General features: G+C 63.6%; 54 protein-coding genes and 1 tRNA gene (1 of these 55 cut by a window edge). 28 read left to right on the top strand and 27 right to left on the bottom strand.

Features of this window, described 5'->3' with window-relative positions; translation table 11 throughout:
- The first annotated feature begins 4 nt into the window (after positions 1-4).
- The 9 genes from OX460_RS19700 (at position 5) to OX460_RS19740 (ending at position 9,368) form a co-directional block, all read left to right on the top strand.
- Positions 5-1,936: an AMP-binding protein gene (locus OX460_RS19700; protein ID WP_289899647.1), complete on the top strand. Its 1,932-nt coding sequence runs from the start codon at positions 5-7 to the stop codon at positions 1,934-1,936.
- A gap of 14 nt (positions 1,937-1,950) precedes the next feature.
- Positions 1,951-2,766 (top strand): ABC transporter ATP-binding protein, encoded by an 816-nt coding sequence (locus OX460_RS19705; RefSeq protein ID WP_251349535.1) that lies wholly within the window; start codon positions 1,951-1,953, stop codon positions 2,764-2,766.
- Positions 2,767-2,791: 25 nt separating this feature from the next.
- Positions 2,792-3,688, top strand: coding sequence for a branched-chain amino acid ABC transporter permease (locus tag OX460_RS19710; RefSeq protein WP_198521486.1), 897 nt, complete (start codon positions 2,792-2,794; stop codon positions 3,686-3,688).
- Positions 3,689-3,742: 54 nt separating this feature from the next.
- On the top strand, positions 3,743-4,801 hold the full coding sequence (locus tag OX460_RS19715; RefSeq protein ID WP_034752817.1) for a branched-chain amino acid ABC transporter permease: 1,059 nt from the start codon (positions 3,743-3,745) through the stop codon (positions 4,799-4,801).
- Between the two features lie 58 nt (positions 4,802-4,859).
- On the top strand, positions 4,860-6,179 hold the full coding sequence (locus OX460_RS19720) for an ABC transporter substrate-binding protein (RefSeq protein ID WP_099665905.1): 1,320 nt from the start codon (positions 4,860-4,862) through the stop codon (positions 6,177-6,179).
- Positions 6,180-6,247: 68 nt separating this feature from the next.
- The gene (locus tag OX460_RS19725; protein ID WP_289899648.1) at positions 6,248-7,093 is read left to right on the top strand and encodes an ABC transporter ATP-binding protein; all 846 of its coding nucleotides are present in this window, start codon (positions 6,248-6,250) and stop codon (positions 7,091-7,093) included.
- Positions 7,094-7,110: 17 nt separating this feature from the next.
- Positions 7,111-7,470: an MmcQ/YjbR family DNA-binding protein gene (locus tag OX460_RS19730; RefSeq protein WP_099665907.1), complete on the top strand. Its 360-nt coding sequence runs from the start codon at positions 7,111-7,113 to the stop codon at positions 7,468-7,470.
- Positions 7,467-8,723, top strand: a complete 1,257-nt coding sequence (locus tag OX460_RS19735) for an AMP-binding protein (RefSeq protein WP_099665908.1) — start codon at positions 7,467-7,469, stop codon at positions 8,721-8,723. Before OX460_RS19730 ends, OX460_RS19735 begins: the two co-directional genes overlap by 4 nt.
- A gap of 63 nt (positions 8,724-8,786) precedes the next feature.
- Positions 8,787-9,368 (top strand): hypoxanthine-guanine phosphoribosyltransferase, encoded by a 582-nt coding sequence (locus tag OX460_RS19740; RefSeq protein ID WP_099377742.1) that lies wholly within the window; start codon positions 8,787-8,789, stop codon positions 9,366-9,368.
- A 48-nt stretch (positions 9,369-9,416) separates the two neighbouring features.
- Here OX460_RS19740 and OX460_RS19745 read toward each other — a convergent pair whose 3' ends face one another.
- From OX460_RS19745 to OX460_RS19755, 3 genes are all read right to left on the bottom strand, one after another.
- Positions 9,417-10,370, bottom strand: a complete 954-nt coding sequence (locus tag OX460_RS19745) for a nitronate monooxygenase family protein (RefSeq protein WP_289899649.1) — start codon at positions 10,368-10,370, stop codon at positions 9,417-9,419.
- Between the two features lie 98 nt (positions 10,371-10,468).
- Positions 10,469-11,392, bottom strand: coding sequence for an MBL fold metallo-hydrolase (locus OX460_RS19750; RefSeq protein WP_289899650.1), 924 nt, complete (start codon positions 11,390-11,392; stop codon positions 10,469-10,471).
- A gap of 8 nt (positions 11,393-11,400) precedes the next feature.
- The gene (locus tag OX460_RS19755; protein WP_319633285.1) at positions 11,401-11,628 is read right to left on the bottom strand and encodes a DUF1289 domain-containing protein; all 228 of its coding nucleotides are present in this window, start codon (positions 11,626-11,628) and stop codon (positions 11,401-11,403) included.
- Between the two features lie 277 nt (positions 11,629-11,905).
- Here OX460_RS19755 and OX460_RS19760 point away from each other — a divergent pair, with 277 nt between their 5' ends.
- Positions 11,906-12,319, top strand: a complete 414-nt coding sequence (locus tag OX460_RS19760; RefSeq protein ID WP_289899651.1) for a CopG family transcriptional regulator — start codon at positions 11,906-11,908, stop codon at positions 12,317-12,319.
- 54 nt (positions 12,320-12,373) lie between these two features.
- Entirely contained in the window at positions 12,374-13,627 is a 1,254-nt protein-coding gene (locus tag OX460_RS19765; protein WP_289899652.1) for a PHB depolymerase family esterase, read from the top strand.
- Here the strand turns inward: OX460_RS19765 and OX460_RS19770 are convergent.
- From OX460_RS19770 to OX460_RS19780, 3 genes are all read right to left on the bottom strand, one after another.
- Positions 13,620-14,771 (bottom strand): two-component system response regulator, encoded by a 1,152-nt coding sequence (locus tag OX460_RS19770; protein ID WP_289899653.1) that lies wholly within the window; start codon positions 14,769-14,771, stop codon positions 13,620-13,622. The genes OX460_RS19765 and OX460_RS19770 overlap by 8 nt on opposite strands.
- A 31-nt stretch (positions 14,772-14,802) precedes the next feature.
- Positions 14,803-17,859: a response regulator gene (locus OX460_RS19775; protein WP_289899654.1), complete on the bottom strand. Its 3,057-nt coding sequence runs from the start codon at positions 17,857-17,859 to the stop codon at positions 14,803-14,805.
- Between the two features lie 95 nt (positions 17,860-17,954).
- Positions 17,955-18,152, bottom strand: coding sequence for a cysteine-rich CWC family protein (locus tag OX460_RS19780; RefSeq protein WP_099665916.1), 198 nt, complete (start codon positions 18,150-18,152; stop codon positions 17,955-17,957).
- A gap of 231 nt (positions 18,153-18,383) precedes the next feature.
- Here OX460_RS19780 and argB point away from each other — a divergent pair, with 231 nt between their 5' ends.
- Together argB and OX460_RS19790 are read left to right on the top strand one after the other, a co-directional pair.
- Positions 18,384-19,277, top strand: coding sequence for an acetylglutamate kinase (gene argB, locus OX460_RS19785; protein ID WP_010393729.1), 894 nt, complete (start codon positions 18,384-18,386; stop codon positions 19,275-19,277).
- Between the two features lie 65 nt (positions 19,278-19,342).
- Positions 19,343-19,417: transfer RNA gene (locus OX460_RS19790), tRNA-Thr, on the top strand.
- A 145-nt stretch (positions 19,418-19,562) separates the two neighbouring features.
- Here the strand turns inward: OX460_RS19790 and OX460_RS19795 are convergent.
- On the bottom strand, positions 19,563-20,432 hold the full coding sequence (locus tag OX460_RS19795; protein WP_289899655.1) for a TraB/GumN family protein: 870 nt from the start codon (positions 20,430-20,432) through the stop codon (positions 19,563-19,565).
- A gap of 95 nt (positions 20,433-20,527) precedes the next feature.
- On the opposite strand from OX460_RS19795, the gene OX460_RS19800 reads away from it, so the two are divergent.
- The 3 genes from OX460_RS19800 (at position 20,528) to pabB (ending at position 23,806) form a co-directional block, all read left to right on the top strand.
- Positions 20,528-21,262: a pyrimidine 5'-nucleotidase gene (locus tag OX460_RS19800; RefSeq protein ID WP_077398423.1), complete on the top strand. Its 735-nt coding sequence runs from the start codon at positions 20,528-20,530 to the stop codon at positions 21,260-21,262.
- Positions 21,263-21,364: 102 nt separating this feature from the next.
- On the top strand, positions 21,365-21,940 hold the full coding sequence (gene slmA / locus OX460_RS19805; RefSeq protein WP_099665918.1) for a nucleoid occlusion factor SlmA: 576 nt from the start codon (positions 21,365-21,367) through the stop codon (positions 21,938-21,940).
- 21 nt (positions 21,941-21,961) lie between these two features.
- Entirely contained in the window at positions 21,962-23,806 is a 1,845-nt protein-coding gene (gene pabB / locus OX460_RS19810) for an aminodeoxychorismate synthase component I (RefSeq protein WP_289899656.1), read from the top strand.
- Positions 23,807-23,890: 84 nt separating this feature from the next.
- Here the strand turns inward: pabB and OX460_RS19815 are convergent, their stop codons facing one another.
- A complete protein-coding gene (locus OX460_RS19815) occupies positions 23,891-24,250 on the bottom strand; it encodes a DUF1428 domain-containing protein (protein ID WP_289899657.1) in 360 nt (119 codons plus the stop codon).
- Between the two features lie 115 nt (positions 24,251-24,365).
- On the bottom strand, positions 24,366-24,959 hold the full coding sequence (locus OX460_RS19820) for a glutathione peroxidase (RefSeq protein WP_289899658.1): 594 nt from the start codon (positions 24,957-24,959) through the stop codon (positions 24,366-24,368).
- A gap of 180 nt (positions 24,960-25,139) precedes the next feature.
- Between OX460_RS19820 and OX460_RS19825 the strand changes: the two genes are divergently transcribed.
- Positions 25,140-26,267: a poly(3-hydroxybutyrate) depolymerase gene (locus OX460_RS19825; protein ID WP_289899659.1), complete on the top strand. Its 1,128-nt coding sequence runs from the start codon at positions 25,140-25,142 to the stop codon at positions 26,265-26,267.
- A 159-nt stretch (positions 26,268-26,426) separates the two neighbouring features.
- Here OX460_RS19825 and gabD read toward each other — a convergent pair whose 3' ends face one another.
- The 15 genes from gabD to OX460_RS19900 form a co-directional block, all read right to left on the bottom strand.
- On the bottom strand, positions 26,427-27,881 hold the full coding sequence (gene gabD, locus OX460_RS19830; protein WP_251349554.1) for an NADP-dependent succinate-semialdehyde dehydrogenase: 1,455 nt from the start codon (positions 27,879-27,881) through the stop codon (positions 26,427-26,429).
- Between the two features lie 92 nt (positions 27,882-27,973).
- Positions 27,974-28,816 (bottom strand): PPK2 family polyphosphate kinase, encoded by an 843-nt coding sequence (locus OX460_RS19835; RefSeq protein WP_289899660.1) that lies wholly within the window; start codon positions 28,814-28,816, stop codon positions 27,974-27,976.
- A complete protein-coding gene (locus OX460_RS19840) occupies positions 28,813-29,235 on the bottom strand; it encodes a CoA-binding protein (RefSeq protein ID WP_289899661.1) in 423 nt (140 codons plus the stop codon). Before OX460_RS19840 ends, OX460_RS19835 begins: the two co-directional genes overlap by 4 nt.
- Positions 29,236-29,299: 64 nt before the next feature.
- Positions 29,300-29,953: a bifunctional 2-keto-4-hydroxyglutarate aldolase/2-keto-3-deoxy-6-phosphogluconate aldolase gene (locus OX460_RS19845; protein WP_289899662.1), complete on the bottom strand. Its 654-nt coding sequence runs from the start codon at positions 29,951-29,953 to the stop codon at positions 29,300-29,302.
- Positions 29,954-29,966: 13 nt separating this feature from the next.
- Positions 29,967-30,860, bottom strand: a complete 894-nt coding sequence (locus OX460_RS19850) for an SMP-30/gluconolactonase/LRE family protein (RefSeq protein ID WP_289899663.1) — start codon at positions 30,858-30,860, stop codon at positions 29,967-29,969.
- A gap of 143 nt (positions 30,861-31,003) precedes the next feature.
- Entirely contained in the window at positions 31,004-32,734 is a 1,731-nt protein-coding gene (araD, locus tag OX460_RS19855) for an L-arabinonate dehydratase (protein ID WP_289899664.1), read from the bottom strand.
- The gene (locus tag OX460_RS19860; protein WP_289899665.1) at positions 32,731-33,744 is read right to left on the bottom strand and encodes a 2-dehydro-3-deoxygalactonokinase; all 1,014 of its coding nucleotides are present in this window, start codon (positions 33,742-33,744) and stop codon (positions 32,731-32,733) included. The genes araD and OX460_RS19860 overlap by 4 nt, the downstream gene beginning before the upstream one ends.
- An 84-nt stretch (positions 33,745-33,828) precedes the next feature.
- Positions 33,829-34,602 carry a hypothetical protein gene (locus OX460_RS19865; RefSeq protein ID WP_289899666.1) on the bottom strand — a complete coding sequence of 258 codons (774 nt, stop codon included), beginning with the start codon at positions 34,600-34,602 and terminating at the stop codon, positions 33,829-33,831.
- Positions 34,599-35,798, bottom strand: a complete 1,200-nt coding sequence (locus OX460_RS19870) for a DNA-binding transcriptional regulator (protein WP_099665929.1) — start codon at positions 35,796-35,798, stop codon at positions 34,599-34,601. Before OX460_RS19870 ends, OX460_RS19865 begins: the two co-directional genes overlap by 4 nt.
- Positions 35,799-35,830: 32 nt before the next feature.
- Positions 35,831-36,973, bottom strand: a complete 1,143-nt coding sequence (locus OX460_RS19875; protein WP_034783811.1) for a sugar ABC transporter permease — start codon at positions 36,971-36,973, stop codon at positions 35,831-35,833.
- Positions 36,970-38,541 (bottom strand): D-xylose ABC transporter ATP-binding protein, encoded by a 1,572-nt coding sequence (xylG, locus tag OX460_RS19880; protein ID WP_289899667.1) that lies wholly within the window; start codon positions 38,539-38,541, stop codon positions 36,970-36,972. The genes OX460_RS19875 and xylG overlap by 4 nt, the downstream gene beginning before the upstream one ends.
- A gap of 63 nt (positions 38,542-38,604) precedes the next feature.
- Positions 38,605-39,606 carry a D-xylose ABC transporter substrate-binding protein gene (xylF, locus tag OX460_RS19885; protein ID WP_034752745.1) on the bottom strand — a complete coding sequence of 334 codons (1,002 nt, stop codon included), beginning with the start codon at positions 39,604-39,606 and terminating at the stop codon, positions 38,605-38,607.
- A 64-nt stretch (positions 39,607-39,670) separates the two neighbouring features.
- Positions 39,671-41,458: an IlvD/Edd family dehydratase gene (locus OX460_RS19890; protein ID WP_289899668.1), complete on the bottom strand. Its 1,788-nt coding sequence runs from the start codon at positions 41,456-41,458 to the stop codon at positions 39,671-39,673.
- Positions 41,455-42,222: an SDR family oxidoreductase gene (locus OX460_RS19895; protein ID WP_289899669.1), complete on the bottom strand. Its 768-nt coding sequence runs from the start codon at positions 42,220-42,222 to the stop codon at positions 41,455-41,457. The genes OX460_RS19890 and OX460_RS19895 overlap by 4 nt, the downstream gene beginning before the upstream one ends.
- Positions 42,223-42,390: 168 nt before the next feature.
- A complete protein-coding gene (locus OX460_RS19900; protein WP_289899670.1) occupies positions 42,391-43,551 on the bottom strand; it encodes a fumarylacetoacetate hydrolase family protein in 1,161 nt (386 codons plus the stop codon).
- Between the two features lie 102 nt (positions 43,552-43,653).
- Between OX460_RS19900 and OX460_RS19905 the strand changes: the two genes are divergently transcribed.
- The 4 genes from OX460_RS19905 (at position 43,654) to mmsB (ending at position 47,861) form a co-directional block, all read left to right on the top strand.
- Positions 43,654-43,932 carry a hypothetical protein gene (locus OX460_RS19905; RefSeq protein WP_289899671.1) on the top strand — a complete coding sequence of 93 codons (279 nt, stop codon included), beginning with the start codon at positions 43,654-43,656 and terminating at the stop codon, positions 43,930-43,932.
- Positions 43,929-45,005: a multiple monosaccharide ABC transporter substrate-binding protein gene (chvE, locus tag OX460_RS19910; RefSeq protein ID WP_289899672.1), complete on the top strand. Its 1,077-nt coding sequence runs from the start codon at positions 43,929-43,931 to the stop codon at positions 45,003-45,005. Before OX460_RS19905 ends, chvE begins: the two co-directional genes overlap by 4 nt.
- A gap of 113 nt (positions 45,006-45,118) precedes the next feature.
- The gene (gene mmsA, locus OX460_RS19915; protein ID WP_289899673.1) at positions 45,119-46,660 is read left to right on the top strand and encodes a multiple monosaccharide ABC transporter ATP-binding protein; all 1,542 of its coding nucleotides are present in this window, start codon (positions 45,119-45,121) and stop codon (positions 46,658-46,660) included.
- Positions 46,650-47,861 carry a multiple monosaccharide ABC transporter permease gene (mmsB, locus tag OX460_RS19920; protein WP_289899674.1) on the top strand — a complete coding sequence of 404 codons (1,212 nt, stop codon included), beginning with the start codon at positions 46,650-46,652 and terminating at the stop codon, positions 47,859-47,861. Before mmsA ends, mmsB begins: the two co-directional genes overlap by 11 nt.
- Before the next feature lie 63 nt (positions 47,862-47,924).
- On the opposite strand, the gene OX460_RS19925 is transcribed toward mmsB, so the two are convergent.
- Together OX460_RS19925 and OX460_RS19930 are read right to left on the bottom strand one after the other, a co-directional pair.
- Positions 47,925-49,556: an NAD(P)-binding protein gene (locus tag OX460_RS19925; RefSeq protein WP_289899675.1), complete on the bottom strand. Its 1,632-nt coding sequence runs from the start codon at positions 49,554-49,556 to the stop codon at positions 47,925-47,927.
- Entirely contained in the window at positions 49,556-51,067 is a 1,512-nt protein-coding gene (locus OX460_RS19930; protein ID WP_289899676.1) for a polyamine aminopropyltransferase, read from the bottom strand. The genes OX460_RS19925 and OX460_RS19930 overlap by 1 nt, the downstream gene beginning before the upstream one ends.
- Positions 51,068-51,127: 60 nt before the next feature.
- Between OX460_RS19930 and OX460_RS19935 the strand changes: the two genes are divergently transcribed.
- From OX460_RS19935 to rsgA, 7 genes are all read left to right on the top strand, one after another.
- Positions 51,128-51,514 carry a DUF350 domain-containing protein gene (locus OX460_RS19935; protein ID WP_034783828.1) on the top strand — a complete coding sequence of 129 codons (387 nt, stop codon included), beginning with the start codon at positions 51,128-51,130 and terminating at the stop codon, positions 51,512-51,514.
- A 27-nt stretch (positions 51,515-51,541) separates the two neighbouring features.
- Positions 51,542-52,552, top strand: a complete 1,011-nt coding sequence (locus OX460_RS19940; RefSeq protein WP_289899677.1) for an SPFH domain-containing protein — start codon at positions 51,542-51,544, stop codon at positions 52,550-52,552.
- A gap of 20 nt (positions 52,553-52,572) precedes the next feature.
- A complete protein-coding gene (locus OX460_RS19945; RefSeq protein ID WP_289899678.1) occupies positions 52,573-54,036 on the top strand; it encodes a DUF4178 domain-containing protein in 1,464 nt (487 codons plus the stop codon).
- Complete coding sequence (locus OX460_RS19950; RefSeq protein ID WP_157814714.1) at positions 54,033-54,203, top strand: hypothetical protein; 171 nt, start codon at positions 54,033-54,035, stop codon at positions 54,201-54,203. Before OX460_RS19945 ends, OX460_RS19950 begins: the two co-directional genes overlap by 4 nt.
- A gap of 2 nt (positions 54,204-54,205) precedes the next feature.
- Positions 54,206-54,577 carry an adenosylmethionine decarboxylase gene (gene speD, locus OX460_RS19955; protein ID WP_289899679.1) on the top strand — a complete coding sequence of 124 codons (372 nt, stop codon included), beginning with the start codon at positions 54,206-54,208 and terminating at the stop codon, positions 54,575-54,577.
- Between the two features lie 63 nt (positions 54,578-54,640).
- Positions 54,641-55,195 carry a hypothetical protein gene (locus OX460_RS19960; RefSeq protein WP_099665942.1) on the top strand — a complete coding sequence of 185 codons (555 nt, stop codon included), beginning with the start codon at positions 54,641-54,643 and terminating at the stop codon, positions 55,193-55,195.
- A 275-nt stretch (positions 55,196-55,470) separates the two neighbouring features.
- The gene (gene rsgA, locus OX460_RS19965; protein WP_289899680.1) at positions 55,471-56,538 is read left to right on the top strand and encodes a ribosome small subunit-dependent GTPase A; all 1,068 of its coding nucleotides are present in this window, start codon (positions 55,471-55,473) and stop codon (positions 56,536-56,538) included.
- 59 nt (positions 56,539-56,597) lie between these two features.
- Here rsgA and OX460_RS19970 read toward each other — a convergent pair whose 3' ends face one another.
- Positions 56,598-56,815, bottom strand: the 3' portion of a protein-coding gene (locus OX460_RS19970) for a F0F1 ATP synthase subunit epsilon (RefSeq protein ID WP_077398374.1). Its footprint extends 202 nt past the window's final position; only the last 218 of its 420 coding nucleotides appear in the window; the start codon falls outside the window, past its right edge — the gene reads right to left on this strand; the stop codon is at positions 56,598-56,600.

Here is a 56,815-nt window from a genome sequence, read left to right on the forward strand (position 1 = left end):
AACCATGCCGACTTTTCCGCGGCGCTTATTGCAACACGGGACAGCACGATCCGACAAGCCCGCATTTCGCGAAAAACACCTGGGCATCTGGCAAACCTGGACCTGGCATGAGGTCAACGACGAGGTGCGCGCACTGGCCTGCGGCCTGGCCGCCATCGGCTTCCAGCGCGGCATGAACCTGGCCATCATCGGCGACAACCGTCCCCGCCTGTACTGGGCCATGCTGGCCGCGCAAAGCCTGGGCGGCGTGCCCGTGCCGCTGTACCAGGACGCGCCGGCCGCCGACATGGCCTACGTGCTGCAGGATGCGGAAATCCGCTACGCCATCGTCGAAGACCAGGAGCAGGTCGACAAGCTGCTGGAACTGAAAAGCCTGTACCCGCACGTGGCCCACATCGCCTATGACGATGAACGGGGCATGCGCCACTACCGCCAGCCGGAGCTCACCTCCTTTGCCGCGCTGCAGGTGCTCGGCCGGTCCTACGACCGCGAACATCCGGGCTTTTATGACGCCGCCGTGGCGGCGGGCAATGGCAGCGATTCGGCCGTCATCCTGTACACCTCGGGCACCACGGGCAAGCCGAAGGGCGTGTGCCAGAGCCACACGGCGCTGCTGGCCGCAGGCGTTGGCGGCGTCGCCTTCGACCAGCTCACCGACGAGGAAGACATCCTGTCCTACCTGCCCATGGCGTGGGTGGGCGACTGCCTGTTCTCGCTGGCGCAAGCCATGGTGGCCGGCTTCACCGTCAACTGCCCCGAATCGGGCGACACGGTGATGATCGACATGCGCGAAATCGGCCCCACCTGCTACTTTGCGCCGCCACGCGTGTTCGAGAACATGCTCACCAGCGTGATGATACGCATGGAAGACGCCAGCAGCATCAAGCGCCACATGTTCAGCCATTTCATGGACGTGGCCAAGCGCTGCGGCGCGCAGATCTTGGATGGCAAGCCAGTCTCGCTGGCGGACCGCCTCAGCTACAAGCTGGGCGAACTGCTCGTCTACGGCCCCCTGAAAAACGTGCTGGGACTGTCGCGCGTGCGCGTCGCCTACACGGCCGGCGCCGCCATCGGCCCCGACCTGTTCCGCTTCTACCGCTCCATCGGCGTCAACCTCAAGCAATTGTACGGTTCCACCGAAACCTGCGCCTATGTGTGCCTGCAGCCGGATGGCAATATCAAGTTCGACAGCGTGGGCCTGCCCGCGCCGGGCGTGGAAGTCAAGCTGGCGGCCAATGGCGAAGTGCTGGTGAAGTCGCCCGCCACCATGAGCGGCTACTTCAGGCGGCCCGACGCCACTGCCGAAGTGATCGACGACGACGGCTATTTCCATACGGGCGATGCGGGCGTGTTCGACGGCGAAGGCCACCTGAAAATCATCGACCGCGCGGCCGACGTCGGCAAAATGAATTGCGGCGCCATATTCGCGCCCAACTACATCGAAAACAAGCTCAAGTTCTTCCCCTTCATCAAGGAAGTGGTGGCCTTCGGCCATGCGCGCGACCAGGTGTGCGCCTTCATCAACATCGACATCGAAGCGGTGGGCAACTGGTCCGAACGGCGCGGCATCGCCTACTCCGGCTACACCGACCTGGCGGCACGCGCCGAGACCTATGGCCTGATCCGCGACTGCATCGAGCAGGTCAACGCGGAACTGGCAGCCGACCCGCTGATGGACCGCACGCAGGTGCACCGCTTCCTCGTGCTGCACAAGGAACTCGACCCGGACGACGATGAGCTGACCCGCACGCGCAAGGTACGCCGCAAATTCATCGCCGAAAAGTACGCGGTGCTCATTTCCGCCCTGTATGAGGGCAAGGCAACGCAATACATCGAGACCCAGGTGAAATTCGAGGATGGCCGCCTTGGCTCAACCAGCGCCGACCTGCAGATCTGGGACAGCAAAACGTACCGGCCCCAGGGCCTGGCCGCATGATGGAGCACAGCACGATGCAAATGAACGAACCCGACGCCCATTTCGGCACGGCCCGCAAGACGGGTCCCGTGATCCTCGACCTGAAGAACATCTCGCTGTCGTTCGGCGGCGTGAAAGCCCTGACCGACATCTCGTTTGACGTCAAACAGCATGAAATCCGCGCCATCATCGGCCCGAACGGCGCGGGCAAAAGCTCGATGCTCAACGTGATCAATGGCGTGTACCGTCCGCAGCAGGGAGAAATCATCTACCGGGGCGAACACCGGCGCGGCATGGACTGCTACCAGGCTGCCAAGTCCGGTATCGCGCGCACCTTCCAGAACATCGCCCTGTTCAAGGGCATGACGGTGCTGGACAACATCATGACGGGGCGCAACCTGAAGATGAAGTCGAATTTTCTCTTGCAAGCCCTGTACTGGGGCCCGGCGCGGCGCGAGGAAATCGAGCACCGCAAAAAGGCCGAGGAAATCATCGACTTCCTGGAAATCCAGGCCATCCGCAAGACGCCCGTGGGGCGCCTGCCCTACGGCCTGCAAAAACGGGTGGAGCTGGGCCGCGCCCTCGTGGCGGAACCGGAAATTCTGCTGCTGGACGAACCGATGGCCGGCATGAACGTGGAAGAAAAACAGGACATGTGCCGCTTCATCCTCGACGTCAACGACCAGCTGGGCACGACCATCGTGCTGATCGAGCACGACATGGGCGTGGTGATGGATATCTCCGACCGAGTGGTGGTGCTCGACTACGGCAAGAAAATCGGCGACGGCACGCCCGACGAGGTGCGCAGCAACCAGGATGTCATCAACGCGTATTTGGGTGTCGCGCACTAGCGCCGGACAAGGAATAACAATGAATATCAATTTTTTCTTTGAAGTGCTGATCGGCGGCCTGCTGTCGGGCGTCATGTATGCGCTGGTGGCGATCGGTTTTGTATTGATCTACAAGGCATCGGGCGTGTTCAATTTTGCGCAGGGCGCAATGGTGTTTTTCGCCGCCCTCACCTGCGTGGGCATCATGGACAAGTTCGGCCTGTCACTGTGGCTGGCCATCCCGCTGACGATGCTCACCATGATCGTGCTGGGCATGGCGATCGAACGGGTGGTCTTGCGGCCCCTCGTCAACCAGCCCGAAATCACGCTGTTCATGGCCACCATCGGCCTGACCTTTTTCATCGAAGGCCTGGCGCAGCTGATGTGGGGCTCGCAAGTGCACAAGCTGGACCTGCCCATCGAAGACGTGCCGATGCAATTCCTGATGGACCGCTTCGACATCAACATCTCGCAGTTCGACCTGATGGCGGCCGGCATCTGCGCGCTGCTGGTGATCTGCCTGGCCTTGCTGTTCTCGAAAACCAAGGTGGGCCGCGCCCTGCGCGCCGTCGCCGACGACCACCAGGCGGCACTGGCGGTCGGCATCCCGCTGCAGCGCATCTGGGCTGTGGTGTGGGGCGTGGCGGGCCTGGTGGCCATGGTGGCCGGCTTGCTGTGGGGTGCGCGCAACGGCGTGCAATTCGCCCTCACCTTCATCGCCTTGAAAGCGCTGCCCGTGCTGATCCTCGGCGGCTTTACCTCGGTGCCGGGCGCCATCGTCGGTGGCCTGATCATCGGCGCGTCGGAAAAGCTGGCCGAAGTCTATCTGGGCCCCATGGTGGGCGGCGGCATCGAAGGCTGGTTCCCGTATGTGCTGGCTCTGCTGTTCCTGCTGGTGCGTCCGGAAGGCCTGTTCGGCGAGAAGATCATCCGGCGTATCTGACGCCGCACCGCCGCCGCATGATGCACACGACGCACCCATCACAAAGGACACGCCATGATTTACCGTGAAGCAGGACAGTTCAAGACCAGCTACCAGGCTGACAACCAGATTTTCCCGATCAGACAAGACCGCCTGGCACTGACGGCCACGCTCCTCGTCGCCGTCTTCCTCTTGCCGTATTTCGCCTCGCCCTACATGCTGTCGGCGATCCTGATCCCCTTCCTGATCTTCGCCCTGGCGGCACTGGGCCTGAACATCCTGACCGGTTACGCGGGCCAGCTGTCGCTGGGTACGGCCGCCTTCATGGCCGTGGGCGCGTTCGCCTCGTATAACTTCATGGCCCGCCTGCCCGGCTTGCCGCTGCTGGTGTCGTTCATCCTCGGCGGCCTGTGTGCGGCCATGGTGGGCATCGCCTTCGGTCTGCCGTCACTGCGCATCCGCGGCTTTTACCTGGCCGCCTCCACCCTGGCGACGCAGTTTTTTGTCGTCTGGTGCCTGACCAAGATCCCGTATCTCACCAACTACAGCTCCTCGGGCGTCATCACGGTGCAGAAGATGACCATCCTCGGCTACCAGTTCGATACGCCGCAAAGCAAATACCTGCTGGTGCTGGCCATCGTGGCCGGCATGGCGCTACTGGCCAAGAACATGATCCGCTCGAACGTGGGCCGCTCGTGGATGGCCGTGCGCGACATGGACATGGCGGCCGAGGTGATCGGTTTCAGATTGATGCGCACCAAGCTGCTGGCGTTTGCCGTCAGCTCGTTCTACTGCGGCGTGGCCGGCGCGCTGTATGCATACGCCTACCTGGGCACGGTGGAGCCGGAAGCGTACAACCTGGACCTGTCCTTCCGCATCCTGTTCATGATCATCATCGGCGGCGTCGGTTCGATCCTCGGTTCCTTCCTCGGCGCGGCCTTCATCGTGCTGTTGCCCGTCTTCCTGAACACCATCGCGCATGGCCTGGCATTGCCGACCAGCGTGGCCTCGAACCTGGAACTGATGGTGTTCGGCGCGCTGATCATCTTCTTCCTGATCGTCGAGCCGCACGGCCTGGCCAGGCTGTGGCAAATCGCGAAGGAAAAGTTGAGACTCTGGCCCTTCCCCCATTAAGTTTTTGCAGTCGATGTCGGTTCACTTGAATACCAAATAAAACAAGAGGAGACACACAATGAAACACATCAAATCGCTCATGCTGGCCGCCGCCATCGCCAGTGCCGCACTCACCATGGCCGGCAGCGCGCAGGCGCAGGACAAGGAGCAGTACATCGCTCTGCCATCCTACCGCGTGGGTCCCTACGCGGCCGGCGGCTCCGGTTTCTACGGCGGCATCATCGACTACTTCAACCTGGTCAACCAGGCCGGCGGCGTGAATGGCGTCAAGATCAGCTGGGAAGAATGCGAAACCGAATACAACCCCTCGCGCGGCGTGGAATGCTATGAACGCCTGAAAACCAAGCAGGGCGGCGCCACCCTGGTCGAAACCCTGTCCACCGGCGTCGCCTACGGCATCCTGGACCGCGTAGCGCAAGACAAGATCCCCATGACGATGATCGGCTACGGCCGCTCGGACGCCGCCAACGGCAAGGTCTTCCCCTACGTATATCCGCTAATCTCCAGCTACTGGAGCCAGGCTGCCGCCATGATCAAGTACCTGGGCGACAAGGATGGCGGCATGGACAAGCTGAAGGGTAAAAAAATCGTCCACCTGTACCACGATTCGGCCTTCGGCAAGGAGCCGCTGCCCGTGCTCGAAGCGCTGTCGAAACAATACGGCTTCGAACTGGTGAAAATTCCCGTCGCGCCGCCAGGCAGCGAACAGCAATCGCAATGGCTGCAAATCCGCCAGGCCAAGCCGGACCACGTGATCCTGTGGGGCTGGGGCGTCATGAATTCCGTCGCCATCAAGACGGCGCAGCGCAACGGCTTCCCGCGCGACAAAATGCTGGGCGTCTGGTGGGCCGGCTCCGAGGAAGACACGATTCCATCGGGCGACGCAGCCAAGGGCTACACGGCGATGACCTTCAATACGCCAGGTAACTACCCCGTGCTCGACGACATCCGCAAGAAACTCTACGCGTCCGGCAAGGGCAACCTGTCCGACCAGTCGCGCATCGGCTCCGTCTACCACATGCGCGGCGTGACGGCCGGCATTCTGTGGGTGGAAGCGATCCGCACGGCGCAGGAAAAATTCGGCAAGGGCAAACCGATCACGGGCGAACAGATGCGCTGGGGCCTGGAAAACCTGAACGTCGACGATGCGCGCCAAAAAGCAGTGGGCGCGCTGGGCATGTTCCCCACCGTGAAGACCAGCTGCGACGACCATGAAGGCTCGGGCGCCGTGAAGGTGCAGCAGTGGGATGGCAAGAAGTGGACCGCCATCACGCCGAAGTGGATCGTCGGCGACAAGGCCCTGGTGCGCAAGCTGGTCGAGGAATCCTCGAACAAGTACGCGGAAGAGAAAAAGATCACGCCGGCGTGCATGAAGTAATGCCGTAGGCGAGAGGAACCGGACCGGCCAGCGCCGGTCCCGTGTTGAACATTTTTAAAGAAGCAGCCATGACCCACACTGCCACGCAAGCCCCGCCCCAGGCGGAAACGCCGCCGCCCTACCTGTCGGTGAACAATATCGAAGTCATCTACGACCACGTGATCCTGGTCCTGAAGGGCGTGTCGCTGCAAGTGCCGCAAGGCAAGATCGTGGCGCTCCTGGGCGCCAACGGCGCCGGCAAGTCGACCACCCTGAAAACCATCTCGACCCTGCTGCGCGGCGAACGGGGCGACGTCACCAAGGGCGAAGTCCAGTTCAAGGGCGAGCGCGTGGACCAGTTGACGCCGAATGAACTGGTGAAGCGGGGCCTGTCGCAAGTGATGGAGGGACGCCACTGTTTCGGCCACCTCACCATCGAAGAAAACCTGCTGACGGGCGCCTACACGCGCAGCCTGTCGCGCGGCGAGCTGAAAGACGCGCTGGACAAGGTGTATCACTACTTTCCGCGCCTGAAAACCCGGCGCAGCAGCCAGGCCGGTTACACCTCGGGCGGCGAACAGCAGATGTGCGCCATCGGCCGTGCGCTGATGGCCAAGCCGTCGATGATTTTACTGGATGAGCCGTCGATGGGCATCGCGCCGCAGATCGTCGAAGAGATCTTCGGCATCGTCAAGGACCTGAACCACAAGGAAAACGTGTCTTTCCTGCTGGCCGAGCAGAACACCAACGTGGCGCTGCGCTACGCCGACTTCGGCTACATCCTGGAAAACGGCCGCGTCGTGATGGAAGGGCAAGCGCAGGAACTGGCCAGCAACGAAGACGTCAAAGAGTTTTACCTGGGCGTGTCCAGCGCCGGGCGCAAGAGCTTCCGCGACATGAAGTTCTACCGCCGCCGCAAGCGCTGGCTGGCCTGACATCGGGAGTCGCCGTCATGGACCTGGAACGGGCGAAGCAAGTGTGCCGCGGCTTTCCCGGCGCGACGCAAGACATCAAGTGGAGCAACGTACTGGCGTTTTGCGTTGGCGGCAAGATGTTCGCCCTGTGCGGCGCGGAAGCGCACAGCACGCGCGGCATGAGCTTCAAGGTCGATGCGGAGCGCTTCCTGGAATTGACGGACCGTCCCGGCTTTCGCCCGGCGCCCTATCTGGCGCGGGCCAAGTGGGTGCTGGTCGCCAGCCCCGACGCCCTCGACGACGACGAAATGGCCGCCCTGCTGCAGCGCTCATACAGCCTGATTGTTGCGGGGCTGACGAAAAAAATGCAACGTGACATTGGAGAATCCGCAACATGACCGATACGCTCGACAGTCTGGAAGCACGCGCCCCCGAGGCGCGCGAACGCGAATTGATGGCCGGCCTGCCGCAGCTGATCGCGCGCGCACAACAGGCGCCGGGCTGGGCCCGCATCCTCGATGGCGTCAATGCAGCCGACATCACCAGCCGCGCCGCGCTGGCGCAGCTGCCCGTGACGCGCAAGTCCGACCTCAAGCAATTGCAGCACGCGCAACTGCCGTTCGGCGGCTTGAACACGACGCCGAAAAACGCCCTGTCGCGCGTGTTCGTCTCGCCCGGCCCCATCTTCGATCCCGAAGGCCGCGGCCCCGACTGGTGGCGCTTCGCGCGCCCCATGTACGCTGCCGGCGTGCGCGCCGGCGGCCTGCTGCAGAACTGCTTTTCGTATCACTTCACGCCGGCCGCCTTCATGGTCGAAGGCGGCGCCGCGCGCATCGGCTGCACCGTCATCCCGGCCGGCATCGGCCAGACGGAAATGCAGGTGCAGGCGATGGTCGACCTGAAGCCCGACACTTATATCGGCACGCCGTCATTCCTGAAACTGATCATCGAGAAAGCCCGCGAAATGGGCGCCGACATCAGCAGCGTCACCAAGGCCGTGATGGGTGCGGAAGCCTTGCCCGAGTCCCTGCGCAGCTGGTTTGCGGAGAACGGCGTGCCGCACGTGTTCCAGACCTATGCCTCGGCCGACATCGGCAGCATCGCCTATGAAACGGCCAGCAATGGCAAGCTCAATCCCGGCATGGTCGTTGACGAAAACGTGCTGCTGGAAATCGTCCATCCGGGCAGCGGCATTCCCGTCGCGCCGGGCGAAGTAGGCGAAGTGGTCGTCACCGTCTTCAATGCCGACTACCCGCTGATCCGCTTCGCCACGGGAGACTTGTCCGCCGTGCTGACGAACGCGCCGGAGTCGCCGTGCGGCCGCACGAATACGCGCATCAAGGGCTGGATGGGGCGCGCGGATCAAACCACCAAGGTGCGCGCCATGTTCGTGCATCCGTCGCAGGTGCACGAGATCGCGCGCCGCCATCCGCACATCAAAAAAGCGCGGCTGGTGGTATCGGGACGCATGGCCAACGACGAGATGACTTTGCATTGCGAAGTCGACGATCCGCTCGACACCAGCGGCACCGAAGCCATCATCGGCTCGATCCGCGAACTGACCAAGCTGCGCGGCGACGTAGTGCTCGTGGCCGTGGGCAGCCTGGCGCAAGATGGGAAAATCATCGACGACATGCGCGATTACAAATAAGGCCGATTTGCGGGATAATACCGGCATTGACCATCAGCCCCATTCATCGCCATGCAAGAGTCCATGCAAGAATTTCATCACAACCGTGCCCGTGACCTGATCAAGAACGCGGAACTGCTGTTCGACCAAGACGCCGTGCAGGCTTCGATCACGCGCATGGCCGATGTGCTCAACACGCGCTTCAACGCCGAGGATTCGAAAGAGTTCCCTCTGGTGCTGGGCGTGATGGGCGGCGCCGTCGTCTTTACGGGCAACCTGCTGCCGCAACTGAGCTTTCCGCTCGAATTCGACTACATCCACGTGAGCCGCTACGGCGACGACGACAAGGGCGGCGAAGTGGTGTGGAAAGTCATCCCCCGCTCGAATGTAGCGGGCCGCACCGTCATCGTGCTCGACGATATTCTCGACGAAGGCGAAACCCTGGCACACGTCAAGCAGCGCCTGCTGGACATGGGCGCCTCGGAAGTGATCCTGGCCGTGTTTGCCGACAAGGCCATCGGCAAGAAAAAACCGGTTCAAGCCGACATCGTCGGCCTGGTGATCCCGAACCGCTTCGTCGTCGGCTTCGGCATGGATGCGTATGGCTACTGGCGCAACCTGCCGGGCTTGTGGGCCATCAAGCCTGAGGATTTGAAGCAGGAATAAGGATGGCTTGGATGACGCGGCATGCCGCGTCATCCGGCAGCAGCAGAGTTACAGCTTCAACCGCGCGCGCGCCGCATCGTATTCGGCTTTCAGGCGCGCCACCATCTCTTCCACGCTCGGCACGTCGTCCATCAAGCCCACGCCCTGACCCGCGCCCCAGATGTCGCGCCAGGCCTTGGCGCCGCCCGAGCCGAAATTCATCGCGCTCTTGTCCGCTTCGGGCAAGGCTTCCGGATCGAGTCCGGCCGCTTCGATCGATTTTTTCAGGTAATTGCCGTGCACGCCAGTAAACAGGTTCGTGTAGACGATGTCCGCCGCGCTGGAATCGACGATGGCGTCGCGGTAGCCGTCACTGACGTTCGATTCCTTGGTCGCCAGCCAGCGCGAGCCGATGTAGGCGAAATCGGCGCCCATCGCTTGCGCGGCCAGCACGGCGTCACCCGTGGCGATGGAACCGGACAGCGCCAGCGGACCGTCGAAGAATTTGCGCACTTCGCCCACCAGCGCGAACGGCGACAGGGTGCCCGCGTGGCCGCCGGCGCCGCTGGCGACCAGAATCAAGCCATCGACGCCCGCCTCCAGCGCCTTTTTCGCGTGACGGATCGAAATCACGTCATGCAGCACGATGCCACCATAACTGTGAATGGCATCGAGCATTTCCTTGGGCGGCGCGCGCAGCGAGGAAATGATGATGGGGATCTGGTGTTTCACGCACACTTCCACGTCATGCGCGAGGCGGTCGTTCGACTGGTGCACGATCTGGTTGACGGCGATCGGCCCGACTTTCTTGTCCGGATTGGCGGCCTGGAAGGCGGCCAGTTCGGCCTGCAAGTCCGTCAGCCACGTGTCGAGCAATTCGGCGGGACGCGCATTCAGGGCCGGGAAGGAACCGACGATGCCGGCCTTGCACTGCGCCGCGACGAGGGCCGGGCCGCTGGCGATGAACATCGGCGAGGCGATAACGGGTAAGGAGAGGTTTTGCAACGCAACAGGCAATGCCATGGCGGACTCGCTGGAAAGTTGATCGGACGTAAAAAACACTGAACGTTGATTATAGTGCAGAAAAAGTACGATCGTGCTGAATTTATCGCACCGACGCTTCAACCCTCGTTGAGCAAGTACTCACCCTCGACGCGCGCCGCTACGGCCCTCACCAGCTGGGACACGGCCCACTCGGCCAGCACGGCCGCCTCCTGGCGCAGGAAGCGCCGGTTGGCTTCTTCGAAGACGGGCATGCCACGCAACAGGGCCGGTATGTCGGCGAGGGCGATGCGCTGGCGTTCCAGCAGCAGGAATTTCAGCAGCACCTTCACGGCGTTCTGCGCATTGCGCACGGGGTCGGACGCCAGGTAATCGAGGCGCGAGTACGCGCGCTGCAGGGCGCCGGCGGCATCCGTGAATGGCCGACCGTGGCCTGGGATCACCACGCGCACGTCCAGGCTGGCGATCAGGTCCAGGGTGGCGCGCGCTTCCAGAAAGCCGGAGCCGCCATCGAGTTCCGGAAAGATCACGCCGAAGCCGTTTTCCCACAGGGCGTCGGCGGAAATCAGGATGCCCTCCTGGGCGCAGTAAAAAATCAGCGAGTGCGGGTCGTGGCCCGGTGCGCCCAGCGCCTGCCAGGCCATGTCGGCCAACGTCAACGTGTCGCCGGGCGAGACGGTGGCGTCAAAGCCGAAGCGCGGGCATTGCTGGCCCGTGGCCTGGAAGCTGAGGGCATCGATATCCCAGGCGCGCACCTTGTCCGCTTCCGATACGGGAATGGCCGTATGGCAGCCGTATTCGGCTTGCAGCAGCGCGTTGCCGCCGCAATGGTCGGAGTGCAGATGCGTATTGAACAAGCGGTCCAGCGGCCGGCCCGCCAGGCTGTGGCGCAGCAGGGCCAGGGTTTGCGGCGCATGCGTGACATAGCCGCTGTCGATCAGGGCCGTGTCGTCCCTGCCCTGGAACAGGATGTTATTCGACGACAGCCAGCCGCGTTCGAACACCTGAATGGAATCGGGGAACAGCGCTGGCGATCGCGGCATGGGCTTCCTCAGTAATCGGGCTCGAAGTCGAGCAGGGATTCGCGGCCCGGCAATTCGGCCCACACGGCGCGCTTGAAGTCGTCGTCGGCCTTGCTCCAGGCGATGATCTCGTCGAGCGTGCGCAGGCAGCCTTCGCACAAGCCGCTGCCGCGGTTCATCTTGCACAGGCTGACGCAGGGCGACGGTACCGGCGACGGCAAGGGGAGCGGAACGGCTGGCGGAGTATCGACCATCATGGAGCGGCATCGGTAAACGTGAAGGCTTTCATTATGCCGCGAAACCACGCCGGCGAGTCGGCGGCATCGCCCTGCAATGACACTGTCAACATATTTTCCGACGAAAAAATAATCAAAAATATATTATTTGAAAATTTATTTTGCGGCCCATCTCACTCTGCGGGAGCCCATCCTACAGCGTGATCAGGCCAGATCCTGCTTGACTTGAGATATTTCAGAACTATACTACCATCCATACAGATGGCAATTGGATGCCACGTGGAGTTTTTGGAGAGATATGGCCAAGCAAGACAGCAAGCCCAAAATTGGGGAATCCGAGAAAATCACGATCAACCTCGGCTTGATCGACCTGGGGCAGATCGATTTGCTGGTCCAGGAGGGATTTTATTCCAACCGCACGGATCTGATCCGTACGGCCATACGCAATCAACTCAATACGCACGCCGACGTGGTGAAACAAACCGTCGCCCGTAAAAGCCTGGTATTGGGCATGCAGCATTATTCGCGCGCCGATCTGGAAGCGATCCAGGCAGCCGGCCAGCGCCTGCAGATACAGGTGCTGGGACTGGCCAGCATCGCCAGCGACGTCTCCGTGGAACTGGCACTTGCCACCATCGAGTCGATCTTCGTATTAGGTGCCCTGCACGCCAGCACCGTCGTCAAGACGGCGCTCGCAGGGCGAATTCACTAGCGTATTGGTTCGCGGCGATGACCCGGCCGATGCGCGGCACCGTTAAGGATGGTCATGAAACTACCTCTCAACATGTTGGCGCAGATGCGCGCCGCAACCCGCAATCTGTTGGGCAGCGGTCCCGCCGCCGCCACCGAAGCCATTCAGCAGGCGCTGTCCGCCGCCGGCCTGGCGCCGCAGGCGGCGTCCACACAGCAGCAGCCGATGCGCGATATCAATCAGCCACCTGCGCCACCACCGGCGCAACCATCTGCGGCAACGCAACCGCAAGCTGACGCCGCGCCCCCCACACCCGCGCAGGCGGCGCAGGACTTCGCGCAGGATTTCATGGCGCGCCTGGGCGTGCCGGCAGGCCTGGGCCAGCACAGCTTCGACATGCCCAGCTTCGAGCTGCCAAACTTCCATCCGCCCGGCTTCAACGCGCCGGCCGCCACGCCAGCGGAGATACCCGCCGGCGCGCAATTCATCGACGGCGTGTACCGCAACCATGCGGGCACGCGTTCGTACAAGCTGTATATCCCCAGCAGCTATCATGGCCAGGCCATGCCGCTGATCGTGATGCTGCACGGCTGCACGCAAAATCCCGACGATTTTGCCGCCGGCACGCAAATGAATGCGCTGGCAGAAGAAAAGGAGTGTTTTGTCGTCTACCCGGCGCAGACGCAGGGCGCCAACAGTTCGCGCTGCTGGAACTGGTTCAACGCCATCGACCAGCAGCGCGATCAGGGCGAACCGTCGCTGATCGCCGGCATCGCCCGGCAAGTCATCGACGACTACCCGGTCAACGAGCGCGAAGTGTTTGTCGCCGGCCTGTCGGCGGGCGGCGCCATGGCCGTCATCGTCGGCACCCTGTACCCCGACCTGTTTGCCGCTGTCGGCGTGCATTCGGGTCTGCCCTTCGCTTCGGCGCAGGACTTGCCGTCGGCGCTGGCCGCCATGAAGGGCGGCGCCATGCCCAATGCCCAGCGCAAGGCGCCGGCGGGCGGCGTGCCCATCATCGTCTTCCATGGCGACCGCGACACCACCGTCAACCCGCGCAATGGCGATGAACTGATCGCCCAGGGCGTGCGCAGCCAGTCGGGCGGCAAGGCGGCCAAAGCCGCTTCCGTCGATGGCAGCGTACCGAATGGCCACCGCTACACGCGCACCACGCACAGCCAAGCCGATGGCTCGCCACTGGGCGAACACTGGGTCATCCACGGCGCCGGCCATGCCTGGTCCGGCGGCAGCGATAACGGCAGTTACACGGACGGCAAAGGGCCGGACGCCAGCCGAGAGATGCTGCGCTTCTTCAAGACCGTCAGTTGATGTTCTCGGCGAAGGGCGCGATCTGCCGCTGCTTGTCGGCGATCTCGCACACGCCATCGGCATAGCGGTTGGAGATGGCGATGAACTGGTCCTGGATCTGCAGGAAGGCGTCGACGATCTCGGCGTCGAAATGCGAACCGCGCCCCTCGACGATGATCTGCACGGCCTGCGCATGGTCCATGCCCTGCTTGTAGATGCGCCGGCTGATCAGGGCGTCATACACGTCGGCCAGCGCCATCAGGCGCGCCGAAATCGGGATGTCTTCGCCAGCCAGGCCTTGCGGGTAGCCGCTGCCATCCCATTTTTCATGGTGGCTGTAGGCGATCTCCTTCGCGTACTTGAGGAAATCGACTTCGATGCCCAGCTCGTGCTCGGCCGCCAGGATGGCGTCGCGCCCGAGCGTGGTATGCGTCTTCATGATGGCCATTTCGTGCGGCTCGAAACGTCCCGGCTTGAGCAGGATATGGTCGGGAATGCCCACCTTGCCGATATCGTGCAGCGGCGCCGTCTTGAACAGCAGTTCGATATTCTTGTCCGTCAAAAAATCGCGGAAACGCGGCAGGCCGCGCACTTTCTCGGCCAGCGCTTTCAGGTAGTGCGAGGTGCGGCGGATATGGTTGCCCGTCTCGCTGTCGCGCGTTTCGGCCAGCGAGGCCATGGCGTGGATGGTGACGTCCTGCAGCGCCGCCACCTCCTGCACGCGGCGCTCCACCTCCGTTTCCAGGTACTGGTTCTGGTCGCGCAAGAAATCCTGCATCTGCTTCATCGCCAGCTGCGTCCTGATGCGCGCCAGCACGATGGGCGCCGAAATCGGCTTGGTGATGTAGTCGACGGCGCCCAGGGCCAGGCCCAGCTGCTCGTCGGCCACTTCGCTCATGGCGGTGACAAAAATCACGGGGATGCCGGCCGTGGCGGGATCGGCCTTCAGCGCGCGGCACACATCGTAGCCGCTCATGCCCGGCATCATGATGTCGAGCAGGATCAGGTCGGGCTGGTCGCTGCCGGCGGCGATCTTCAGGGCGCGTTCGCCATTGACGGCGATCTTGGTGCGGTAATCGTCTTCCAGCACCGCGCGCAGCAGGTCGATATTGTCTGGTGTGTCGTCGACCACCAGAATGGTTGGCTTGCTTGCCGGCGCTCTCATGCCCGTCCTTCGCTCTGCATAGTTATCCTTGTCACAGTGTCAGCTCCAGCGCATCGGCCACCTCGCCCAGCTGCGCCAGCGCACCTTCGAAATCGTATTGTCCCAGCATGCGCTTCAACTGGCGCGCGTGTTCCGCCTGCCCGGCCGCGACCAGCACGGGGCCGATGCCGTCCAGGTGCTTGACGGCCTGCGCATCGTCCTGCAGCAGCAGCTGCGACAATTCGCGCAAGCCCGCTTCCAGGTGCGCCCGGTCCACCGCCGCCACTGGCGCCACCGCCGCGCCGCCCGCCTCGGCCACATGGCCGCGCGACTGCATGGCCAGCACGATCTTCGGCACCAGCTCGTCGAGCGCCAGGGTGCAGGCGGCCAGCGCCTGCGGCAAGCCGTCGTGCGAACCCAGGCTGAGCAAGTGCTCGACCCGCGCGGCGCTGTCGGCCAGGCCGCCGGCGCCGATATTGCCGGCCAGGCCCTTCAGGGTATGCGCTTCGCGGATCGCCGTCTCGAGCTGGTTGTTCTCGATGGCGGCAACGATGCGCTGCATGGCGTCGAACTGGGTTTCCACAAAACGGTCCAGCAATTTTCGCATCAAAACGGCATTGCCGCCCACGCGACGCATGGCTTCCGCCATTTTCAGACCGGCGATCACGGGCAACTCCGCTTCCGGCTGCGCCACCACCGCCGTCATTGCCTGCGGCGTGGCCGGCGCGATCCAGCGTGCCAGGGTGCCGAACAACTGCGCCACGTCGATCGGCTTGGCGATGAAATCGTTCATGCCGGCATCCAGGCATTTTTCCTTGTCGCCCACCATGGCATTGGCCGTCATGGCGATCACGGGCAAATTCGAATAACGGGGGTCCTGGCGCAGCTTGCGCGTCGCCTGGTAGCCATCCATCACCGGCATCTGGCAATCCATCAGCACGCCGTCATAGGCGTTTTCCTCGATCTTCGCCAGCGCGATGGCGCCATTGCCCGCGATGTCGACGCGGATGCCGGCGTCGTTGAGAATATGCTGCGCCACTTCCTGGTTGACTTCATTATCCTCCACCAGCAGCAGCCAGGCGCCGCGCAAGGCGCGTTCGTCGTCGCGGTAGCTGCTCTGGCGCTGCGTCTTGCGGCTCTGCCCCGTCACGCCGCCAAACACGAACGATATCTGGTCGAGCAGGGTCGAGGCGCTGACCGGCTTGTTCAATACGCCGTCGAACGGCAAGTCCCGCTGGCGCGCCGCCTCCAGCAGCGCTTCGCGATGGAAGGCCGTGACCATGATGCAGGCCGGCGTCGCGTCGATGCCGGCGGCATCGGCGCGGATGCCGGCCAGGGTATCGAGGCCATTCATGCCCGGCATTTTCCAGTCCATCAGCACCAGTCCGTACCCTCGCCCCTCGGCGCGCGCCTGCGCCACGGCGCCGATGGCCAGCACGCCGCCAGACACGGCACGCGCCTCGAAGCCCAGCGCCGTCAGCATGCTGACGAAGATTTCACGCGCGCTGGGGTTGTCATCGACCACCAGCACGCGCAGGCCCTGGAATTGCTGCTGATGCTGCAGTTGCGACAGGCTGTCGCGCGGCACGGCGGCCAGGCCGAAGCGGGCCGTGAAGAAGAAGGTGCTGCCCACGCCCGCTTCGCTGACCAGGTCGATCTCGCCTTCCATCATTTCCACCAGGCGCTTGCTGATGGTCAGTCCCAGGCCCGTGCCGCCATGGTGGCGCGTGGTCGAGGTGTCGGCCTGGGTAAAGGCCTGGAACAATTTGCTGCGCTGGGGCGGCGTGAGGCCGATGCCCGTGTCGCGCACATCGACGCGCAAGACAGCCGCATGTTCTTCCAGCTGCTGCAGGCGGATGCTGACGACGATCTCGCCCTTATCCGTAAACTTGATCGCGTTGTTGGTCAGGTTGATCAGCACCTGGCCCAGGCGCAGCGGGTCGCCCTGCAAGGCGTTCGGCACATTGGGGGCGATGTCGAACAGCAGTTCGAGCCCCTTGTCCTGGGCGCGCATCACGGACAGGTCGGCGATCTGTGCCAGCACGTCCTCGAGGAAGAAATCGACTTTTTCAAAGGCCATCTTGCCCGCCTCGATCTTCGAGAAATCGAGGATGTCGTCGATGATGGCCAACAGGTTCTTCGAAGCCGATTCCACCTTCTCCAGGTAATTGCGCTGGGTCGACGTGAGGTCCGTCTGCAGCGCCAGGTGGGTCATGCCAATGATGCCGTTCATCGGCGTGCGGATCTCGTGCGACATATTGGCCAGGAAGTCCGACTTCATCTTGGTCGCATCCTCGGCCACTTCGACGGCGTGGCGCAGGTCCTGCTCGACGGCCAAGCTGGTGCTCATGTCCTTGAGCGCCTGCAGCAACTCACCCGTCTCGTCGCGCGACGTCACTTCGATGACGGAACTGAGGTCGCCATTGGCCACGCGCGTGGCGATCGCCACCGCCTCGCCCAGCGGACGCGTAATCGAGCGCGCCGACCAGGCAAAGGCGAGACCGGTCAGCAGGGCTGCCAGGCCGATGCCGCCCATCAGCAGCAGCGAGGTATCGATGTCGTTGCGTATCCGGGCCGCGCTGTCGCGGATCAGTTGCTGCTGCAAGTCATCGAGCTGGCTCACGTACAGCAGCACTTTTTCCAGCACCGGCAAGGTCTGCGTCTGCATGGCCTGCTCGGCGCGGGCATCCTCGCCGCGTTCGACCAGTTCGAACATCGTCTTGAGCGACACATAGTAGTCGGCGCGCGCCAGGTGCATCTGCTCCAGCAGGCGCCGCTCCTCGGGCCGCGCATCGAGACCGTCGAGGATGCGCACCTGCTCATCGATGCCCTGCTTGATCGCCTCCAGGCGCGCCTGGTTCGCCTGGCGCAGCGCCGGCTCGTGCTGGCTCGGCAGGTTGCCGATGCGCGTGGCCGCCTCGCGCGCCAGTCCGTGGATCTTGCTGGTGGCCTTGGCGGCGACCCAGTCGCGCTGCAGGATATCGTCGGTCTCGGCGCGGATAGCATAGATGCGGCTCCCCGCCAAGACGATGACGACCAGCATCAGCACGATCAAAATGGCATAACCGGCATTGATGCGCACGCCGATGCGGATATCCCTGAAGCGCATAACTTTCCTGTAAGAAATTCTTAAAAATCGAAGTCTGAACGTATTCCCCTACAAAATGCAAGGTCTTTTGCAAAGGAAAAAGCGCGCCGATGCGCTTATCTGGCCGGCGTTGCTGCCGGAGGGGTCAAGGCGGCGATGCGCTCTTGCAGGCAGGCGGGGCACCAGCAGCCCACGGCGGTGCTGCCGGGCACGGGAACGGCCGGCGGCAGGGCCACGCACCAGCAGGGTTCCTTGGCGTCCGGATCAAGCTGGCCGCACTGGAAGGTGGCGCCGCACAGGCTGCATACGCTCATGGCTGTGTTTGAATTGGCAAGTGTGTGTCCTGCCGCGCCAGGATACGACGCAGATGTAACGGGCAGTAAAAGGGCTGGCTGGGGGGCATATCGGGCCAGACTATAGGATCATCAGGGAAAATACAACAAGATCGCCCTATAATGCCTCCAAGATTTTCTTCTTCCCTGTAAAATCCCACAAATCTATTTTCCGGACTCGCCATGAATCAACTAGCTAACTTGAACCTGGACATGAATGACGACTTGACGGCGGTGTCGCCACAAATCAAGGCGCAGATTCTGGCCGAGGCCCTGCCCTACATCCGCAATTTCCATGGCAAGACCATCGTCATCAAGTACGGTGGCAATGCCATGACGGACGAACGCCTGAAGCACGGCTTCGCGCGCGACGTCATCCTGCTCAAGCTGGTCGGCATGAACCCGGTCGTGGTGCACGGCGGCGGACCGCAGATCGACAACGCGCTGAAAAAAATCGGCAAGCAAGGCACCTTCGTGCAAGGCATGCGCATCACCGATGAAGAAACCATGGAAGTGGTGGAGTGGGTGCTGGGCGGCGAAGTGCAGCAGGATATCGTCATGCTGATCAACCATTACGGCGGCCAGGCTGTGGGCCTGACGGGCAAGGATGGCGGCTTGATCCGCGCGCGCAAGATGCAGATGCCGGACCGCGAACATCCGGGCGAATTCCTCGACATCGGCTTCGTCGGCGAGATCGACGCGATCAACCCGGCCGTCGTCAAGGCGCTGCAGGACGACGCCTTCATTCCCATCATCTCGCCGATCGGTTTCGGCCAGGATGGCCAGGCCTACAACATCAACGCCGACGTGGTAGCCGGCAAGATCGCGGAAATCCTGAAAGCGGAAAAGCTGATCATGATGACCAACATCGCCGGCGTCCAGGACAAGCAGGGCAACCTGGTGACCGACCTGTCGGCGCGTGAAATCGACGAGATGTTCGCCGACGGCACGATCTCGGGCGGTATGCTGCCGAAGATCTCGTCCGCGCTCGACGCCGCCAAGTCCGGCGTGAACACGGTGCACATCATCGACGGCCGCATCGAACACTCATTATTGCTGGAAGTGTTGACCGAGCAAGCTTTTGGTACTATGATCCGTTCGCACTAAAAAAATCGCAACGCATCACAGCGAGTAGTTTGGCGGCGCAGATCACCTGGCGCCGCTTTTAATTTGCCCTTGTAGCTCAGTGGTAGAGCACTCCCTTGGTAAGGGAGAGGCCACGTGTTCGATCCACGTCAAGGGCACCAACTATATCTCCCCGCAGCTGAAAAAAGGTCCATGGCGGCGTTGTCCTTCCTCGCCGTACATGCGTACTGTCTTCGTCAGTACGCCTTGCCCTGAACACTTTTCCATCTGCTCTGCCGCCGTTTGTGGCGCGGCTAAGCCACCAGTTCAATACACCCGCTCGACCTTCAAGCCCTTCTGACGCAATAAATCCGGAACGCTTTTCGTGCCCACCAGGTGCAGCACGCCGATGGCGGCCAGGCTGGACTTTTCGCGCGCCAGCAACCTGGCGATGCCGTCAGCCAGGGCGGGGTTGCGGCCATCCAGCAACACCTTTTGCACGAACTGGGCGGCGAACGACGGGTCTGTCGCTGCCTTGGCGGCCAACCTGTCGAAGGCGGCGGCATCGGCCGTGCGCCAGGCGTTGGCGATCTCGCGCGCTTCCTGGCTTTGTTCCTGGTCCTCGATCGACGCCACGCCGTCTTCCAGGAAACGGCACTGGTCGGCCGGCGACATGGCGCCGAACAGCGCCATCTGGCCTTCCATCGACTCGAGTTCCACCACGGGGATCTTGCGCGCCTTGGCCTGCTGCGACAGATAATTGTCGACGGCCAGGTCGGAGCGGTAGCCCAGGGTGGAAAACTCGCCGATGGCCAGCATGCTGGCCAGCATCCACGGCTTCATCGGCGCCACCGACTCGGCTGGAATGCCGTATTTTTGCAACAGCGGCGCCAGGCGCGGGGCCAGGGTCTGGCGGCAATCAAGCGGCACTTGGTTGCCCGGCGCCTCCATGCCGTATTTCAGCACGGCGCCCAGGGCGGCGCGCGGGTCGGCGCCGGGATCGATCTCCAGCGCCAGCGCGCCAGCCTGGTGCAGCGCCTGCGTCACGGTCGGCTCGAGCGGATAAAAATCGGGCGCGCCGACGTGGATGGTACCGAACAGATACAGGGTATGGCTGGCGTCCTGCACCTTGAACAGGGCGCCCCGGTTTTGCGTCACGGGCGGCGCGTCGGCAAAGGCCGCCGGCAACGGCAGCAAGAATAATCCGCAAAACATCACTATAATCTGGCGTCGCATGGTTTTCCTGATTGTTGAATTTTTCATCTTGCTTATCATCTTGCCTAAAGACTCCTGTGCCTGTGTCCCATCTTAACCGCTCGTCGCCGGTCTGGCTGTTTGACCTCGACAACACGCTGCACAATGCCTCGCACGCCATCTTCCCCACCATCACGGCCAATATGAACACGTATATTGCCCGCGTGCTGGGCGACGGCGTGACGCCGGCCGACGACGCCATCGTCAATGCGGCGCGCGCAGCCTACTGGCGCCGCTATGGGGCCACCTTGCTGGGCATGGTCAAGCACCATCAGGTACAGGCAGCGCATTTTCTGCACGAGACGCACGCGTTCGACGATTTGCGCGCCATGATACGCGCCGAGCGGGGGCTGGGGGCTTTACTCAAACGCCTGCCTGGCCGTAAAATTTTACTCACCAACGCGCCGCTGCGCTATTCGAGCGACGTGATGCGCCACCTGGGCTTGCGCCAGCATTTTTCGCAGCATATCGCCATCGAGGCGATGCATGTGCACCGCCAGCTGCGGCCCAAGCCATCGACCCTGATGCTGCGCAAACTGATGCGCAAGCACCAGATCCGCCCTGGCCGCTGCATCCTGGTGGAAGACACCCTGGCCAACCTGAAGGGTGCGAAAAAACTGGGCCTGCGCACGGCATGGGTCACGCAATACCTGAAAATGGCGGATCCGATCGGCGTGGCGAAGTTGCCCAAGGCGTTAAATCGCCCCGCTTACGTCGATGTCAAAGTAAAATCTGTCCGGCATTTGGCACGCCGCCTTCACCGTCTGCGTTGAAGGGGACTCCTGGGCTTCCGGTTGACGCCGGAAGCCGCACCGCTAGCGGCGGTGACGGACCTCCCCATCAAGGCAGCATTTTTTTTAACGACAAGAGAAAATATGGCAAGCACACCGCCGGGCCAACGCAGGCTACAAATTCTTCAGGCCCTCGCCGCAATGCTGGAGCAGCCGAAAGGCGAAAAGATCACCACTGCCGCACTGGCGGCCAGACTGGCCGTGTCGGAAGCAGCCCTGTACCGCCATTTCGCCAGCAAGGCGCAAATGTTCGAAGGGCTGATCGAATTCATCGAGTCGAGCGTCTTCGGCCTGATCAACCAGATCGCGGAAAAGCACAGCGACGGCATGACGCAAACGCGCGACATCGTCGGCATGCTGCTCAATTTCGCCATCAGCAATCCGGGCATGACGCGCGTATTGATCGGCGATGCGCTGGTCAATGAGGACGAGCGCCTGCAAGTGCGCATGAACCAGTTCTACGACCGCGTGGAACTGGCGCTCAAGCAGGCCTTGCGCGTGGCCGCCGCCGAAGGCCATGGCAAGGAAAGCGAAGTGGCGGCGCGCGCCACCCTGATCGTCGGCTTCGTCATCGGACGCTGGCACCGCTACGCCAAGAGCGGCTTCAAGATCAATCCCTCCCAGGAAGCGGCGCTGCAAATCGCCATGCTGCTGGGGTAAGTCACCGCCGCGGCTGTCCCCATGCATACCGACTGTTTCGCCCTGCTCGACGACGCCAGCACCCCGGGCGCCGGTTCGCGCCTGTACACGGGCCTGGCGTCAGTCTTGCAATGCACCGAGGGGCAGGCCTGGCCCGAGCTGCTGGAAGGCCTGCAAGACGCCTTACATCGCGGCCAGTACGCCGTCAGCGTGTGCAGCTACGAGCTGGGGGCGCATTTGCTGGCCATGCCGCCGCGCGCGGCAGGCATCAACGCGCCGCCGCTGGCGCAAGTGCTTGTCTTCGACCATTGCACGCAGCTTTCACAGGACGAGGTGGCGCAGTGGCTGGACGCGCCCGCCCGCGCCGACGCCGCGCCGGCCGGCGTGGCCGATATCCGCGCGAATGTGGATCAAGCCGAATTCACGCGCGCGCTGCACCGCATCCACGACTACATCGTGGCCGGCGACACCTACCAGGTCAACTACACGTATCGCTTGCGCTTCGACGCCTTCGGCTCGCCCCTGGCCCTGTATGCGCGGCTGCGCGCGCGCCAGCCCGTGCCCTACGGCGCGCTGGTGATGCTGCCCGATGGCGGCGCCCTGCTATCGCTGTCGCCGGAACTGTTCGTGCGCCATGCACAGGGCGAGCTGATGGCGCGCCCCATGAAAGGCACGGCGCCTGCCGCCCCGCCTGAGCAAACGGCAGAAAACGCGCGCCGCGCCAGCGCCCTGGCCAATGACCCGAAGAACCGCGCGGAAAACCTGATGATCGTCGACCTGCTGCGCAACGACATCGGCCGCATCGCCGTCACCGGCTCCGTCAAGGTGCCGGCCCTGTTCGAGGTGACGCGCTACAGCAGCGTGCTGCAAATGACCTCCACCGTGCAGGCGCGCCTGCGTGACGACGCCAGCCTGGCCGACGTCTTCCTGGCCTTGTACCCGTGCGGCTCGATCACGGGCGCGCCGAAACGCCGCACCATGGAAATCATCGCCGAGCTGGAGCCGGCGCCGCGCGGCATCTATACGGGCGCCATCGGCTGGTTCGACCCTCCCGCCGCCGGCGCTACCCACGCGGTGGGTGACTTCTGCATGTCCGTGCCGATCCGCACCCTGGCCTTGCAGCCGGCTGGCCCTGACGGCATCCGGCGCGGCGAGATGGGCGTGGGCGCCGGTATCGTCCTGGACAGCGCCCCGCAGGAGGAATTTGCGGAGTGCCAGCTCAAGGCCCGCTTCCTCACGGGGCTGACCAACGACTTCGAACTGTTCGAGACCTTGCACGCCAGCCGCACCGGCGGCTGTCGCCAGCAAGAGCGCCACCTGGCACGTCTGGCCGCCTCCTGCGCCTATTTCGGTTTTGCCTGGAGTGAGAGTGCCGCGCAGGCCGCGCTGCAGGCGGCCTGCGCGGCGCGCCCCGACGACGCGCCCTTCCGCCTGCGTCTGGCGCTGCGCCAGGATGGCCAGTTCACGACGCAAAGCGGTGCGCTCACCGCCCTGCCGGACATGGTAACCATCCTGCTGGCGCCTGACGCCACGACTGCCGGCGACCTGTTCCTGCGTCACAAGAGCAGCGTGCGCGCACGCTACGACGCGGTCTGGCGCGCGGCCGAGGCGCGAGGCAGCTTCGACATGCTGTTCTTTAACGAACGGGGCGAACTGACAGAAGGCGGGCGCAGCAATGTCTTCATCCGCCTCGATGGCCGCTGGCATACGCCGCCCCTGTCCTGCGGCCTGCTGCCCGGCGTGCAACGCGCCGCCATGCTGGCCGATCCTGCCTGGGACGCGCAGGAAACCATCATCACGCGGGCCATGCTGGCACGGGCCGAAGCGATTGTCGTGTGCAACGCGTTGCGCGGGGCGTTGCCGGCACATATTATCGCTAGCGCCTGAAACCGTTCAGGGCAAGGCGCATTGCCGAAGGTAGTGCAACTGCACGACGAGGCATTGCAACGCCGCCATGGACTGTTTCAGCCGCTAGAGGTCCACCTGCATTTCATAACCGCCGTAGATCATCCGCTTGCCATCGAACGGCAGCTTGGCCGGATCCATCATCTCGGCCAGGCGCGGATCTTTCATGACCTTGTCGTTGATTTCATCGCGCCTGGCGCGCGACTCGTAGACGATCCAGGAAAACACCACCACTTCGCCATCCTGCAAGTCCACCGCCTGCGGGAACGACGTCAGCTTGCCCGGCTTGACATCGTCGCCCACGCATTCGCGAAATTCCAGCGCGCCATATTCGCGCCAGATGGCGCCGCAGGTGCGCGACATGGCCAGGTAGGCATCGAGCTTGGCTTTCGGTACGGGCACCACAAATCCATCGACATACGCCATGATGTTCTCCTTTGTTGTGACAAACGCGAACAACCAGCTTAGGACAATGATGGCAAGACGACAAGCGCGGCATTAAAAAAAAGCAGGCGTTCCAGCCTGCTTGGGTGTCGGCAACTTACATCGCCAGCGCTTTTTCCACCGCACCAACGAGTTTCTTGTCGTCCGGCGTCACCTTGCTGGGGAAGCTTTCCACCACTTTGCCGTGGCGGTCGATCAGGTATTTATGGAAATTCCACGCCGGCGTCTTGCCCGTCTGCTTGATCAGGTCCACGTACAGCGGGTTCGGCGCGGGACCGGAGACCACCGATTTGGCAAACATGGGGAACTTCACGCCATAGGTGTTGTAGCAGAAATCGGCGATTTCCTTGCTGTTGCCGGGTTCCTGCTTGCCGAAGTCGTTCGACGGGAAGCCCAGCACCACCAGGCCCTTGCTGCCGTACTTGGCGTACAGCGCCTCGAGCCCTTCATATTGATTAGTAAAACCACAATAACTGGCCGTATTGACCACCAGCACCACCTTGCCCGCGTACTGGCACAGGTTTTGCGGCGCTTCATCCTGCAGGCGGTTGAAGGTCTGCTTGAGAATCGCGGGGCAGGCGGCCGGCGCGACGGCAGCTGTAGCGGTTTCGGCGGCATGGGCCGGCATGGCCAGGCTGGCGCCGGCGGCAAGGGTGGTGAGCGCAAACAGCTGGGCAAGGGTCTTGGACATGAAGGGCACCATGGTTGAACGGAAAAAACCATTCTATGTCAAACGCCGCGCGCGCGCATGAGGGCCACAAGAACAGCAATTGCTTGAGCGACATCAACGATAGTGCAGTACTTGCCCATCGCACAGTTTTTTTACCTATGCTCGGCCTTCCTATCCCATTTCTTGCCTTGTGGAGTCGCCATGCCCTTCCCGCACCTGACCGCATTACCCACCGCCCTGCTGGCTGCCAGCCTGCTCACCCTGGCGCCAGGCGGCGCGCTCGCCGCCACGGCCGCCAAAGCGGCCAAACCCGCCGCGACCAGGGACGCCCCCGCCCTGCCCGGCTACCAGGCTGACCTGAGCCAGACCACCGTGTCCGGCCTGTCCTCGGGCGGCTTCATGGCGGCGCAGTTTGCCGTCGCCTACTCGGCCACGGTGGCCGGCGCCGGCATCATCGCGGGCGGCCCGTATTTCTGCTCGGGCCAGCCGGGCCGCTTCCCCTACATCCCCTACCTGACGAATGCCCTGACCACCTGCATGAATCCGGGCAGCGCGCAGGTGGCGCCGCCTGTCGCCAGCGAATTGCTGCGCGCGGCGAACGACTTCGCGCGCGCCCGCCTCATCGACGACACGGCCAACCTGAAACGCCAGCGCGTGTATCTGTTCAGCGGAACGAAAGACCAGACCGTGACGCGGCCGGTGGTGGAACAGGTGGGAAAATTCTATGCGCTGGCGGGCACGCCGGCGGAGCAGATCCGCTTCGTCGACAATGTCGGTGCAGGCCATGCCATCATCACGGACAACAACCAGGACAAGGCCTGCGACGTCACGGCGTCGCCCTTCATCAACGACTGCGACTTCGTGCAGGCGCGCGACATCCTGCAGCACCTGTACCCGGACCTGCAGCCTTCGACGACCACCCTGACGGGCAAGCTGATCGCCTTCAACCAGCGCAGCTTCATCCAGAGCGCCTACTCCAGCATGAACAATACGGGCTACGCCTACATCCCGAAAGCCTGCGACAGCGAGAGCTGCCGCGTGCACGTGGTGTTCCACGGCTGCCTGCAAACGACGCAAGCGATCGGCGACCGTTTCTATACCAGCACCGGCTACAACCAGGTGGCGGACGCCAACAAGATCATCGTGCTGTATCCGCAGGCCGAACCGAGCCCTGTCTACCCGTACAACCCGAAAGGCTGCTGGGATTTCTGGGGCTACACCAGCCTCAATCCGATCGACCCGGATTTCTACCGCAAGAGCGGCACGCAGATGGAAGCGGTCAAGGGCATGCTGGACAGGTTAGGATCGGCTCGCAACAGCCGTCGATAACGGACGTCACGGATGCTTAAAAAAATCGTAGCGAGCGGCAACGAGGCTCGGCGCCCCCATCTGGCTAAGAAGCGCAGCTGTACTGAGTACGGGGCCGCCGAGGCAGCGCGCATCGCAGGCCGGAAAGCGCGCCGCCAGCAGCAGATTTAATCAAGCATCCTAGATACCGCCCATGCAGATGTACTTGATGACCAGATAGTCTTCGATACCGTAGGTCGACCCTTCACGGCCCAGGCCCGATTGCTTGACGCCGCCGAAGGGCGCGATCTCGTTCGAGATCAGGCCCGTGTTGACGCCGACCATGCCCGTTTCCAGGCCTTCGGCCACGCGCCAGATGCGGCCGATGTCGCGCGAATAGAAATAGGCGGCCAGGCCGAATTCCGTGTTGTTGGCCAGGGCAATCACTTCATCGTCCGTCTTGAAGCGGAACAGGGGCGCCAGCGGGCCGAAGGTTTCCTCCGTGGCCACGCGCATGTCGTTCGTCACGTCGGCGATGATGGTCGGCTCGAAGAAGCCGTTGCCCAGCGCGTGGCGTTTGCCGCCAGCGAGCAGGCGGCCGCCCTTGCCCAGCGCGTCGGCCACGTGTTCTTCCACCTTGGCGACGGCCTTGGCGTCGATCAGCGGGCCTTGCGTGACGCCCGCCTCGATGCCATTGCCCACTTTCAGCTTGGCCACGGCGGCCACCAGTTTGTCGGCAAACGCGTCATACACGCTGTCCTGCACATACAGACGGTTGGCGCACACGCAGGTCTGGCCGGCGTTGCGGTATTTCGAGGCGATGGCGCCTTCCACGGCCGCATCCAGGTCGGCGTCGTCGAAGACGATGAACGGCGCATTGCCGCCCAGTTCCAGCGACAGCTTCTTGATTGTCGGCGCGCACTGCTCCGCCAGCAGGCGGCCCACCTGGGTCGAGCCAGTGAACGTCAGCTTGCGCACGATGGGGTTCGACGTCATTTCGCCGCCGATGTCTTTCGGCGCGCCCGTGACGATGCTGAACACGCCCGCAGGCACGCCTGCGCGCTCGGCCAGCACGGCCAGCGCCAGCGCGGAAAACGGCGTGGCTTCGGCCGGTTTCAGAACCATCGGGCAGCCGGCGGCCAGGGCCGGGCCGACTTTGCGGGTGATCATGGCGGCGGGGAAGTTCCACGGCGTGATGGCGGCGCATACGCCGATCGGCTCCTTGGTGATGACCAGGCGGCGGTCCGGCCATGGCGATTGCAGGGTATCGCCCGCAACGCGCTTGCCTTCTTCCGCAAACCACTCGATGAACGAGGCGCCGAACTGCACTTCGCCCTTCGCTTCCGGCAAGGGCTTGCCCTGCTCGGTGGTCATGATCAGCGCCAGGTCGTCGGCGTTTTCCAGGATCAGGTCATGCCAGCGGCGCAGCACGGCCGCGCGCTCCTTGGCCGTCTTCTTGCGCCAGGCAGGCCAGGCGGCATTGGCCGCCTCGATGGCGCAGCGCGTCTCGGCGGCGCCCATCAGGGGCACCGTGCCGATATGCTCGCCCGTGGCGGGATTGCTCACATTAATCGTCTGGCCACCATCGGCATCGACCCAGGCTCCATTCACGTAAGCCTGGTGACGCAACAAGGTAGGATCTTTCAACTGCAGCATATGCATCTCCGGTCTGGTTTGAATTATCGACGAGGGATACTATGCCACAGCGCGGCAGATTTCGCAGGCGCGGCGCTGAACTGCCCCGAGCTCTACTCGACCTTGAAAGACGACAGTTTCGGGTCCGGCGCCGGGTATTCCAGCTTCATGCCCTGCAGGGTTTCCAGCAGCAGGGACGCGACCACCAGGTTGCGCTGCGTCTTGGAGTTCGATGGCACCACGTACCACGGCGCGTGGTCGGCATCCGTCTCGCGGATCGCCGTTTCATAGGCGCGCTGGTAGCCATCCCACTTCTTGCGCTGGGCGATATCGTTGGGATCGAACTTCCACTGGCGGTCGGGATCATCGAGCCGCTCCTGCAGCCGTCCCCGTTGCTCGTCCTTCGAGATATGCAGGAAGACCTTCAGGATGACGGTGCCCGTTTCACTCAGCATGCGCTCGAAATCGCGGATCTGCGCATAGCGGCGCTGGCATTCGGCCTTGTCGATCATGTCCTGCACGCGCGTGATCAGCACATCCTCGTAATGGCTGCGGTTGAAGATGGCGATTTCGCCTTTCACGGGCACATGCTGGTGCACGCGCCACAGGTAATCGTGCGCCAGTTCGATGTCGGTGGGTCCCTTGAACGCCACGGCGCGAATGCCCATCGGGTTGATATTGCTGAAGATGGCCTTGACCGTGCCATCCTTGCCCGACGTGTCCATGCCCTGCAAGACCAGCAGCACCTTCTTTTTGTGCTGCGCGTACAGCATGCTCTGGCACTCGGCGATCTGCGCCGTCAGGGCCACGGTTTCCTCGCGGTCGATGGCCTTGCACTGGGCCGCCGTCAGCTTCTTGTTCGCCGCCTTGGTGGCGGCGCCCAGCAGGCGCTTGCCGGCGAAATCCTCATTCAGGTCGAAATCCTTCCCGGCCCGGAACTGCGTGCGCGCCTTCATGCCGCCACCGCCAGCTTGCGGTGCTCGATTTTTGTGCAATGGTCCATCACCACCGCCAGGCCCGCCGCCCGCGCCAGCTGCGCCGCCTGCTCGTTGACTACGTCGAGCTGCAGCCACAGGCAGCCAGCCTTGACGGCGATGGCTTCCTCGGCGATGGGCAGAATATCTTCTGACTTGCGGAAGCAGTCGACGATGTCGATGCGCGCCGGCGCGACAGCCGCCGCGGCCTGCGTCAGGGTGGCGTAAGCGCGCTGCCCCAGCACATCGCGTCCGGCGAGGGCCGGATTGACGGGCAACACGCGATAGCCATGCCGCAGCAGGTAATCTGCCACTTCATGGCTGGCGCGTTCAGGCTTGTCGGACATGCCGACGATGGCGATGATGCGGCTCTCTTGCAGGATGCGGGCGATGTTGGACATATTCTGGTCTATGAGGCGTGCGACATTGCCCCCTTAGCGTAGCAGAATTACTCCACCGTGGGAGCTAGCCTGAAGAGCTAGTTTTGCGTATGGCCTCCATCTTCGCCACGAAAGCCTGCGCGCGCGCCGTCACGGCCGCGTAATCCCCCGTGGCGCCCGGGCCACTCAGGCTGCTGCCGATGCCCACGGCCACGGCGCCGCTGGCAAACCATTCGTCGAGGTTCTCCACCGTCACGCCGCCCGTGGGCATCAATGGCGCCTGCGGCAGGGGCGCGCGCAGCGCCTTGATGTAGGCGGGGCCGAACATCTCGGCGGGGAAAACCTTGACGATGTCGGCGCCGGCCTGCAGGGCCGTGACGATCTCCGTCGGCGTCATCGCCCCCGGCATGGACAGCACCTGGTAGCGCTGGCACAGCGTGATGGTCTCCACGTTCACGCCGGGCGAGATGATGAACTGGGCGCCGGCCAGGATGGCGGCGCGCGCCGTCTCCGTATCGAGCACCGTGCCCGCGCCCAGCAGCACGTCATGGCCATGGCGTTCGCGCAGGGTGCGCAGCACGCCCAGGGTATCGGGCGTGGTGAACGCCACTTCCAGCGCCGTGATGCCGCCGGCAATGCACGCCTCGGCGATCTGCACGGCCGCCTGCGCCGAAGGGGCGCGCACGATGCCGACCATACCCCGCTCGATAATGCCCTCGAAAACCGTATGTTTTTGCATATGCTCTATCCTGTCAGGCCGGCAGGGCGCCAAAGCGCACTTCCGGCAAACCGCGCACGCCCACCTGGCGCGCATGAAACAATCCCCCGGCCAGCGGTTCGCTCGCCAGCTGGGCCGCGCTCAAGCTCTCCTGCGCCGTGGTGACGAACAATTCGTCGTAGCGCGGGCCGCCCAGGCTCACGCAGCTGGGCTGCGAGACGGGCAGGCTGATCTTGCGCTCGACGCTGCCGTCCGGCGCGAAGCGCAAGACCCTGCCGGCGCCCCATTGCGCGCTCCACAGGTAGTCATCCGCATCGACGGTGGCGCCATCGGCGGCGCCGGGGCCCGGATCGAGCACGGCAAACACGCGCACCCGGCTGGCATCGCCCCCCAGATAATCGTCCCAGCGGTAGATCGCCTTCTTCATCGAGTCGCAGAAGTACATGGCCGTGCCATCGACGCTGAAGCAGATGCTGTTCGAGATGGCGATCTGCGGCAGCGGCAGGCGCTCCAGGGTCAGGTCCAGGTTGAGGCGGTAGAAGCTGGCGACGGCATCGCGGCACGGGCGCTCATCGAGCGTGCCGAAGACAAAGCGTCCCTGGCGGTCGCAGCGGCCATCGTTCAGGCGCGTCATGGGCAAGTCCCCCTCCACCGTGTGCAAGGGCGTGACGGCCCCGCTGCGCGCGTCAAACCAGGCCAGGCGCGAAGCCAGTCCCAGCAGCAGCACATCGTCGCTGTCCGTCAGCGCGAAGCACGCCAGGCGCTCCGGCATGGCCCACGTCTGGCGCTCGCCTGTGGCCAGCACCAGCGCATGCAGCTGGCAGCCTTCGATATTCGTCCAGAAAACGCGGCCGCTGCGTTCGCACCAGCGCACGCCCTCGCCGAGAAAATTCTGCGCATCGACCAGTAATTGGGCCTGTGTCCCCATCATTTTTCCTTTAACTAATGTATAACGCATGATAAAACCGTCGCGAGCGGAAGTCAGTTGTGCCCGAGACGCGCAACTGTGCTTGAGCACAGTGAGCATCGAGGCCGCAAATGACGACGCGCAGCAGGTTTGATCGTGCGCTATCAATGTGATTCGCGCGGAACCGCGGAGCCCCGGCAACCGACGAGGAAGTCGAGGTCCGCGCCTTCGTCGGCCTGCGTCACGTGCTTGATGTACATCGACTGGTAGCCGCCCTTCATAGCAGGCTGCGGCGCTGTCCACTCGGAGCGGCGGCGCGCCAGCTCGGCCTCGTCGACGTCCAGGTGCAAACGCCGTCCCGCCACGTCGAGTTCAATCATATCGCCATCGCGCACCAGGGCCAGCGGCCCGCCCACGGCCGCTTCCGGCACCACGTGCAACACCACCGTACCGTAGGCCGTGCCGCTCATGCGCGCGTCCGAGATGCGCACCATGTCGCGCACGCCCTGTTCCAGCAGTTTTTTCGGCAATCCCATATTGCCCACTTCGGCCATGCCCGGATAGCCCTGCGGGCCGCAATTTTGCAGCACCATCACGCAGCTGGCATCGATATCGAGGGCGGGATCGTCAACGCGCTTTTTATAGTGCTCGATGCTGTTGAAGACGACGGCGCGGCCACGGTGCTGCATCAGTTCCGGCGAAGCGGCGGAAGGCTTGATGACGGCGCCGCGCGGGGCCAGGTTGCCATGCAGGACGGCGATGCCGCCCTCGTCCTTGAATGGCTGCGCCAGCGGTGTGATCACCTCGGGATTGAAATTTTCCGCTTCGGCCACGTTGACGGCCATGCTGGCGCCCGTGACGGTGAGCGCCTCGCCATGCAATTTTCCCAGCAAGTCGCGGATGATCACGGGCAGGCCGCCCGCATAGTAAAAATCTTCCATCAGGTACTGGCCCGACGGCATCAGGTTCAGCAGGCACGGTATGTCACGGCCCAGGCGGTCCCAGTCGGCCAGGCGCATGTCCACGCCGATGCGCCCCGCGATGGCCAGCAGGTGGATCACCGCATTCGTCGAGCCGCCGATGGCGCCGTTGACCATGATGGCGTTTTCAAACGCTTCGCGCGTGAGGATCTGCGACAGTTTCAGGTCTTCGCGCACCATGTCGACGATGCGCCGGCCCGTCAGCTGCGCCTGCAGCTTGCGGCGCGCATCGACGGCGGGAATGGCCGCGTTGCCGGGCAGGGTCACGCCCAGCGCTTCGACCATGCTGGCCATGGTGGAAGCCGTGCCCATGGTCATGCAGTGGCCGGCGGAGCGTGACATGCACGATTCGGCCTGCTTGAATTCGTTTGATGTCATGCGCCCGGCGCGCACGTCTTCGGAAAACTTCCACACGTCCGTGCCCGAACCGATCGGTTTGCCGCGGTAATTCCCGTTCAGCATGGGGCCGCCCGACAGCACGATGGTGGGCAAGTCCACGCTGGCCGCGCCCATCAGCAGGGCCGGGGTGGTCTTGTCGCAGCCCGTCAGCAGCACCACGCCGTCGATCGGATTGGCGCGGATCGATTCCTCGACATCCATGCTGGCCAGGTTACGGAACAACATGGCCGTCGGGCGCAGGTTCGTCTCGCCCAGCGACATCACGGGGAATTCGACGGGAAAACCGCCCGCTTCGAGCACGCCGCGCTTGACCATCTCGGCCAGGTCGCGGAAATGTCCATTACAGGGGGTCAGTTCGGACCAGGTATTGCAGATGCCGATGACGGGACGGCCATCGAAGGCGTCGCTGGGATAGCCCTGGTTCTTCATCCAGCTGCGGTGGATGAAACTGTCCTTGTCGTCGCCGCCAAACCACGCTTGCGAACGCAAGGGACGCTTGTTCTTGTTGTCACTCATACTGTCTCCTGCGGGGAAATCAAGCCGCGCGCGGCGGCGATCAGCAGCGCACCGTGACCAGCCAGATTGGCTTGCTGCTGGTCGTCGACGATGATGCGCTTGCCATAAAAAAATCCGTGTTCTTCGATCAGCAGCCCGAGCGCCTGGCGCAGCATGGGCTTGCCGGTAATGACGAGCGGGGTATCGGGCCGCATCTGGATGGCGGTGCTGTTGCGCAGCGCCAGCAAGTCGCCACTGAGGACGGCGCCCATCAGGAAATTGGCCCGCTCGTTGCACTCGACGGCGCTGAACTGGCCCAGGGTGCGCACGCTGAAACAGGCGCGCGCCAGCCCCGTTTTTTGCGCCGCGGCCGCGCCGGCCAGCAGCATTTTCGGCACCAGGGTCTGGGCAAAACCGCCATCGACCGATTGTTTGATCAGGGTGTGCTGCGTGATCGCCTGCAGCAGTTCGCCCGCGATGGTGGTGCTGCAGCCGAGGATGCGGCGCTGCTCATCCACGCTGATCAGTTTGGTATGCGAGCCGGGCATGATCAGGGTCGCCGCGCCGCGCAACTGCAGGCGCTCGAGCAGCGCGACGACTTCCGTCTCTTCGCCGCGCATCATGTCCATCGCTTCGACGTTATGCAGGCCGACGGCGCCATGCTGATTGCGCACGCCGGGGATCAGCCACAGGGGCTGCGCCAGCACGTCGGGCAAGTCCACCGCCTGCATGCCTTGCGCCAGCTGGGCCAGGCCGGCGGGCGCCGGCACATGCGGCACTTCCCGCACGCCCATGGGCGAAGTGATCATGCCCGACGCCAGCGCCAGGTCCACCTCGGACGGCGCGATGCCCGCGCTGGCCAGCACGCAGGCGATGGTGTCGCGCAGCGCCTGTTTCAGCGCGCCGTTATGACCATCGATGGCGGTATTGCGCACGCCCGTTTCCAGCTGCGCCTGGGCGACGACGGCGCCCGCGCGCCACAGCAAGGTACGCGTATTGGTGGTGCCGGCATCGATGGTGAGTATGTTCATGGGCAGGCTCGCAGCGTCGGTCAGGACAAAAATAAATGAGGGAAAAACTACCCCATGGTAGAACTGCCCCGCATATCTGACCAATCACTTATTTGACATCATTGATACCGGTTCGGATATGTCAAACGCGTCGAGATCCTGCACGCCCAAACGGTAGGCGAGCTTGAAGCGCATCGCCTGTCCCGGCTGCATGTCCACACCCTGCGCCAGCAGGGAAAAACAGCGCGCATCGGAATACAGATGGCAGCTGTCCTGGGTGCTGGAAAAACGCAAGACCCGGCCCGACGCGGGGTCGGCAACCCGCGCCGCCTCGCGCAGCTGGCCGCTGCCCGTCCAGTAAAAGTCATGCCGGAATCCCGGCAAATGCACCAGCGCGGGCCAGGCCAGGCGCGAAGCGAGCGGCGCCGGCTGGCGGAAGTCGAAGGCGCTGCCCGCCACGTCGAGCGGCGCGTCGTCCGTGCCACCGCCAGGCCAGGACCCGTAATGGTCGGCAGCCAGGCGCAGTACATGGTCGCCCACGCTAGCACGGTTGCCCTGCAGATTGAAGCGGGGCGCCGCCAGAGCAAAACGGGAAACGGTATCGGATGTGGCGTCGCAGTCGAGGTGCAGGCTGCCATCGTCGTCAAACCGGTAGGTCAGGCGCACAGACAGGCCGTCTTGCGCCAGCTGCAACTGCAAGTGGCCGTCGCCGGGCGATGCGCACTGCCAGCCCGCGGAGGACCGCGCCCCTGGGGGCGCCGCGCCCAGCACATCGGCCAGCCGGCCATAGCGGTCGGGCGCCCACCAGGCCCGCACGCTGGCATCGTGCGTATCGATGGCCACGCGCATGCCGCGCGCGTTGCGCAGCAGATGCATCATGGCGCCTGCCCGGGGGCTGGCGGCGGCCGGCTGCGCTGCTGGAATTCGCGCGGCGTGCAACCGAGTTCGCGCTTAAAGACGGCATGCATGTACTGCACCGTGGTAAAGCCGCAACGCACGGCCACCTCGGCCACCTGCCCCGGCCCGCGCGCGAGCAGGGTCTTGGCCGCATCGAGCTTGAAATGCAAGATTTCATCGTGCACGCTGCGCCCCAGCTCGTGGCGGAAGTGCGCTTCCAGCGAAGAGCGCGACACGCCCACGTAATCGGCCACCTGCTCCGTCTTGATACCCTGGCAGGCGTACTGGCGGATGAAGTGGCGCGCCTGCATCACCTGCGGATGCTGGAAGGGCTGGTGGCGCGTGGAGGCGAGCACGTTCAGGCCGGCCGGCGGCACCAGGATGCGCGTGCCGGACAGGCGCGCGCCGTTGAGCATCTGGTGCAGCAGATGCGCCGCCGTGCGGCCCATTTCCTCCGTGCCCTGGATCACGGAACTCAAGGGAATGCGCGTGAGCATGCGCGCCAGCGGGTCGTTGTCGATGCCGATCAGGGCGACCTGCTCCGGCACGGCGATGCCCGCGTGCATGCAGGCTTGCAGCAGCTGGCGCGCGCGTGCGTCGCTGACGGCGATGATGCCGACGGGTTTTTCCAGGCTGTTGAGCCAGGCGATCTGCTGCTCCACCGCTTCGTCCCATGACGGCGCGCTGGTGGCGACGCCCCGGTACACGTCGGCATGCATGTGGTCGCGCTCCATCAAGGTGCAAAACGCCGTTTCGCGCTCCTGCGCCCAGCGGTTGACATCGGCCTCGGGCAGGCTGAAACAGGCAAAGCGGCTCAATCCCGCTTCCACCAGGTGTTCATAGGCCAGCTTGACGATCTTGAAATTATCGGTCGCCACGTACGGGATGCCGGCCGGGTAGTCTTCCGCGCGCGCATACGAGCCGCCCACGGCCACCACGGGCAGGCGGCTGTGCGCCAGCGCCGCGCAGACGGCGGGATCGTCGAAATCGGCGATGATGCCGTCACCCTGCCAGCGTTCGATACCCGGCAAGCGGCAGCGAAAATCCTCTTCCAGGAACAGGTCCCACGACACGCGCGTGGTGTTCAGGTAGGCGGCGATGCCCGCGATGATGTCGCGGTCATAGATTTTATTCCCGTTAAACAGCAGCGCGATCCGGTGCGCGGTCGGCATCTTCATGGTGTCTCCTCCCGTGCCAGATCGTTTCACGGCTAGCGGCGTCCGGCACGCGTGCTGACATCGACCCACACGGCGAGGGTGAGGATACTGCCTTTTACGATCATCTGCCAGTAGGTGTCCACGTCCAGCATGGACATGCCGTTATCCAGGCTGGCCATCACCAGCGCGCCGATCAGGGCGCCGTACACGGTGCCCGAACCGCCGCGCATCGAAGTGCCGCCGATGAAGCAGGCGGCGATGGCATCGAGTTCGCTGAAGGTGCCGGCCGATGGCGAACCGGCCGCCAAGCGGCCCGTGTTGATCAGACCCGCCAGCGCGCACATCAGGCCCATGATGCCGAAGATCCACAGCTTGACGGCTTTTACATTGATGCCGGACAGGCGCGTCGCTTCCATATTGCTGCCGACAGCGTAGATGCGGCGGCCGAATACGGTCTGGCTGGTGATGTAGCTGAACAGCCCCAGCAAGGCCAGCAGCAACAGCACGGGCAGCGGGATGCCTTCATAACCGTTCAGGGTTTGCACGAAGGCGTACAGCACGGCGCCGATGACGGCCAGGCGCAAGCCGTCGGCCCAGGGCGCCGTCTGCGGCAAGCCATGCTGCGCGCGGCTGGCGCGCGCGCGCCACGTCAGGAAAGCGGCCAGCAGGAACAGGCCGATGCCCAGCACGATGCCGGGCACCGCGGGCAGGTAGCCCTGCCCCAGGTAGACCATCGGCTCGGAGACGGGCGCGATCGTGATGCCGCCTGTGATGCCCAGCAGGATGCCGCGGTACGCCAGCATGCCGCCCAGGCCGACGATGAAGGACGGGATGCCCCGGTACGCCGTCAGGTAGCCGTTGAGGAGGCCGATCACCAGGCCGCAGCCGAGTACCGCAGCCAGGTTCAAGGCCAGGGGCCAGTGCTGCGTCACGTCCAGCACGGCGGCGATGCCGCCGAGTAGCCCCAGCAGGGAGCCGATCGACAGGTCGATCTCGCCGGCGATAATCACCAGCACCATGCCGCAGGCGAGGATGCCGGTGACGGACATCTGGCGCAGCAGGTTCGACAGGTTGCGCGGCGTGAGGAAACTGCCCTCCGTCTTCCACGAAAAGAAGGCCCAGATCAGCGCCACGGCGATCAGCAGGGCCAGCATCTTGTATTGGGTGAACAGCTGTTTGATACTGTGCGGTTTCATGCTGCGGGTTCCTTGTTTGCGGTGTTGGCGGCGGGTGCCGGGCGCTGGTCCAGCGCCGCCGCCAGCACGGTTTCCTGGCTCAGGCCATCGTTGATAAAGTCGCCGCGCAGGCGGCCTTCGCCCATCACCAGCACGCGGTCGGACACGCCCAGCACTTCGGCCAGTTCCGACGAGACCATGATGATGGCCACTCCCCGGTCGGCCAGCGCCAGCATCAATTTGTAGATTTCATATTTGGCGCCCACGTCCACGCCGCGCGTGGGCTCGTCGAGAATCAGGACGCGCGGGCGCGTCAGCAGCATCTTGGCCAGCACGGCCTTTTGCTGGTTGCCGCCCGACAGGCTCGTAATGGGCAGCGACGGGCTGGCCGCCTTCAGCTCCAGCCGGGCGATCTCGCCGCGCACGGCCGTCAATTCCGCCTCGCCGTCGATGCGCGTGGTGCGCGCGAATTGCTCCAGCACGGCCAGGGTGATGTTCTGCCCCACGTCGAGGTCGGGCACGATGCCGTGATGCTTGCGGTCTTCCGGCACCATGGCCAGGCCCATGGCGATGGCCTTTTGCGGCGAGCGGGTATCGATTCTCCGGCCATCGAGCCACACTTCGGCCTGGCACGGCCCCTGGTAGGCGCCAAACAGGGCCGAGACGAGTTCCGTGCGCCCCGCCCCCACCAGACCGGCGATGCCGAGGATTTCGCCCTTGCGCAGGGTAAATGACACATCGTCGACGCGCTTGCGCTGCGGGTTGTCGGCGTCGATGCAAGTCACATGGCGCGCCTCGAACAGCACCTCGCCAATGGCCGGCGGCTGCGCGCGCTGCGGATACAGCTGGCTCATTTCGCGGCCCACCATCTGCGCGATGATGCGTTCGACGTTCATCTGCGCCATCGGCGTGGTGGCGATATGCCTGCCGTCGCGGATGACGACGATGGTGTCGCAGATGGCCGCCACTTCATCGAGCTTGTGCGAAATGTAGATGCAGGTGACGCCCTTGGCCTTCAACGCGCGCAGGATATCGAGCAGCACGGCGATTTCCGACGCCGTCAGCGACGATGACGGCTCGTCGAGAATCAGCAAGCGCGCATTCTTGTTGAGCGCCTTGGCGATTTCCACCAGTTGCTGGTGGCCGCCGCCGTAATTCATCACGGGCTGCGCCACGTTCAATTCGGGAATTTTCAGTTCGCGCAGCAGCTCGTCGGCGCGCTTGTACATGGCCGCATAATGCATGCGCCCACCCGGCAGGGTCAGCTCGCGGCCCATGAAGATATTCTCGGCCACGGACAGCTGCGGCACCAGCATCAGCTCCTGGTGGATGATGATGATGCCCGCGTCTTCCGTGTCGCGGATCGATTGCGCGCGCAGGGGCTGGCCATCCCACAGGATGTCGCCATCCCAGGTGCCGTGCGGGTACACACCGGACAGCACTTTCATCAGGGTCGACTTGCCGGCGCCATTCTCGCCGCACAGACCGATGCATTCGCCGGCCCGCACCTGCAGGTCGATGCCGTCAAGCGCGCGGACACCGCCAAACTGTTTGACGATGCCTTTCATTTCAAGCAGATAGTCGGACATGCTCACTCTCGTTGCGGATTAACAGAAATCAGGGGTCAGTCCCGGCGGGACTGACCCCAGCTTTTAGTTGCCCAACTGAGCTTTGGTATAGAAGCCGTCGTCGACGAGAATGTTCACATTCGCCTTGGTCAGCGGCGTTGGTTTCAACAGCACCGTGCTAACTTTTTTCAAGCCGTTGTCATAGCTGGAGTTGTAGGCCGGCTTTTCATTGCGCGCCAGTTGCACGGCCAGTTTGGCCGCTTCGGCGGCAATGGTTTTCAGGGGCTTGTAGACGGTCATCGACTGCGTGCCGGCGATCACGCGTTTCACCGCCGCCAGATCGGCATCCTGGCCCGAGACAGGCACCTTGCCCGCCAGTTTTTGCGCGGCCAGAGCCTGGATGGCGCCGCCGGCCGTGCCGTCGTTCGAGGCGACGATGGCGTCGATCTTGTTGCCGTTGGCCGTCAGCGCGTTTTCCACGATGGACAGCGCTTCGGTGGCGCTCCAGTCCTTCACCCACTGCTGGCCGACGATCTTGATATCTCCCTTGTCGATAAACGGTTTAAGCACCTTCATCTGGCCTTCGCGCAGCATCTTGGCGTTGTTGTCGGTCGGCGAGCCGCCCAACAGGTAGTAATTGCCCTTCGGTTGCAGCTTGGTCACGCCTTCGGCCTGCATCTCGCCCACTTTCTCGTTGTCGAACGAGATATACGCGTCGATATCGGCGTTCAGGATCAGGCGGTCATACGACAGCACCTTGATGCCAGCCTTTTTCGCTTCCTTGACGGTGTTGTTCAATACCGTTGCGTTGAACGGCACGATCACCAGCACGTCCACGCCGCGCGAAATCAGGTTCTCGATTTGCGAAATCTGACGCTGCTCGCTGGCATCGGCCGACTGCACGAAAACCTTGGCGCCCTGCTTTTCGGCGGCGGCGATGAAGAAATCGCGGTCGCGCGTCCAGCGCTCCACGCGCAGATCGTCGATGGAAAAGCCGATTTTCGGGTTTTTCGCATCGGCCAGGGCGGCGCTGCTGCTCAATGCCAGCATGGCGGTCATGATGGCTGCACTGATGATCTTGTTCATTGTGTGTCTCCTTGTGGATTTTATTAACAACGTTTTTTCACTACGGGTGTTGCGGCTTCAAAAATCAATGGTTATGGCGTGGCAGGGTCTGTCCCACGGCGCGGTATTTCAACGCCAGCTCCATGCAGGCGCCCGTTTCCAGCTGGCCCACGCTGGCGCGGTAGAGCTCCTGCCATGGCGTGGCGCTGTCGTTGACGGGCGGCGGCAGCTCTTTGGCGCGGCGCGCCAGCTCAAACGCATCGACCAGCATGTCGCAGCTGCCCCCGTTCAAGTCCACGCGGATCATGTCGCCCGTGCGCAGCAGCGCCAGGCCGCCTCCCACGGCGCTTTCCGGCGAGGCGTTCAAAATCGAGGGACTGTCCGAGGTGCCCGACTGGCGCCCGTCACCCAGGGTCGGCAGATTCAAAATGCCGGCCTTCAGCAAGGTGTCCGGCGGCTGCATGTTGACCACTTCGGCAGAACCGGGCCAGCCGACAGGGCCGGCGCCGCGCATGACCAGCATGCAGCTGTCGTCGATATTGAGCGTCGGGTCGTTGATGCGTGCGTGGTAATCGTTTGAACCGTCAAAGACGATGGCGCGCACCTCGAATACGCCTTCGCTGCCGGGGCGCGACAGGTAGCGCTCGCGAAAAGCGGGCGAGATCACGCTGGTCTTCATGATGGCGAAGTCGAACAGGTTGCCCTGCAATGCCATGAAACCGGCCTTTTCCTTCAGCGGCGCGGCAAATGGACAGATCATCTCGCGGTCCGCGCTCTCGCGCCCCACCAGGTTGGCCGCCATCGTCTGGCCCGTGACGGTCGGGCGCTCGGCGTGCAGCAAACCCGCGTTGAGCAACTCCCACATCACGGCCGGCACGCCGCCGGCGCGATGGAAGCGCTCTCCCAAATACTTCCCGGCCGGCTGCATGTTCAACAGCAGCGGCACGTCGTAGCCGTGCTCCATCCAGTCGCTCGAATGCAATGCCACGCCCGCATGGCGCGCCATGGCCATCAGGTGCGGCTGGGCGTTGGTGGAGCCGCCGATAGCCGCATTGACGATGATGGCGTCCAAAAACGCCTCGCGCGTGAGGATGCTCGACGGGCGCACGTCGTCATGTGCCATGCCGACGATGCGGCGCCCCGTTTCATAGGCGATCTGACCCCGCTCGCGGTACGGCGCGGGGATGGCCGAGCAGCCCGTCAGGGACATGCCCAGCGCCTCGGCCAGCGCATTCATGGTTGATGCCGTGCCCATGGTGTTGCAGTGGCCGGCCGACGGCGCCGAGGCGGCAGCGATCTGCAGGAATTTGTCGTTGTCGATCAAGCCGGCGGACAGCTGGCGGCGGCCTTTCCAGATGGCCGCGCCGGAACCCACCAATTCACCGTCCATCCAGCCGTCGAGCATGGGGCCGCCCGACAGCACGATGGCGGGAATGTCCACCGTGGCGGCGGCCATCAATTGCGCCGGCGTCGTCTTGTCGCAACCCGTCGTCAGCACCACGGCGTCGATCGGGTAGCCATGCAGGATTTCCACCAGGCCCAGATATGACAGGTTGCGGTCCAGCGCGGCCGTGGGACGGCGGCAGTTTTCAAAGATCGGATGCAGCGGGAATTCCATCGGGATGCCGCCCGCGTCGCGGATGCCGTCGCGCACGCGCTGGGCCAGTTCCAGGTGAATGCGGTTGCACGGGCTGATATCGCTGCCGCTTTGCGCAATGCCGATGATGGGCCGGCCCGAACGCAGCTCCTCTGCCGTGATGCCGTAGTTCATGAAGCGCTCCAGGTACAGCGCCGTCATGTCGATATGGTCGGGATTGTCGAACCAGTCCTGCGAGCGGAAGCGCCGCGCCTGGCGATTGTTTGGGGTGCTCATGCGCCGTACCAGCCTGCGTCGACGTAGTATTCGCGTCCGGCGCACTTGGCCGCGTTGTCCGACGCGAGGAACAGCGCCAGCGCCGCCACGTCTTCCGGCTCCACGCGCGTCTGCAGGCATTGGCCCTGCAGGATCACGGCTTCCGCCTCCGGCGTATGCCACAGTTTTTCCTGGCGCGGCGTGCGCACGGCGCCGGGAATGATGCAATTGACGCGGATACCGTCGACGCCGAGGTCGCGCGCCAGGCCGCGCGTCAGGCCCTCGATGCCAGCTTTCGCCGTCATGTAGATCGACAGGCGCGCTTGCGCCAGGTGCCAGGAAATCGAGCCCAGGTTGAGGATCACGCCGCAGCCCTTGGCGCGCATGGCCGGCGCCACGGCCTGGGCGCAGAAATACTGGTGGCGCAGGTTGACGGCAATGCGCTCGTCCCAGTAGGCGGGCGTGACGTCCTGCAGCTGGTGGCGGTCGTCATTGGCCGCGTTGTTGACGAGGATATCCGTGGCGCCCGCGCTGTGCTCGATCTCGGCGAAGGTGGCGGCCAGAGCGGCCAGGTCCGTCAAGTCGCAATAGCGGAACACGGGCGGCTGCGGCAGGTGCGCCAGCTTTTCCTGCAGCGCCAGCGACGCCTCGCGGGCGATGTCGAGGAAGGTGACGTGGGCGCCCTGGCGCGCGAACGCCTCGACGATGGCCACGCCGATGCCGGTGCCGCCGCCCGTGATGACGACGCGCTGACCTGCCAGGCTAGGGTAGATTGCATGTTGCATGGTGTCTCTCTTTTTAGGAACGCATAACCAAACCTACTGCGCGTCGAGATTTGCGGCCTCCGATGCTCACTGACTCGGCGTCCCCGTGCATACGCACAGCTCCGCTTCTCAGCCACAACTCTCATCCGCTCGCTACGGTTTTGTTAAGCGTTCTTAGTTAATAAATAATCAAAGTGAACCGCGTTGGGCCAGGTTCTGGTACAGCGCGCGCACGCCGAACGTCCAGGGAGGGATCGCATCGCAGCGCTGCACTTCGTTGACCAGCGCGCCCAGCGCGGCGCTGGCAATCGTCACCCGGTCGCCCAGGTGGTGCGTAAAGCCGCCGCCCTGCGCGCCGCGGTCCTTCACGGGCGAGAACATGGTCCCCAGGAACAGCATGAAGCCGTCCGGATACTGGTGGTACTGGCCTGCCGTCTGGCGCACCAGGTCCAGCGGATCGCGGCTGATCTCGCGCATGAAGCTGGCGCCTTCGAGCACAAAGCCGTCGTCCGCGCCTTCGATCAGCAACGACACTTCCGCCTGGCGCACGGTGTCGAGCGTGAAGTGTTCGTCGAACAGGCGGATGAAGGGGCCGATGGCGCAGGAACCGTTGTTATCCTTGGCCTTGCCCAGCAAGAGGGCGCTGCGCCCTTCGATATCGCGCAGGTTGACGTCATTGCCCAAGGTCGCTCCCAGCACCTCGCCGCGGCTGTTGACGGCCAGGACGATCTCCGGCTCCGGGTTGTTCCAGGCAGACGACGGCAGCAAGCCCACCTGCGCGCCGCAACCCACCGACGACATCGGCTGCGCCTTGGTAAACACTTCCGCATCGGGGCCGATGCCCACTTCCATGTACTGCGACCAGGCGCCGCGCTGCTGCAACTGCTGTTTCAGGCGCCGCGCCGCATCCGAGCCAGGCTTCAATGCGGACAGGTCGCCGCCCAGAGTCATTTGCAGGGCGGCGCGCAGGCTCGCCGCACGCGCCGCATCGCCACCGGCCTGTTCCTCGATCACCCGTTCGAGCAGGCTGACGGCGAAGGTCACGCCGCAGGCCTTGACGGCCTGCAGGTCGCACGGCGCCAGCAGCAATGGCTGGCTGGCCGGCGCGGCCAGCGCCTGCTCCAGCAGCGCCTGCACGGGGCCGAGGGCGATACCGGGCGCATGGCGGGCGATATCGAGCGCATCGCCGCGTTCGAACAGCTCGGCCACGGTCGCCACCGTCTGCGTGATGTCGACCACCTCGCCGCCACGCACGGCGACGACGCAGGGGCCGTCACGCCAGATGCGGCCGATGAGGAGGGCCTGCGCCAAGTCGGCAGGCAACAGGGAGGCGGGAGAAATCGGCTGCATGGCAAGCTTTCAAAAGGTCGGGACGGGATGGCTGGTCTTCAAGTTCGGACCGATTCTGCGCGCCGCCCTGTGTCGCCGCAATTACGAAAATCACCAAATTGAATGATGATTATTGGTATTGCAGCGCACCAAAAAAAGCCGCCGCCCGGCCCCCTTTCCAGCCCTGGCTGCACGGCGGGAATGGGTCGCATGGCGCATTGCATCAATCCGCTTATCGATACCGTTTTGGATATCACCGATGTGAAAAAAGTGATTGGTGAGGGATGGATGGACAAACTAGTATCAGCCGTGGCCTGCAATCGGCCATCCGCACGGAGCCCGCCCACTGGGACGACGGCCCTGGCACATTCAACTATCGATGACGGTGGAGACCTGAAATGAAAACAACAATGAAAATGCTGACCGCGAGCCTGGCGCTGGCCATCTCCGGCATGGCGGTAATGCCTTTGGCAAGCGCCGCCGACAAGGGCGCGATCGGCATCTCGATGCCGACCAAGTCGTCCATGCGCTGGATCGCCGACGGCGACAACATGGTCAAGGTATTCAAGGAGCGCGGCTACAAGACGGACTTGCAGTTTGCCGACGACGATATCCCGAACCAGCTGGCGCAGGTGGAAAACATGATCACCAAGGGCGCCAAGGTGCTGGTGATCGCCGCCATCGACGGCACCACCCTGTCGAACGTGCTGCAAAAGGCGGCCGACAAGGGCATCAAGGTCATTTCGTATGACCGCCTGATCCGCGGCACGAAAAACATCGATTACTACGCCACCTTCGACAACTTTCAGGTCGGCGTGCTGCAAGCGGGCTATATCGAATCGGCGCTGAAACTCAAGGAAGGCAAGGGCCCGTTCAACATCGAGCTGTTCGGCGGCTCGGCTGACGACAACAACGCGCACTTCTTCTACAACGGCGCGCTGTCGGTGCTGAAACCGTACATCGACAGCGGCAAGCTGGTGGTGCGCTCGAAACAGATGGGCATGGAAAAGGTCGCCACCCTGCGCTGGGACGGCGCCGTGGCGCAAGCGCGCATGGACAACCTGCTCAGCGCCTACTACGGCAATGCGCGCGTCGACGCGGTGCTGTCGCCGTATGACGGCTTGAGCATCGGCATCCTGTCCTCGCTCAAGGGCGTCGGCTACGGCACGCCGAAACAGCCGTTCCCCGTCGTGACGGGCCAGGATGCGGAAATCCCGTCGGTGAAATCGATCATCCGCGGCGAACAGGCATCGACCGTGTTCAAGGACACGCGCGAACTGGCCAAGGTGACGGCGAACATGGTCGACGCGATGATGAGCGGCAAGACGCCGACCGTCAACGATACCAAGACCTATAACAACGGTATCAAGGTGGTGCCATCGTACCTGTTGAAACCGGTCACCGTCGACAAGGCGAACTGGAAGCAAGTGCTCGTCACCGGCAGCGGCTACTACACGGAAGCGCAAGTGAAATAAGCATCGACGGTACTGAAGGCCCGGCGCTGCCGGGCCTTTCGCTTCATGCACGATCAAGAACAAGACTGCCGCACGACCGGCGCCGACCAGCGCGGCCGTGCCAGAGAGGTTATATGACGAACACTATCCTGGAAATGCGCGGGATACGCAAAACATTCCCGGGCGTCGTTGCGCTCGACAATGTCAACCTGCGGGTACGCAGCGGCGAGATCCACGCCATCGTCGGCGAAAACGGTGCCGGCAAATCCACACTGATGAAAGTGCTGAGCGGCGTCTACGGCCATGGCAGCTATACGGGCGACATCGATTACCTGGGTCAGACGCGGCACTTCCGCGGCATCAAGGACAGCGAAGAAATCGGCATCATCATCATCCACCAGGAACTGGCGCTGGTGCCCCAGTTGTCGATCGCCGAGAATATCTTCCTCGGCAACGAGCCGGCCCGCATGGGCGTCATCGACTGGGAATACGCGCAAGCGAAGACGCGCGAACTGCTGCACAAAGTCGGCCTGAAAGAGTCACCGGACACCCTGATCACCAACCTGGGCGTGGGCAAGCAGCAGCTGATCGAGATCGCCAAGGCGCTGTGCAAGGATGTCAAGCTGCTGATCCTCGACGAGCCGACGGCCAGCCTGAACGAAAGCGACAGCGCAGCCTTGCTCGACCTGCTGCTGGGCCTGAAAGCGCAGGGCATCGCCTCCATCCTGATCTCGCACAAGCTCAATGAAATCTCGCGGGTCGCCGATGCCATCACGGTGCTGCGCGACGGGAACACGGTCGACAGCTTCGACTGCCGCGTGGAGCCCGTCAGCGAAGACCGCATCATCGAAAAAATGGTCGGGCGCGAGATGGCCGACCGCTATCCGCCGCGCACGCCCACCATCGGCGAGACCATTTTCGAAGTGCGCGACTGGCGCGTTTTCCATCCGGAGCATGCCGACCGCCCCGTCATCAAGGGCATCAACATGCACGCCAAAAAGGGCGAGATCATCGGCATCGCCGGCTTGATGGGCTCCGGGCGCACGGAACTGGCTATGAGCCTCTTCGGGCGCGCCTACGGACAGCGCATCAGCGGCACGGTGCTGAAGAACGGCCAGGAGATCGACGTCAGCACCATCGGCAAGGCGATCGCGCACGGCCTTGCGTATGTCACGGAAGACCGCAAGGGCCTGGGCCTGATCCTCGAGGAAGACATCCAGAAGAACACCAGCCTGGCCAACCTGGACGCAATTTCGAAGCGCATGGTGATCGACGAGCAGCGTGAATTCAGCGTGGCCGAGGAGTTCCGCCGCAAGCTCAAGACCCGTTGCTCGAGCGTGGCGCAGAAAGTGGTCAACCTGTCCGGCGGCAACCAGCAGAAAGTGGTGCTGGCGAAGTGGCTGTTTTCGCGCCCCGACATCCTGATCCTCGATGAACCGAGCCGCGGCATCGACGTGGGCGCCAAGTACGAGATCTACAGCATCATCAGCGAGCTGGCCGCCGAAGGCAAATGCATCATCATGATTTCGTCGGAAATGCCGGAATTATTGGGCATGTGCGACCGGATCTATGTCATGAACGAAGGCCGCTTCGCGGCAGAACTGAGCGCGGCAGAAGCATCGCAGGAGCGAATCATGCGCGCGATCGTTACACACGGAGAAAACAATGGACAATAAATTGACAGCAGGCGCGCCAGCAACGCCAGCCGCGGCGCCGCAAGCGAAAAGCTATGCCGGTTTTTTGAAGAACAATATGCGCGACTACGGCATGCTGCTTTCCCTGATCGTCATCATGGGCTTTTTCCAGTACATGACCGATGGCACCCTGATGCAGCCGCTCAACCTGACGAACCTGGTGCTGCAAAATAGCTACATCGTCATCATGGCGCTCGGCATGCTGATGGTCATCGTGGCCGGCCATATCGATTTGTCCGTCGGCTCGGTGGTCGGCTTCGTCGGCGCGCTGGCCGCCGTCCTGATCGTCAACTACCACATGCATTTTGTCGCCGCCAGCATCCTCTGCCTGCTGGCCGGCGCCGTCATCGGCGGCGCGCAAGGCTATTTCGTCGCCTTCTTCAAAATCCCGTCCTTCATCGTCACCCTGGCCGGCATGCTGGTATTCAAGGGCCTGACCCTGGCACTGCTGGCTGGCCAGTCGGTCGGCCCTTTCCCGGAAGGCTTCCAGATGCTCAGCTCGGGCTTCCTGCCCGACCCGTTCGGCGGTGAAAACCTGCGTGGCTTTTCCCTGCTGCTGGGCGTGATCGCCGCAGCGGCGCTGATCATCACCTCGCTGCGCAGCCGCGCCAAGCAACTGAAACACGGCATGGAAAACGAGCCGCGCGCCTTCTTCCTGCTGAAAAATGCCATCTTCGCTGCCGTGATGGTGTATTTCAGCTACCTGCTGGCGTCGTACCGCGGCTTTCCCAACGTGCTGGCCGTGATGTCGCTGCTCATCGTCGCCTACACCTTCATTACCAACCGCACCGTGCTGGGCCGCCGCGTGTATGCGGTGGGCGGCAACGAGAAAGCGGCGCGCCTGTCCGGCATCAAGACGGAACGGGTCAGCTTCTACACCTTCGTCAACATGGGCATGCTGGCCGCACTGGCCGGCCTGATCTTCGCGGCGCGCCTGAACACGGCCACGCCAAAGGCGGGCACGGGCTTCGAGCTGGACGTGATCGCCGCCTGCTTCATCGGCGGCGCCTCGGCTTCGGGCGGCGTTGGCAAGGTGATGGGAGCCGTCATCGGCGCCTTCATCATGGGCGTGATGAACAACGGCATGTCCATCATGGGCATCGGGATCGACTACCAGCAGGTGATCAAGGGCCTGGTGCTGCTGGCGGCCGTGTTCATCGACGTCATTAATAAAAATAAATGAGAAGAACAAGGAAGCACAGGTTCGAGCCTTAGGGGGCTCTGGCCGGCGTTCGCGCCGGCCTTTTTATTTAGCCGCCAGGCGCGCCGCACGATCCCCCCACCACGCCGCCTCCTCGAACACGGAAAAGCCCGACAAGTCGGCATGCGCAAACAGAATCGCGCCATCGTGCTCGCGCAGCGCCTTCAAGCCCGCATTACTGCGAAATCCCGGCAACGGTGCGGCCATGGCGTGGCCGCGCACGGTGATGTCGACCCGCTCGACGCAGCTGGCAAAGTCGCGCCCATACGCCGTCTTCAAATCGACGCTGGCCAGCGCCAGCAATTGCTCGGGCGTGGCTACATCTAACCATTTGCGCGCTTCCTGCGGCGTGCGGTCGGACAGGGCCACGTAGGCGCTGAAGACGGTTTTCTCGGGCGGACGCACGCGGATATCCTGGTGGGTCGAGACGACGTAGCCGAGGCCCGGCTCCTGATACACCACGTTGTCCCAGCACAGGGGCGCATGCGGCAGTTCGTCGGGAAAGCGTTTCAGTAAAAAATTCGCCACCAGCCACGGCGCATACGCGGGCGTATCGCGCTTCGCGTCAAAGCCATAGTCGGCGATGTTGTTCACCACGCGCGCCGCCACGAACAAAGGCATGGCGCAGATGGCCTTGCGCGCCTTGACCAAGTAAGTGCGCGGCTGGCCGTCGACCAGTTCCAGGCACAGCGCTTCCACGCCCTTGTCCGTCGTCCGCACGGAAACCACCGTACCCGCATGACGTTTGACACCCGACGCCTGCTCCATCGCCGTGGCCACGGGCTGCATGCCGCCCGGCCAGGTCAGCCAGGCGCCATTGCCCGCATTCGCAGCCTGGCCCCAGCGGCTGCAGTAGTAGTGCAGGCCGGCCCAGGCCGAGACCTGGTCGTAGCGCGTGCCGTAGTCGTCGCGGCAGCAGTAATTCAGATACCAGTGCAGGGTGGGCGAGGTATAGCCTTCGCGCTCCATCCATTGCTTCAAGGTGATGGTGTCGAGCGCCTGCCAGGCCGGGTCTCGCGACGATGCCACTGTCGGGAACACGAAGACACGCTTGCCATCATTGCCATGCGCCTGGCGCAGGCGCCGCACCTCGGCAAAGAAGCGCTCGTGCTGCGCCAGTTCTTCGGCAGAAACGCCTTCGGTGGGAATGAAGCCATCCTGCCAGTGGCCGTTGAACAGCAGGCGCTCTTCCGGCGCGTGCAGGATGTAGCGCTCGTCGTAAGTCGGCTTTTCCGCCTGCGGATCGCGCTGGATGATGCCCAGGTCGAACAGGATTTCCCGCACATGCGTCGATTCGGGCGAAGGCAGCGGCAGATAATGGCCACCTGTCGGATAGGCCAGGTCGCCGAACTGCCCACCGGCCGCGTTGCCATACGGCTGCGGGCCATCGATCATGAGGAAGTCCTTGTGTCCCAGCTTGTTCAGGCGCCAGGCCGCCGTCAGGCCGGCGATGCCGGAGCCGAGGATCGCCACGTCGGTGGTGACGGTTGCCGAAGGCGCCGGCAGCGCCGCGCGCTCGCGCAGCAGCTTGCGCAAATAATGCCCCTCGCTGCGGCCCGGGTACAGCACCCTGGGCGTGATTTCCTGCCAGCGCAGATACGCGGCGATGCTGCCGATGCCAGCGGCTGCCGCCGCCGTGCCGCCGGCGGCCCACAGCATGAAGGAACGGCGCTGCATCAGCGGATCACCCGGTTCCAGTCCTGCTCGAATTCATGCACGAGCGACTGGGTATTCAGGCGATTCGGCGCCATCGGCAGCGGCTGCATATCGGGCGGGAAGATGAACATCTCGCGCGTGGTGTCCGCGTTCAGGTAGCGCATAGGCAGGCGGTAGGTCGTCGGCGGTGTGTAGTCAAGCTGGGGCGAGGCCAGGATAAACCCCCATTCGCCGAACGAGGGCACGTAAGCGTGATACGGCCAGGTGCGCATGCCCACTTCGCGCAGGGTCGAATTGATGGTCCAGTAGGCGTGCGGGGCAAAGAACGGCGACGTCGATTGCACCACCATCAGTCCCTTGGCCGCCAGATGCTTTTTCACCAGGTCGTAGAACGGCACCGAGTACAGTTTGCCGAGCGCGAAGCTGGACGGATCGGGGAAATCGACGATGGCCGCGTCGAACATATCGCCGTTGTTGCGCAGCCAGACGGCGGCATCGGCATTGACGACGGTAACCCGCTTGTCCGAGAACGAATTGTTATTCAGCTTTGCCAGTTCCGGGCGCGTGGTAAACGCGGCCGTCATGGCAGGGTCGAGGTCGACGACGGTGACGTGTTCGACGTGGGGATAACGCAGGATTTCGCGCAGGGCCAGGCCATCGCCACCGCCCAGCACCAGCACGCGGCGCGCCCACGGCAACGCTTCCAGCACGGGGTGCACCAGCGCTTCGTGGTAGCGGTACTCGTCGCGCGAGGAAAACTGCAGGTTGCCATTGATGTACAGCCGCGTATCGTCCTTCCAGCGCGTGATCACCAGGCGCTGGTAGGGCGTGGTGGTGGAATACACGATCTGGTCGCCGAACAGGCCGTGTTCGCCCCAGGCCACCATGCGGTCCGACATGGCAAAGCCGGCGATCAGCAACAGCATCACGGCACAGGCGCGCAGCAAACGTCCTGTGAGATTTTTCAGCTCAGCGCGGAACACATAAATGCTCCACAGGCCCACGCCCACATTGAGCATGCCGAACAGGAAGCCCGTGCGCACCAGGCCCAGGTACGGCGACAGCACCAGCGGGAACAGCAGGGACACGGCCAGCGCGCCCAGGTAATCGAATGTCAGCACGCGGCTGACCAGTTCAGAAAATTCCGTCTGACGCGTGTTCAGGGCGCGCATCACCAGCGGCACTTCCATGCCGACCAGTGCGCCGATCAGGAACACCATCACATACAATAAGGTGCGAAATGGCACGGCCATCCACGAAAAGGTCATGAACAGGATGGCAGCCGACAGGCCACCGATCAAGCCCACGGCCAGTTCGATGTCGACGAAGCGCGAAAGCACGTCATCGTCCTTTACATACTTTGAAAAGTGAGCGCCCACACCCATAGCGAACAGGTAGCAGCCAATGATGGTGGAAAACTGCAGGATGGAGTCGCCGAGCAGGTAGCTGGACATGGCGCCGGCAATCAGCTCATACGCGAGGCCGCAGGAAGCGACCACGAAGACGGACAAAATCAGAATCTTTTTGTTCATGGGACTTTTTTTGTTCTAATATGCGTTGACGTTATCAAATACTCATTTGTGAGGAATGCCGTGCCCGCCATCCTAAACTATCTGATCCATCTTTTACTGGCCGCCGGGCTGCTGATTGTATTTTTTATCATCTACACGCGCGTCACGCCGTATAACGAAGTGCTGCTGATCCGCCAGGGCAATCAGGCCGCGGCCCTGTCGCTGGGCGGCGCCATGCTGGGTTTTTCCGCCACCATCGCCTCGTCCCTGATGCATACGGCCGACTATCAGCAGTTCTTCGCCTGGGCCTTCGGCGCCATGGTGGTGCAATTGCTGGCCTATGTGGTCACCACGCGCCTGCTGCGCATGTCGAAGGACCAGATCGAATCGAACAACAGCGCTTTCGGCGGCCTGCTGGCCGCCATTTCCCTGTCGATCGGCGCCATCAACGCCGCCTGCATTTCCTGACGTTTTACCTCATTCAAGGACACCATCATGAGCCTCGGCAGCTTTATCAAGAAGCAGTTTATCGACGTACTGCAGTGGAACGAAGAGACGGAAGGCGTGCTGGCCTGGCGTTTTCCCATGCAGGATTTCGAGATCCAGAACGGCGCCATCCTGAATGTGCGCGAATCGCAAGTGGCCGTCTTCGTCAATGAAGGCAAGATCGCCGACGTCTTCGGTCCCGGCACGCACAAGCTGACGACACAGACCTTGCCGCTGCTGACCAACCTGAAAAACTGGGACAAGCTGTTCGATTCACCGTTCAAGTCGGACGTGTATTACTTCAGCACCCGCGTGCAGACTGGCCGCAAGTGGGGCACGCCGCAGCCGATCACCATCCGCGACAAGGATTTCGACATGATCCGCGTGCGCGCCTTCGGCATGTATTCGTACCGCATCGCCGACGCCCGCACCTTCTTCACCGAGATCAGCGGCACGCGCGAAGTCTATACGCGCGACGAAGTGGAAGATCAATTGCGCGGCATTCTGATGTCGAGCATGGCCAGCTCGCTGGGCGGCGCGAATGTCCCCTTCCTCGACATGGCGGCCAACCAGGCGCTGATGGCGCAGGAAGTCAAGGATGGCCTGGCGCAGGCATTCGCCCGCTATGGCGTGGGTCTCGATGAATTCAATGTGGCCAGCATCAGCCTGCCCGAGGAATTGCAGGCGGCGCTCGACGAGCGCATCTCCGCCGGCATGAAGGGTGGCCTGGGCGCCGACAAGATGAGCGGCTACACGAAATTCCAGGTGGCCAATGCGATCCCGCTGGCGGCGCAGAACGAAGGCGGCATGGCCGGCATCGGCGCGGGACTGGGCGCCGGGCTGTCGATCGGCCAGGTGATGGCGCAAAGCATGGGCGGAGCGCTACAGCAGCCGGCCCCCGCGGAAGAACCGATCGAGGCGCGCCTGGAAAAACTCAAAGGCCTGCTCGACAAGGGGCTCATCTCGCCGGCCGACTACGACGGCGCCAAGGCTGAACTGCTGAAAAAACTGATCGGCTGATTAGGGCGAAATACGACTGCATGCAAACTGTTTCCTGTCCCAGCTGCGGCGCGGAAGTGCATTTCCGCTCGCACGCTTCCGTGCTCGCCGTATGCGAGTACTGCCACAGCACCATTCTCAAGGACGCCGACTCGGTCAAAGATCTCGGCAAGATGTCGGCCGTCCTCGAGGATTACTCGCCGATCCAGGTCGGCACGGCCGGCGTGCACGATGGCGTGCACTTCACCGTCGTCGGGCGCATCCAGCAGCGCTACAGCGCCGGCACGTGGAACGAGTGGTATCTGCTGTTCGACGACGCCAGCACGGCGTGGCTGGGCGACTCGTCCGGCCTGTACACGCTGACGCGCGAGCGCGGCACGCAAGCTGCCCTGCCCGTCTTTGGCGAGCTGGCGCCGGGCAGGCGCTACACGATTTGCGGCGAACCGTACACGGCCGCCGAGATCCGCAGCGCCGAATGCATCGCCGGCCAGGGAGAATTACCGTTCAAGGTGGGCGCCGGCTGGCGCATCCAGGTGGCGGACTTCCGCAACTACGCCAGCTTTGTCACGCTCGACTACACGGATGGCCCGCAACCGGTCGTCTACCAGGGCGTCGCCGTCACCCTGGACGGCTTACAGTGCCAGCTGCTGCGCGACGACGAGGCCATCGCCAAAAGCGCCGGCAAGTACCGCGGCAAGCTCGATGCGCTCGACTGCCCCTCCTGCGGCAGCGGCATCCAATATGTGCCGGGTGCGGCGGCGCAGCTCGTGTGTCCCGCCTGCCATGCGCAGCTCGACGCCAGCGGTCCGGAAGCGCAGGTGCTGGCCATCGGCAAGCAGGTGCACGACAACGCCGACATCACGCTGGAGCTGGGTGCCAGCGCGAAGATCAGCAATGTGGATTTCACGGTGATCGGCATGATGCGCCGCGCCGACGACGAAGGCAGCGAGTGGAACGAATACCTGCTGTATGGCGCGCGCGCCGGCTTCTTCTGGCTGGTGGAAACGGACGATGGCTGGTCGCGCTCGAACGTGTTGCCGAACTGGCCCAACTGGGCGTCATTGGACGCCGATACCTGCACGCTCGATGGTGCCACCTACCGCAAGCTGTATGACTACGGCTCGCAAGTCGTGTACGCGGCGGGCGCCTTCAACTGGAAGGTGGCCGTCGGAGACAGCACGCGCGTGTTTGAATTCAAGCAAGGGCAGACCAAACTGGCGGCAGAGCTCACCGGCGAGGAAATGACCTGGTCGCGCTCCGCGCCCGTCGCCCATGACCAGATGGCCGCCTGGTTCGGCGCCGCCTTCCATGGCGACGCCAACGTGCAGAATATCCAGCTCAGTCATCGCGGCATCGCCAAGGTCTTCATCGTCATCGTGCTGGTCCTGAATGCGATCCCCATGTTTGTCTCGTTCTCCAGCACCCTGATGTGGAGTTTGCTGGGCTGCCTGGCGCTGTTCCTGCCGGCCGCTTTTCTCGACAAGAATGCAAAGAATCCCCCATGAGTAAATACGTGATCTACGCCCTGATGGTGACCTTCAGTGTCACCGCCGCCAACTGGGTGCGCATGTTCAAGGTAGCCGGCAGTAGCAGCGGCAGCAGCTGGAGTTCGCGCACGGGCAGCGGCGGCGGCAGCTATGGCGGCGGCTCCAGCGGCGGCAGCCACAAATAAGCATGACAGCCACACCGCATCTGCCCCTGGGCACCCATTTGCTGGCCGATCTGTCGGGCATCGCACCGGAACGCCTGCGCGACTGCACCGCGCTCGAGCGCCTGTTGCGTGACGCGGCAGTCGCGGCCGGCGCCCAGGTGCTACACAGCCATTTCCACAGCTTTGGCGCGGGCCAGGGCGTCACGGGCGTGGTACTGCTGGCCGAATCACACATCTCCATCCACACCTGGCCCGAATGCGGCTTTGCCGCCGTCGACATCTTCATGTGCGGCGCGGCCCGGCCGCAACTGGCGCTGGACGCCATCAAGGATGCGTTGCAGGCGGCGCACTGCCAGCTGCAATCCGTGCGGCGCGCGCCACCCGGGCATTCCTAGCGCCGCTGGTGGATCGCGGGGGGATCGCTTACACTGTCGGCTGATCCTCCAACCATGACTCCCATGCGCCGTTCCGCCCTCCTTGCCCTGCCCCTGCTGCTGCTGGTTTCAGCCTGCAACGACTACACGGCGCCCAGCCTGTACCAGGCCACCACGCCCGAGTGCAAGACGTGGACGGAGGGTTCACGCTTCGAGCTGCCGCGCGGTATCAGCGTGTATGCCACACCGCCCGTCACTCTGAAGGATGGCGGCACGGAGCTGGCGCTGATTTTTACTCTTCCCATCGGCACGCAAGCCAGTTTTACGCGCCTGTCCTTCCTGCTGGAAGAACCAAAACAGCAGCCCTTCGCCGAAGCCAAGGTGCTGACCATCTACCAGCGCGGCATGAACCGCAAGGCGGAAATCGTCGACGTCATCGAGCAGCTGCCCATCATGTTTTCCGCCGTCGGTTCGAGCGCCGAAACCCAGTGGCGATTGCGGCTGCAACTGCCACGCCAGCTGCCGCAGCGTTTCGATCTGTCCATGCCTGACATGCTCGTCGGCGGCAAGCGCTACCCCGTGCGCACCTTTACCTACCGCTATTTCCCCGAGCGCAGCGCCTACGGCATGTGCAGCTGAACCACGCCATCCATTGACGGCGGCGCGTGCCGCTGGCACACTGGCGTTTTCCCTCACACAACAGGAGTAGACAACATGCGCCATTCGGATACTGCCGTGCTGTCGGCTGCCTGATCACGGTCTTTCCCCGCTAAGACCCTTAGCCCGCCATTGCCCATACGCGTGATCGCGTAGCCGACTTCCCTTTCTTTCGTGCCAGTCATCGCGACTGGCGGTGCCTGCACGCGCAGGCTTCATGTCCGTATGCGGACGACAGAATTTGGAATCACGCTACCATGATCGCATTCGATTTTGCGCAACTACGCCTTATCGGGCTGCAGCAGGCCATCGCCGGCGCAGCCACCCAACTCGACTTATCTTCCCCTGCCGCACAACTGCTGCGCGTGAGTGCCGTCCACCGCGACAGCCTTCTCGTGCACGACGGCACCCGGGAACACCCGGCACAGGTCCTGCCGCGCCTGTTGCACGAGCTGCTGGCGCAAGACACCGTCCTCACGGTCGGCGACTGGGTCGCCGCCGAACACGATGCTCACGGCGCGCTGTGGATAACGGCGCACTTATCCCCAGTCACGCAAATCGCCCGGCGCGGCAACGACGGCCGGCGCCAGGTACTGGCCAGCAATGTCGATACGGCCCTGCTGGTGATGGGACTGGACGGGGATTTTAATCCGCGCCGCCTGGAACGCTATCTGGCCATCGTGCTGGCGGCCCAGGTCAGCCCCGTGGTGGTGCTGAGCAAGGCCGACGTGGCCGACGACGTGCCGGGCAAGCTGGCGCAGCTCAAACAGCGCCTGCCGCCCCACGTGCCCCTGTTTGCCATCGATACGCGCCATGCGTATGACGTGGCCATCCTGGAACCCTGGCTGCGTGCCGGTCAGACCCTGGTGCTGCTCGGTTCATCGGGCGCCGGCAAGTCCAGCCTGACCAATACCCTGTCGGCGGCGCAACAGGCAACCAATGGCGTGCGCCATGGCGATGGGCGCGGACGGCATACGACGACGGCGCGCTCGCTGCACCTGTGCGCCAGCGGCGCCTGCATCATCGATACGCCGGGCTTGCGCAGCTGGCAGGCCGACGCCGATGCGCAGACCCTGGCGGCCACCTTCGACGACATCGCGGCGCTGGCGGCGACGTGCCAGTTCCGCGACTGCCAGCACGCCAGCGAACCAGGCTGCCAGGTGCGCGGCGCCGTCGATGCAGATCGCCTGCGCAATTATCACAAGCTGCTGCGCGACGCCCGGCGCGGCGAGGAAACGCCGCTCGAGCGCATCGCCGCGCGCGCCAGGTGGAAGACGATATTGAAGGCGGGGCAGGAAAGGAGCAGGCAGAAGCGCCAGGAATAACCGTCAAAGCATAAAAAAAGGCAGCCCGAAGGCTGCCTTTCTTGTTGCTGGCTCGCTGATTACAGCTTGCGCAGCTTCTGGATCGCTGCCAGCTGCGCAATCGCGCTGGCCAGCTCGGCTTGCGCTTGCGCGTAGTCGATGCCCGAATCCTTGTTGTGGATATTTTCTTCCGCCAACTTCTTCGCTTCCAGCGCTTTCGCTTCGTCGAGGTCGTGACCGCGGATGGCGGTATCGGCCAGGACGGTCACGGTATCCGGTTGCACTTCCAGCAGGCCGC

Source organism: Janthinobacterium sp. SUN033 (genome assembly GCF_030397595.1).
Classification (GTDB): domain Bacteria; phylum Pseudomonadota; class Gammaproteobacteria; order Burkholderiales; family Burkholderiaceae_D; genus Janthinobacterium; species Janthinobacterium kumbetense.

Excerpts from the sequence above, each read along its gene's own strand:
- OX460_RS19700 (WP_289899647.1), top strand. The coding sequence starts at position 5 with ATGCCGACTTTTCCGCGGCGCTTATTGCAACACGGGACAGCACGATCC.
- OX460_RS19705 (WP_251349535.1), top strand. The coding sequence starts at position 1,951 with ATGCAAATGAACGAACCCGACGCCCATTTCGGCACGGCCCGCAAGACG.
- OX460_RS19715 (WP_034752817.1), top strand. The coding sequence starts at position 3,743 with ATGATTTACCGTGAAGCAGGACAGTTCAAGACCAGCTACCAGGCTGAC.
- OX460_RS19720 (WP_099665905.1), top strand. The coding sequence starts at position 4,860 with ATGAAACACATCAAATCGCTCATGCTGGCCGCCGCCATCGCCAGTGCC.
- OX460_RS19725 (WP_289899648.1), top strand. The coding sequence starts at position 6,248 with ATGACCCACACTGCCACGCAAGCCCCGCCCCAGGCGGAAACGCCGCCG.
- OX460_RS19730 (WP_099665907.1), top strand. The coding sequence starts at position 7,111 with ATGGACCTGGAACGGGCGAAGCAAGTGTGCCGCGGCTTTCCCGGCGCG.
- OX460_RS19735 (WP_099665908.1), top strand. The coding sequence starts at position 7,467 with ATGACCGATACGCTCGACAGTCTGGAAGCACGCGCCCCCGAGGCGCGC.
- OX460_RS19740 (WP_099377742.1), top strand. The coding sequence starts at position 8,787 with ATGCAAGAATTTCATCACAACCGTGCCCGTGACCTGATCAAGAACGCG.
- OX460_RS19745 (WP_289899649.1), bottom strand. The coding sequence starts at position 10,370 with ATGGCATTGCCTGTTGCGTTGCAAAACCTCTCCTTACCCGTTATCGCC.
- OX460_RS19750 (WP_289899650.1), bottom strand. The coding sequence starts at position 11,392 with ATGCCGCGATCGCCAGCGCTGTTCCCCGATTCCATTCAGGTGTTCGAA.
- OX460_RS19755 (WP_319633285.1), bottom strand. The coding sequence starts at position 11,628 with ATGATGGTCGATACTCCGCCAGCCGTTCCGCTCCCCTTGCCGTCGCCG.
- OX460_RS19760 (WP_289899651.1), top strand. The coding sequence starts at position 11,906 with ATGGCCAAGCAAGACAGCAAGCCCAAAATTGGGGAATCCGAGAAAATC.
- OX460_RS19765 (WP_289899652.1), top strand. The coding sequence starts at position 12,374 with ATGAAACTACCTCTCAACATGTTGGCGCAGATGCGCGCCGCAACCCGC.
- OX460_RS19770 (WP_289899653.1), bottom strand. The coding sequence starts at position 14,771 with ATGAGAGCGCCGGCAAGCAAGCCAACCATTCTGGTGGTCGACGACACA.
- OX460_RS19775 (WP_289899654.1), bottom strand. The coding sequence starts at position 17,859 with ATGCGCTTCAGGGATATCCGCATCGGCGTGCGCATCAATGCCGGTTAT.
- OX460_RS19780 (WP_099665916.1), bottom strand. The coding sequence starts at position 18,152 with ATGAGCGTATGCAGCCTGTGCGGCGCCACCTTCCAGTGCGGCCAGCTT.
- argB (WP_010393729.1), top strand. The coding sequence starts at position 18,384 with ATGAATGACGACTTGACGGCGGTGTCGCCACAAATCAAGGCGCAGATT.
- slmA (WP_099665918.1), top strand. The coding sequence starts at position 21,365 with ATGGCAAGCACACCGCCGGGCCAACGCAGGCTACAAATTCTTCAGGCC.
- pabB (WP_289899656.1), top strand. The coding sequence starts at position 21,962 with ATGCATACCGACTGTTTCGCCCTGCTCGACGACGCCAGCACCCCGGGC.
- OX460_RS19815 (WP_289899657.1), bottom strand. The coding sequence starts at position 24,250 with ATGGCGTATGTCGATGGATTTGTGGTGCCCGTACCGAAAGCCAAGCTC.
- OX460_RS19820 (WP_289899658.1), bottom strand. The coding sequence starts at position 24,959 with ATGTCCAAGACCCTTGCCCAGCTGTTTGCGCTCACCACCCTTGCCGCC.
- OX460_RS19825 (WP_289899659.1), top strand. The coding sequence starts at position 25,140 with ATGCCCTTCCCGCACCTGACCGCATTACCCACCGCCCTGCTGGCTGCC.
- gabD (WP_251349554.1), bottom strand. The coding sequence starts at position 27,881 with ATGCTGCAGTTGAAAGATCCTACCTTGTTGCGTCACCAGGCTTACGTG.
- OX460_RS19835 (WP_289899660.1), bottom strand. The coding sequence starts at position 28,816 with ATGAAGGCGCGCACGCAGTTCCGGGCCGGGAAGGATTTCGACCTGAAT.
- OX460_RS19840 (WP_289899661.1), bottom strand. The coding sequence starts at position 29,235 with ATGTCCAACATCGCCCGCATCCTGCAAGAGAGCCGCATCATCGCCATC.
- OX460_RS19845 (WP_289899662.1), bottom strand. The coding sequence starts at position 29,953 with ATGCAAAAACATACGGTTTTCGAGGGCATTATCGAGCGGGGTATGGTC.
- OX460_RS19850 (WP_289899663.1), bottom strand. The coding sequence starts at position 30,860 with ATGGGGACACAGGCCCAATTACTGGTCGATGCGCAGAATTTTCTCGGC.
- araD (WP_289899664.1), bottom strand. The coding sequence starts at position 32,734 with ATGAGTGACAACAAGAACAAGCGTCCCTTGCGTTCGCAAGCGTGGTTT.
- OX460_RS19860 (WP_289899665.1), bottom strand. The coding sequence starts at position 33,744 with ATGAACATACTCACCATCGATGCCGGCACCACCAATACGCGTACCTTG.
- OX460_RS19865 (WP_289899666.1), bottom strand. The coding sequence starts at position 34,602 with ATGATGCATCTGCTGCGCAACGCGCGCGGCATGCGCGTGGCCATCGAT.
- OX460_RS19870 (WP_099665929.1), bottom strand. The coding sequence starts at position 35,798 with ATGAAGATGCCGACCGCGCACCGGATCGCGCTGCTGTTTAACGGGAAT.
- OX460_RS19875 (WP_034783811.1), bottom strand. The coding sequence starts at position 36,973 with ATGAAACCGCACAGTATCAAACAGCTGTTCACCCAATACAAGATGCTG.
- xylG (WP_289899667.1), bottom strand. The coding sequence starts at position 38,541 with ATGTCCGACTATCTGCTTGAAATGAAAGGCATCGTCAAACAGTTTGGC.
- xylF (WP_034752745.1), bottom strand. The coding sequence starts at position 39,606 with ATGAACAAGATCATCAGTGCAGCCATCATGACCGCCATGCTGGCATTG.
- OX460_RS19890 (WP_289899668.1), bottom strand. The coding sequence starts at position 41,458 with ATGAGCACCCCAAACAATCGCCAGGCGCGGCGCTTCCGCTCGCAGGAC.
- OX460_RS19895 (WP_289899669.1), bottom strand. The coding sequence starts at position 42,222 with ATGCAACATGCAATCTACCCTAGCCTGGCAGGTCAGCGCGTCGTCATC.
- OX460_RS19900 (WP_289899670.1), bottom strand. The coding sequence starts at position 43,551 with ATGCAGCCGATTTCTCCCGCCTCCCTGTTGCCTGCCGACTTGGCGCAG.
- OX460_RS19905 (WP_289899671.1), top strand. The coding sequence starts at position 43,654 with ATGATGATTATTGGTATTGCAGCGCACCAAAAAAAGCCGCCGCCCGGC.
- chvE (WP_289899672.1), top strand. The coding sequence starts at position 43,929 with ATGAAAACAACAATGAAAATGCTGACCGCGAGCCTGGCGCTGGCCATC.
- mmsA (WP_289899673.1), top strand. The coding sequence starts at position 45,119 with ATGACGAACACTATCCTGGAAATGCGCGGGATACGCAAAACATTCCCG.
- mmsB (WP_289899674.1), top strand. The coding sequence starts at position 46,650 with ATGGACAATAAATTGACAGCAGGCGCGCCAGCAACGCCAGCCGCGGCG.
- OX460_RS19925 (WP_289899675.1), bottom strand. The coding sequence starts at position 49,556 with ATGCAGCGCCGTTCCTTCATGCTGTGGGCCGCCGGCGGCACGGCGGCG.
- OX460_RS19930 (WP_289899676.1), bottom strand. The coding sequence starts at position 51,067 with ATGAACAAAAAGATTCTGATTTTGTCCGTCTTCGTGGTCGCTTCCTGC.
- OX460_RS19940 (WP_289899677.1), top strand. The coding sequence starts at position 51,542 with ATGAGCCTCGGCAGCTTTATCAAGAAGCAGTTTATCGACGTACTGCAG.
- OX460_RS19945 (WP_289899678.1), top strand. The coding sequence starts at position 52,573 with ATGCAAACTGTTTCCTGTCCCAGCTGCGGCGCGGAAGTGCATTTCCGC.
- OX460_RS19950 (WP_157814714.1), top strand. The coding sequence starts at position 54,033 with ATGAGTAAATACGTGATCTACGCCCTGATGGTGACCTTCAGTGTCACC.
- speD (WP_289899679.1), top strand. The coding sequence starts at position 54,206 with ATGACAGCCACACCGCATCTGCCCCTGGGCACCCATTTGCTGGCCGAT.
- OX460_RS19960 (WP_099665942.1), top strand. The coding sequence starts at position 54,641 with ATGCGCCGTTCCGCCCTCCTTGCCCTGCCCCTGCTGCTGCTGGTTTCA.
- rsgA (WP_289899680.1), top strand. The coding sequence starts at position 55,471 with ATGATCGCATTCGATTTTGCGCAACTACGCCTTATCGGGCTGCAGCAG.